Below are 56545 nucleotides of genomic sequence, written 5' to 3' on the forward strand. Positions count from 1 at the left end.
ACGCCGCGCGGACCACCGAACGCCTCGGCCTGCAGCTCCTGTATCCCGGAGGTCAGGAAGCCGCCCTTGAGTACCGGAACGCCCAGGGCGCGCTCGCCGGAGCCGAGTCCGGCGGCCAGTCCGGCGAGCGTCCCGCCGGTGCCGCACGCCACCGCGACCACGTCCGCACGCCCCGCCAGTTCCTCTCCGAGCGCACGGCAGCCGCGCACGGCGGCGGCGTTGCTGCCGCCCTCGGGGACGACGTACGCGTCCTCGGCGTCCGCGTCACGCAGTACGGCGGCGAGCGTCTCCGGCGTGGTTTTGCGGCGGTAGGCCGCCCGGTCGACGAAGTGCAGCCGCATGCCGTCGGCCGCGCACCGGGCCAGCGAGGCGTTGAGGGGGCGGTCGGCGAGCTCCTGGCCGCGCACCACGCCGACCGTGGGCAGCCCGAGCAGCCGTCCGGCGGCGGCGGTGGCCCGCAGGTGGTTGGAGTAGGCGCCGCCGAAGGTGAGCACCGTCCGTCCGCTCACCGCCGACAGATTCGGCGCGAGTTTGCGCCATTTGTTTCCGATCAGCTCCGGGTGGATCAGATCGTCCCGCTTCAGTAGCAGCCGGACGCCGCGCCGCTCGAACCGCTCGTCCACGACGTCCTGCACCGGCGAGGGCAGCCGGGGGTGCAGACTCGCGAGACCTCCGGGGCCGGCGGGGATGGCGAAGGTTGCGGAGGCCACGGCGGCGGAGGCGGCGGGCTCGGGGCGGCGACGGGCACCTGGCGTCGGGGCGGGGGTCTCCGGGCTGGTCACCGGACCATTGTCGCCCGGCCGGGGAGGCCGGGCGACGGGCGGCTCGGGCACCGGGCGGGCGGAGTGAGCATGGCTGGATTCCGCCCTTGCCGACCGGGCCTCGAACGAACACGTGGCCGACGTGCGCCGTCAGCCCGAACTGCTGCTCGGGACCGGCGCCGGTGCGGTGCCCGCGCCGTCGGCGCCGGACAGGAGGGCCGGGCGGCAGCTTCCGGCGGATTGCCGCCGGACCGGTCCCGGCCCGCTCCCTCGCGCCGGGTGTGCCCGCGTGCGTCACTTGAGCCGGCCGCGGATCCGCTCCCGCATCGATGCCATCGTGAACCCGCGCGGGTCCACCTTTCCGGGCTGCCACTCCAGATGCCCGATCACCGACCGCTCGTTCCAGCCGTGGCGGCGGCAGACGGCGGCGGCGGCCCTCTCGACGGCTTCCAGCTGCGCCGCGGGCCAGAGGTCCTTCCCGTCGCCCAGGTTCTCGCACTCGAAGCCGTAGAAGTACCGGTTGCCGTCGGTGTTCCGCTCGTTGTCCGCGGGCAGCCGCCTCTCCGCGATCACCGCGCGCAGGACGTCGTCGTCACCCAGGCCGGCGTGGTTGGCGCGGCCGTAGCCGACGAGGTGGACCCTGCCGTCCTTGGTGATGACGCCGTGGCACAGCGGTCCCGGCAGGCCCGAGTAGCCCCTGCGGCACAGCTCCACGGTCCGGGCGCTGCCCCGGGTGACCGTGTGATGGATCATCACGCCGTGCACCGGCCCCCACGGGCCCTTGTGGTTGCGGTTGTGGTCGCGCCAGTCGCCGACCTCGACGACCGTGAGGCCCTCCGCCTTCAGAGAGCTCAGGAACGCGCTCGCGGACATGGGTGGGGCCATGGCCGCCCCCCTTCTCACAGCGCGACGGCCGCCGGTCGCGGCCGCCTCGTACCGGTGGTTGTACCTGAACGGAGCGAGCGCAACCGGTTGTTCGGACCCTGTACGAGCCGATCCGGACAAGGTCCGGCCACAGGGCCGCTGCCGAACGGAACCCCTATGGATGCCCACACAGGTGAAGATCCATTCCCGCTCATTCGGGTAATACCGAGGACACGTTCCGTGAGGAAAGGTGTGCCGCGGAGACCGACGTCCGGCACGGATGGGCGCCGGTCACAACTGGGAGGGCAATTCCTTATGTCGGTAGGCGAAGAGGTCCGCACCGAGCAGACCCGGCAGCAGCAGAGTCTCGGCACGGCCGCGGCGCGGAACCTGGCCACCACCACCAAGTCCGTACCGCAGATGCAGGAGATCAGCTCGCGCTGGCTGCTGCGCATGCTGCCCTGGGTGGACGTGCAGGGCGGTACGTACCGGGTGAACCGGCGGCTGACGTACGCCGTCGGCGACGGACGCGTGACGTTCGTGAAGACCGGTGACCGCGTCGAGGTCATCCCGACCGAGCTGGGCGAGCTGCCGGCCCTGCGGTCGTACGAGGACGAGGAGGTGCTCTCGGAGCTGGCCTCCCGCTGCCGGCAGCGGGAGATCGAGGCAGGCCAGGTGATCGCCTCGTTCGGCAGCCCGGCCGACGAGGTGTTCCTGCTGGCACACGGCAGGGTCGAGAAGGTCGGCACCGGCCCCTACGGCGACGACGAGTCCCTCGGAGTCCTGGCCGACGGCGCCTACTTCGGCGACCAGGCGCTGCTGGACGACGACGCCATCTGGGAGTACACCACCCGCACCCTGACCGCCTGCACCGTGCTCGTGCTGCCGCGTGACGCCGTCCGGCAGGTCGCGGAGCGGGCCGGGACACTGGGCGAACACCTCCGAGAGCAGCGCTCGGCCCCCAGCAGGCGCACCAACAAGTACGGCGAGCAGGAGATCGACCTCGCGGCCGACCACAGCGGCGAACCCGACATCCCGCACACCTTCGTCGACTACGAGGCCAAGCCGCGCGAGTACGAACTGAGCGTCGCCCAGACCGTGCTGCGCATCCACTCCCGCGTGGCCGACCTCTACAACCAGCCCATGAACCAGACGGAGCAGCAGATCCGGCTGACCGTGGAGGCGTTGAAGGAGCGCCAGGAGCACGAACTCGTCAACAACCGCGGCTTCGGCCTGCTGCACAACTGCGAGTACGACCAGCGGATCCAGCCGCACGACGGCGTACCCACCCCCGACGACCTGGACGAACTGCTCAGCAGGCGGCGCGGCACCAAGCTGCTCCTCGCCCATCCGCGCGCGATCTCGGCCATCGGCCGCGAGCTCAACAAGCGCGGGCTGGTGCCGGAGACCGTCGACATGGCCGGCAACCGCATTCCCACCTGGCGCGGCGTCCCCATCTTCCCGTGCAACAAGATCCCGGTGACCGAGGAACGCACGACCTCCATCATCGCCCTGCGTACCGGTGAGGAGGACCAGGGCGTCATCGGCCTGCGGGCCTCCGGCATCCCCGACGAGATCGAGCCGAGCCTGTCGGTGCGGTTCATGGGCGTCAACGAACAGGCCATCATCAAGTATCTCGTCACGGCCTACTACTCGGCCGCGGTCCTGGTGCCGGACGCGCTCGGCGTCCTGGAGAACGTCGAGATCGGCCGCTGGCGGTGACCTTCCGGGACCTCTCGGCCCGCCCGCCGTGTCCTCGCCCACCCGGGCGGGTACATCCTGGGGGCGCACGCGCGACACCGGCGGAAGCGCCACCTCCGCTCCTCCTCCGGGACGGGTCCGGAGGCGGGTCCACGACCGAACCCGGGACGGAGGCGGACGAGGTGCGCCCTCCCGTCGAGGGCCACGAGGCGGCGATTCTGCTCGAGCGGGCGCGGGCCGAGGTCGACCCGGTGCTGCGGGCCGCCGTCGGCTCGCTGCCCGGCCCGCTGCGCCGGATCGCCCGCTACCACTTCGGATGGGAGCACGCGGACGGCACCCCGGCCGCCGGCGGTTCGGGCAAGGCGATCCGCCCCGCGCTGGTGCTCGCCGCGGCCTCCGCCCTCGGCGGTCCCGCGGCCCGGGCGGTGGCCGTCCGGGCGGCCGCCGCGGTGGAACTGGTCCACAACTTCACGTTGCTGCACGACGACGTGATGGACCGGGACGCCACCCGGCGCCACCGGCCCACCGCATGGACCGTGTTCGGCGACGCCGACGCGATCCTCGCCGGGGACGCCCTGCACGCCCTCGCCCTGCGGCTGCTCGCGGAGGATCCGCACCCGTCGGCCCCGGCCGCGGTGGCCCGGCTCGCGGACTGCGTCGTGGAACTGTGCGCGGGGCAGCAGGTGGACACGGCCATGGAAGGACGCGCTCCCGGTGAGGTCACCCTCGACGAGACGCTGTCCATGGCCGAGGCGAAAACGGGCGCGCTGCTCGGCTGCGCCTGTGCGCTCGGTGCGCTGTACACGGATGCCGGGGCGGCGGATGTGGCGGCACTGGACGCGTTCGGCCGTGAGGCGGGGCTGGCCTTCCAGCTGATCGACGACGTGATCGGCATATGGGGGGACCCGCGGCGTACCGGCAAGCCGGTCGGTGCGGATCTGGCCGCCCGCAAGAAGTCCCTGCCCGTGGTCGCCGCGCTCACCTCCGGCACCCCGGAGGCCTTCGAACTCGCCGCGCTGTACGCGGCCCCGCACGCCGAGGAGGACCTGGAGCGCATCGCCCTGGCCGTGGAACGGGCGGGCGGCCGCGACTGGGCGCAGACCCAGGCTGCCGACCGCATGGCCCGGGTGGTGCAGGAACTGGCCCGCGCGGTGCCGGACCCGGAGGCGGCGGGCGGACTGCTGGCCCTCGCCGAGTTCGTGACACGGCGCACCACATAGGCAGGACTGCTCAGGAGCGGCTCGGGACACCGGGGCACCGGTGCCGTACGGAACCCACCCGTACGGCACCGTGGTTCCGGCCCGGCGGGCCCCGCACTTCCCCATGGTGTGCGGGGCCCGCCGTCCCCGCCGCGCGCCCGTCCGTGCCCTCCCGTCGGGCATCGCCGTCCCGATAGGGTCAACCCCCGTACGGGAGGCGAGGGTTGAGACGAGGGGGCGGACATGGGTGTGGCGATCCGGACGGCTGGGGGCGGGGACCGGGAGCTGCTGGTCCGACTCCTGGACGAGGCGTTCCAGGACGACCCGGTGAGTGGCTGGGTCTTCCCGGGCGTGGAGTACCGCCGTACGACGCACCACAGGCTGATGGGAGCCTTCACCGACATCGTGCTTGCCGAGGGACGCGTCGATGTCACGGAGGACGGCTCGGCGTGCGCGCTGTGGATGTCGATGCCGGCCGACCAGCACGGCGACGGGAACCCGGCGGACGACGAGGGTCCCGCACAGGTACGCCAGGCCGTCGACCCGGAGAACGAGCGGGTGGAGCTGATCGGCCGCCTGACGGCGGGCGTCCATCCCACCGGGCGGGCCCACGAGTACCTGTGGATGATCGGCGTGGCGCCCGGCCGGCAGGGCGAGGGGCTCGGCACCGCGCTCATCGGTTCGGTCCTCGACCGCTGCGACCGCGAGGGGCGGCCGGCCTATCTGGAGGCGAGCAGCGTCCGCAGCCGCCTGCTGTACGAACGTCTCGGCTTCGCCCCGGTCGGCGAGCCCCTGCCGCTCCCGGACGGCCCTCACCTGTGGCCGATGTGGCGCGAGCCCCGCACCCCGTGACCGGTCTGCGCCCCGCGCACGTCCGGCCGGGCCCGACCGGACCCGGTCGGGCCGGTTTTCCGCCCCGGCAGGGACGTTCGGCCCTGGCTGCCGGCCTGCGGCCCCGCTTCACCGGCCTCGCAGGGACCGGTCGGTGAGGACTGTCAGGGGCGGTATGAGCACAGCGGCGCGTGACCACAGGACGGCAGGTGGTCCGGGAGCGGACGGCGGGGCGGGGGACGGGGAGATCGCGGCGGTCGGGCATGCCGATCTGACCGCGGACACGCTCGCGCTGGTCGAGGCCGCGTTCCGGGAGCGGCTGGAGCAACTGGGCCGGCTGGAGGGGCCCGTGGAGCGGGGGCGGCCGGCCACGGTGCGCTGCGGCGCGGGAATGCCGCTGGCGTTCGGCCGGGCGGCGCGTGCGTCGGGCCGCCGTCTGGTCGTGGTCATCCCCACGCGCGACGGCGTCCCCGCCATGCCGCCCCGGCACGACCGGATGGCCGCCGGTGAACTGCTGAACCTCGCCGAGCAGGCGCGGCTCCTGCCGTACGACCCGAACCACCGGGACTCCTGTGTCGGCGCGGACGAGCGGATGATCGCCGCCAGCGGCCTGCTCCTGGCGGTCTGGGACGGAACACCGTCCAACGGCAGGGACGCCACCGCCCACTTGGTGACGTACGCCCGCGCCCGGGGCATCCCCGTGGAGATCGTGTGGCCCGCGGGCGCCGAACGCGGGAGCGGGGCGGCCCTGCCCGCCGTGCCCGCCGGGCCGCTCGCCGGGGAACCCGCCGGGCCGCCCGCGCTCCGGTACGGGACCCCGCGATGACGGCGCCCGCCGCCCGCTACTCCTGAGCCCGTTCCTCCGCCTTCTCCGGCACGATCGTCGCCACGATCCGCTCCACGAGCCCGTCCGGCACGTCCACCCCGGGCAGTACGCCGTCCAGGACGCCCGGCAGCGTCAGGTGCTCCAGGATCAGCCCGAGCATGGCCAGGTACAGGACCGCCACGGTCTCGTCGCCGCCCGGAAGCCCGGCGGCCCGCTGGAACTCCATGCCCTCCACGAGGTCGCCACGGACCGAGGCGGTGTAGGAGGCGAGCAGTCCGGGGCGCCGGGTGGCCTCCAGCCGCATCTCCAGCAGGGCCAGCCAGCCCGTGCGGTCACCGGTCGCACGCGCCATCAGGTCGTGCATGAACGCGGCGACGAGCGAGCGGTCCCGCGGCCGGGTCAGCAGTTCGGCGACGACCGCCGGGTCGGGCGCGAGCCGTATGTGCAGCCGGGAGTCGATCTGGCGCAGCAGGTCGTCCCGGCCGCCGAAGTAGTTGGAGGCGGTGCCCACCGGCACCCCGGCCTGCGCGTCCACCGCGCGGAACGTCAGACCCCGGGCCCCTTCGCGGGCGAGCACCTCGACCCCGGCGTCGACCAGGGCCGTGCGGCGTTCAGGGTTGGCGGCCATGCGGAATCCCCTTTCTCACGTGTCTCGATCTCCGGTCCGCGTCCGTAAAGCCCTTGAAACCACTACAAGTGAAGTACTACAACTGGAGTGGTTCACGGACGGGGCAGCCTACGGAAAGAGACCGCGTTGCGAAAGCTCACCTACTTCATCGCCTGCTCCATCGACGGCTTCATCGGGAACCCGGAGGGCGACGCGTCGGCGATGATGCGCCTCGTCGACGAGGAGCTCTTGGCCTTCATCAAGGAGGAGCACCCGGAGACCCTCCCCACCCACGGCCGTCGCCCGCTCGGCATCGACGACCTGCCGAACCGGCGGTTCGACACGGTCATCCAGGGCCGCGCAAGCTATGACATCGCCCTGAAGGAGGGCATCACCAGCCCGTACGCCCACCTGCGCGAGTACGTCGCCTCGCGCACGCTGAAGGAATCACCCGACCCGAACGTCGAGATCATCGGCGACGACCTGGTGGGCCGGGTCCGGGAGCTGAAGGCCGAGGACGGCGAGCTCGGCATCTACCTGTGCGGGGGCTCCGCGCTCGCCGGTGAACTGCTCGGTGAGATCGACGAGCTGGTCATCAAGACGTACCCGATCGTGCAGGGCGCCGGCATGCCGATGTTCGGCGCGGGCTTCTCGGTGACGGAGTTCGCCCTCGAGTCGGTGCGTACGTTCAGGAACGGGGTGCTGGTGCGCACGTACAGCAGGGAGCGCTGAACCGGCGCCGGGCCGGTGCGGGGCTTTCCCCGGGAGGGAGCGAGGTCGCCACGACCGGACCACCGGGCACCAGGCGCACCGGCAGGATCCGTACGCGTGTCATGACGGCGCGGGCTGTCGGCGGGCGGGCGCGCGGGCGGCTTCCGCCCCCGCCCGCCGCCGAAGACGCCCGCACCCGGCCGTCGGGGCGCCGGGTGGCGGCCTGCGGGCCGGGTGCGGACAGGGACACCGGGCGACCAGGGAAACCGCAGGTCGAACGGCGTGACCGAAGATCAGCCCTTCTTGGTCTCCCAGAAAATCTTGTCGATCTGGGCGATGTGGTCCAGCGCCTTCTGGCCGGTGGCCGGGTCGGTCGAACCCTTGGCGGCCGACAGGGCCTTGAGGGTGTCGTTGACCAGCTGGTGCAGCTCCGGGTACTTCTCGAAGTGCGGGGGCTTGAAGTAGTCGCTCCACAGGACGGAGACGTGGTGCTTCGCCAGCTCGGCGCGCTGCTCCTTGATGACCGTGGCGCGGGCCTGGAAGTGGGCGTCGTCGTTGCCGGCCATCTTCTCCTGGACGGCCTTCACCGACTCTGCCTCGATGCGGGCCTGGGCCGGGTCGTACACGCCGCAGGGCAGGTCGCAGTGGGCGCTGACCTTGACCTTGGGGGCAAACAGGCGGGAAAGCATGGAGCAATCCTTCCTCGTGATCGTCTTCTCACAGGGGACATTACTCCGTGGAGGAGTGGTTTTCTCGGGTGCCCCCGGGGGCTTAGGACAAAAGTCCGGGGTCAGACTGGGACTGGTGGAGGAAGAACCGGGGAGGTGCCGGGTGATGCCGGAGCTGTCGCAGGACGCCGAGCGGGCGGGAGCGCCGCTGCCCTTCGGGGTGGCCGAGGTGACGGGGCCGTCCATGGTGCCCACGCTGCACCACGGGGACCGGCTCCTGGTGCACTACGGAGCCCCGGTCAGGCCGGGGTGCGTAGTCGTGCTGCGGCACCCGTTCCAGCAGGATCTGCTCGTGGTCAAGCGGGCCGCCGAGCGGCGCGAGGGCGGCTGGTGGGTCCTGGGGGACAACCGGTACGCCGGCGGTGACAGCACCGACTACGGGGTGGTGCCCGACGAACTGGTGCTCGGCCGGGTCCGCCTGCGCTACCGGCCGCGCAGACCGGCTCAGCGCTCGCCGCTGGCCGTGCTGGGCTGGGCGCTGTCGGCGGCCCGGCCGGTGTTCTCCGTCCGCTCGGCCTCCAGGCGCTTGCGGGCACGGTAGGCGGCCACGTTGGCGCGGGTGGCGCAGCGGTCCGAGCAGTAGCGCCGGGAGCGGTTGGTCGAGGTGTCGAGGTAGGCGTTGCGGCAGGGCGGCGCCTCGCACAGGCCGAGGCGGTCCACGCCGTACTCGGTGAGGTGGAAGGCCAGGCCCATCGCGGCGATGGCGGCGTAGCCGGCGGTCGGGTTGGACGGGTGGTCCGCCAGGTGCATGTGCCACAGCGGGCGGCCGTCGTCGTCACGGTGGTCGTGCCCGGAGATCTGCGGGCTCACCGGGAACTCCAGCAGCAGCGAGTTCAGCAGGTCGACACCGAGGGTCTCGTCGCCCGCGTCCGCCGCCTCGAAGACCGCGCGCAGCCGGGCCCGGACGGAACGGAACCGGGTCACGTCCGCCTCGGTCGCGCGCCGCGCCGCGGACTGGTTGGCGCCGAACAGGTCACGGACGGCGTCCACCGAGGTCAGGGTGTCCGTGCCGCGGGCCGGCTCCTCGGTGTTGACGAGACGCAGGGCGTAGTCCGAGTAATAGGCCAGTTCCACTTGCAGTCCTTACGTGGGAGGTCTATGGTCATGCCTGCGGTCAAGTAACAGGTGATTGCACTTAAAGGGTATTACGTTTCGCGGATGAGGGAGGGCTGCATGACGGACGTGAACACCAGTGCGACGACGGTCGGGGCCGTGGCGACAGGCGACTGGCAGGCCTGGCAGGAGAGCTGGGACCGCCAGCAGGAGTGGTACATGCCCGACCGCGAGGAGCGGTTCCGGATCATGCTCGACATGGTGGAGGCCGTCGTCGGCACCTCCCCGCGCGTCCTGGACCTCGCCTGTGGCACGGGGACCATCACCGCCCGGCTGCTCGCCCGGTTCCCGGACGCGACCAGCACCGGCGTCGACCTGGACCCGGCGCTGCTCACCATCGCCGGGGGCACCTTCGCGGACGACGAGCGGGCCACCTTCGTCACGGCCGACCTCAAGGACCCCGACTGGCCCGCCCGGCTTCCCCACGACTCCTACGACGCCGTACTGACCGCGACCGCCCTCCACTGGCTGCGCGGCGAACCCCTCGCGGACCTCTACGGACAGGTCGCGGAGCTGGTCCGCGACGGCGGTGTCCTCATGAACGCGGACCACATGATCGACGAGACGACCCCCCGGATCAACGCGGCCGAGCGCGCCCAGCGCCACGCGCGCATGGACCGGGCCAGGCGCGCCGGTGCCCTCGACTGGGCCGCATGGTGGAAGGCCGCGGCCGAGGACCCCGTCCTGGCCGAGCCCACCGCCCGCCGCTTCGAGATCTACGGAGAGCACGCCGACGGCGACATGCCGTCCGCGGCGTGGCACGCGCGCGTGCTGCGCGAAAAGGGTTTCGCCGAGGCCCGCCCGGTGTGGTGCTCGCCATCGGACACCCTGCTGCTCGCGGTGAAGTAGGGCTCGCCGCACGAGGCGCACGAGGCGCACGAGGCGCACGAGGCGCACGAGGCGCACGACGGAGGGGCGGTACGGAGACCATCCGTACCGCCCCTTTGTCCCTGCGTGTCTCCGTGGGCCGTCAGAGCACCTTGGACAGGAACGACTTCGTCCGCTCGTGCTGCGGGTCGGTCAGCACGTCCCGCGGGTGGCCGGACTCGACCACCACACCGCCGTCCATGAAGACCAGGCTGTCGCCCACCTCACGGGCGAAGCCCATCTCGTGGGTGACGACGACCATCGTCATGCCCGACTCGGCCAGGTCGCGCATGACGTCGAGGACGTCACCGACCAGCTCCGGGTCGAGGGCCGAGGTCGGCTCGTCGAACAGCATCAGCTTCGGGTCCATGGCGAGCGCCCGCGCGATCGCCACCCGCTGCTGCTGGCCGCCGGAGAGCTGCGAGGGGTAGCCGTCGGCCTTGTCGGCCAGGCCCACGCGCTCCAGCAGCTGCCCCGCGCGCTCCCTGGCCTGCGCCCTGCTCACTCCCTTGACCTGCACCGGCGCCTCCATGACGTTCTCCAGCGCCGTCATGTGCGGGAACAGGTTGAAGCGCTGGAAGACCATGCCGATGTCCCGGCGCTTCAGCGCGACCTCGCTGTCCTTGAGCTCGTACAGCTTGTCGCCCTTCTGGCGGTAGCCGACCAGCTCACCGTCGACGTACAGACGCCCGGCGTTGATCTTCTCGAGGTGGTTGATACACCTCAGGAAGGTGGACTTGCCGGAGCCGGAGGGGCCGATGAGGCAGAACACCTCACCCGTCCTGACCTCGAGGTCGATGCCCTTGAGGACCTCCACGAGACCGAAGGACTTGTGGACGCCCTCCGCCTTGACCATGGGGACGGAGGGGTTCTTCACCGGTGTGTCCGTCGAGCTCGCCTTCACCTGGTCGGTCATGCCGCGCCTCCCTTCGGGCGGCCGAGGGACAGCATGTTCGCCTTCACCTTCTGCCACGGCGTCGCCGGCAGCTGCCGGGTGGAGCCGCGGGCGTAGTAACGCTCCAGGTAGTACTGGCCGACGCTGAAGACCGAGGTCAGCAGCAGGTACCAGGCCGCCGCCAGGAACAGCATCTCCGCGGGTGCACCGGAGGTCTGCCCGATGTCCTGGGCCACCCTGAACAACTCGGAGTACTGGACGACGGACACCAGCGAGGTCGTCTTCAGCATGTTGATGACCTCGTTGCCCGTGGGCGGCACGATGACGCGCATCGCCTGCGGGATGACGATGCGGCGCAGCGTCCTGGTGTGGCTCATGCCCAGCGCGTGCGACGCCTCCGTCTGGCCCTCGTCGACCGAGAGCAGACCTGCCCGGCAGATCTCCGCCATGTACGCGGCCTCGTTGAGGCCGAGGCCGAGCAGCGCGGTCAGGAACGGGGTCATGAAGTCGGACCACTCGTCCCGGTAGAACGGCCCGAGGTTGATGTACTCGAAGACCAGTCCCAGGTTGAACCAGACCACCAGCTGCACCAGGACCGGGGTGCCGCGGAAGAACCAGATGTAGAACCACGCGATCGCCGAGGTCACCGGGTTCTTCGACAGCCGCATGACGGCCAGCACGATGCCGCCGACGATGCCCATGGTCATGGCCAGGACGGTCATCAGGAGCGTCTTGCCCACACCGCTGAGGACACGGTCGTCGAAGAAGTAGTCCGGGATCGCGTTCCAGTTGATCCTGCCCTGGGAGAAGGCGTAGACGACCGCGCCGAACAGGGCGAGAGCGATCACGGCTGTGACGTACCGGCCGTAGTGACGGACCGGGATGGCCTTGATGGCCTCCGGGCCGGCCGGGGGGGTGTCGGCCGGCCCTGTCGTCTTGTCGATGTCAACAGTCACGGGTGTTGCCTTTCAGCGCCGCGAGGCCCGCGGTCACTTGCCGCCGTTGATGGTGGCTTCGTCGACGGCGCCCTCCGCGACGCCCCACTTGTCCATGATCTTCCGGTACTCGCCGTTCTCGATCACGGCCTCCAGCGCGGCCTGGAGGGCGTCCCGCAGCTCGGTGTTGGTCTTGGCGACCGCGATGCCGTACGGGGCGGCCTCGACCTGCTCGCCGACCAGCTCGAAGTCCTTGCCGCCGCCGGAGGTCTTCACGGCGTACGCGGCGACCGGGAAGTCGGACGAGCCGGCGTCGGCGCCGCCGGCCCGCAGGCGGGTCTGGGCCTGCTGGTCGTTGTCGAAGGACTCGATGCTGAGCTTCTGGTCCGCCGGGCACTTCTCGGCCTCGGCCTTGGCGAGGTCCTCGGAGACGGTGCCGCGCTGCAGCACGATCTTCTTGCCGCACAGGTCGGACCAGGTCTTGATGCCCTGGTCGTCACCCTTCTTGGTGTAGATGGACACGCCGGCCGTGAAGTAGTCGACGAAGTCGACGCCCTCGCCGACCTTCTTGCCGGTCTCGGAGTCGATGCCTTCCTGGCGGTCCTTGGTGTCGGTCATCGCGGACATCGCGATGTCGTACCGCTTGGAGCGCAGGCCCGTGATCAGGGTGTCGAAGGTGCCGTTCTCGAACTCGAACGTCACGCCGAGCTGCTTGCCCATGGCGTCGGCGAGGTCGGGGTCGATGCCGACCGTTTCGCCGGAGTCGTCCTTGAACTCGACCGGGGCGTACGCGATGTCCGAGCCGACCTTGATGACGCCCTTGTCGCGGATCGCCTGCGGCAGCTTGTCGGCCAGCGGGGCGGCGCTGCCGGCCGCGGTGTCGCCGCCGTCCGATCCGTTGCCGTTGTCCTTGGTCTGGTCACCGCAGCCGGTGACGAGCAGGGCGCCTGCGACCGCGATCGCGCCAACCGCTGCCAGTCGGGACTTGGCGGCGGGGGTACGGCGGGTGGTACGTGCGGTCATGGTGTTCCTCCGGCGGAAGGGTGGGGTGCCGATGGGGTCGGCCACGGCCGATGGGAATCGGCAGTGCCGCGAGTCGACGGAAGCACACGTCTTCGAGTGTCGCGACTCTGTGTGATGACCGCATCTTGCCATTCGGACTGCGCCGTTCAGTGGGCTCGCCATGTCAAAATCGGATAACAGGTGACGCTCGAACCGCGCTGCTCCGCTCCACCACGGCCGGACAGCCTGCTGGTTTACGCCATCGTGGCCGGAAGATCTCCGGTCTTCGATGAGGTGAAGGGCGTTCGGCCGTCGGGTTTGTTACGGCTCGAGCGCTTGCCGAGTCTTCGTCCGGGCCTTGTCCTGAAATGGGTCGATGGGTCCTGGCGCCCGCATGTGACCTTTGCGTTATGGACTCGTCGCCGAAGGCGTCGGTCCGGTAAGAAGGTGCTTTACACCCCTCATCCGGGGATCGGGGCGCGTGTGCGGCGCGCCCGTCGTGTCCGAGCCCGACGCATCAACCCACCGGGCCCGGCACGGTCCCGCCCGCTCCTCACCCGGAGCGGCAACCCTCAAACCATGAACGATTAAGGGGTAAAACCAAGTGGCAGCGGAGATTGTCAATCCTCGCAGCGACAGCGAAAGCCGGACCGGTCATGAGGAGCAGGACGGAGGGGCGGAGCCCCTCGAGTCCTTCGACCCGGCATTCGCGCTGCACCGCGGCGGCAAGATGGCCGTGCAGGCCACTGTGCCGCTCCGCGACAAGGACGACCTGTCCCTGGCATACACACCCGGCGTCGCGAAGGTGTGCAGCGCGATCGCCGAGCAGCCGGACCTCGTCCACGACTACACCTGGAAGTCCTCGGTCGTCGCCGTCGTCACGGACGGCACGGCCGTGCTGGGGCTCGGTGACATCGGCCCCGGGGCCTCCCTCCCCGTGATGGAGGGCAAGGCGATCCTCTTCAAGCAGTTCGGCGGCGTGGACGCGGTTCCGCTCGCCCTGGACTGCACCGACGTGGACGAGATCGTCGAGACCGTGGTCCGGCTCGCCCCGTCCTTCGGCGGCGTGAACCTGGAGGACATCTCGGCGCCCCGGTGCTTCGAGATCGAGCAGCGGCTCCAGGAACTGCTGGACATCCCGGTCTTCCACGACGACCAGCACGGCACCGCGGTCGTGTCGCTGGCGGCGCTGCGCAACGCGGCGCGGCTGAGCGGGCGGTCCCTGGGCGAGCTGCGGGCCGTGATCTCGGGCGCGGGCGCGGCCGGTGTCGCCATCGCGAAGATGCTCGTCGAGGCCGGTATCGGCGACATCGCGGTGGCCGACCGCAGGGGTGTCGTCTCACGGGACCGCGAGGACCTCACGCCGGTCAAGCGGGAGGTCGCCCGGTTCACCAACAAGGCCGGCCTCTCCGGATCGCTGGAGGACGCGCTCGCCGGGGCCGACGTCTTCATCGGCGTCTCCGGCGGTACGGTGGCGGAGGCGGCGGTGGCGTCGATGGCCGAGGGCGCCTTCGTCTTCGCCATGGCCAACCCCGATCCCGAGGTGCACCCGGAGATCGCCCACAAGTACGCGGCCGTCGTGGCCACCGGGCGGTCGGACTTCCCGAACCAGATCAACAACGTGCTGGCGTTCCCGGGGATCTTCGCCGGGGCGCTGCAGGTGCGGGCCTCGCGGATCACCGAGGGGATGAAGCTGGCGGCGGCCGAGGCGCTGGCGGCCGTGGTCGGAGACGATCTCGCCCCCGACTACGTCATCCCGTCCCCGTTCGACGAGCGGGTCGCGCCGGCGGTGACCGCGGCGGTCGCCGCGGCGGCCCGTGCGGAGGGCGTCGCCCGCCGCTGAGGCGCGCGAAGGTGTGTCGGCCCCGTCCACCCGTGGACGGGGCCGACTCGCGTGTGTGGTTCGAGGCGCGGTGGCAAGAAGGCGTGTCTCACAGCGACACCTTGTTCCGCCAGGAGGACGGGCGGCCTATCGTCAAGGCCATGTTCGCTGTCTACGCCGCTCGAATCGACCGTGACCAGCCGCTTTCCGGTCTGGAGCTGGGGGAGCGCCCAGCTCCCGAGGCCCACCCCGGCTGGAGCACCGTGACCGTGAAGGCCGCCTCCCTCAATCACCACGACCTGTGGTCCCTGCGGGGCGTCGGCCTTCCGGAGGACCGGCTGCCGATGATCCTCGGCTGCGACGCCGCCGGGGTCGACGAGGACGGCAACGAGGTCGTCCTGCACTCCGTGATCGGACAGACCGGCCACGGGGTGGGTCCCGAAGAACCCCGGTCGATCCTGACGGAGCGCTACCCCGGCACGTTCGCCGAGCAGGTCGCCGTGCCCACCTGGAACGTCCTGCCCAAGCCGAAGGAACTGTCCTTCGAGGAGGCGGCCTGCCTGCCCACGGCCTGGCTGACCGCGTACCGGATGCTGTTCACCAACGCCGGGGTGCGGCCCGGCGACTCCGTACTGGTGCAGGGCGCCGGCGGAGGCGTCGCCACCGCCGCGATCGTGCTCGGCAGGGCCGCGGGGCTGCGGGTGTTCGCCACCAGCCGCGACGAGGCGAAGCGGAAGCGGGCTCTGGAGCTGGGCGCCGTGGAGGCGCTGGAGTCCGGGGCTCGGCTGCCGCAGCGGGTCGACGCGGTCATCGAGACGGTGGGGGCCGCCACCTGGTCCCACTCGGTGAAGTCGCTGCGGCCCGGCGGCACGCTGGTGATCTCCGGCGCCACCAGCGGTGACCGGCCCTCGCACGCCGAGCTGACCCGGATCTTCTTCCTGGAGCTCAGGGTCGTCGGGTCGACGATGGGCGGCAAGGACGAACTGGAGGACCTGCTCGCCTTCTGCGCCGCCGCCGGGGTGCGTCCCGTCATCGACGAGGTGCTGCCCATGGACCGGGCCCGGGAGGGGTTCGAGCGCATGGAGACGGGCGGGCAGTTCGGAAAGATCGTGCTCACTGCTCCGTAGCCGCACGGCGGTACGCCGCCCAGTCCCGACGCCTCTCGCGGTGGGTGTTCACGGCCGGTCCGGTTTCCGGGCCGGCCGTCGGAATGTCAACTGGGGTTGACGTGCGCGAGATTGTCAACGTACGTTGACGGCATGACCGAGGCAACCGATCTTGCCGAGCGGGCGGGTGACCGCGATCCACGGGTCGGCCTGCGGGCCGTCGCCGCGCTGCGCAGGCTGCTGGAGCAGTTGGAGGCCGTGCAGGTGCGCAACGCGCGCAATCGCGGCTGGTCGTGGCAGGAGATCGCCAACGAGCTCGGAGTGAGCAGGCAGGCCGTGCACAAGAAGTACGGGAGGCATTGATGTTCGAGCGGTTCACGAAGGATGCCCGCGCCGTGGTGAAGGGGGCGGTCGAGCATGCAGAAAAGGCGGGAGCACGGCATGTCGACGCCGACCACCTGCTGCTGGCCCTGATCGACCGGGAGGGCGGCCGGGGTTCGTTCGCGCTGGCCGCTCTCGGACTCGCCGAGCGACGGGACTCGGTGCGGGCCGCGGTGGGAAGGGCGCGCCGGAGGGCCGGGCTGACCCAGGCCGAGACCGACGCGCTGGCCGGGCTCGGCATCGATGCCACGGAGATCGCCGCCAGGGTGGAGGACGTGCACGGTCCCGGAGCCATGTCCCGTGACGGGAGGAGCGCCGGCCGGTGGCGCTCGGGGCACCGGCCCTTCACCAGGGAGGCCAAGGACGCCCTGACGAGCGCCCTGCGTGTCGCCACCGACCGCCACGACCGCCGCATCGGCGACGAACACCTCCTGCTGGCCCTGACCGTCCGCCCCGGCATTCCGGCAGAGGTCCTCGCGGATCACGGCGTCACGTACGAGTCCCTGGCGAGGGTCCTGTACGGCGACGGGGAGGCCAGGGCAGGCTGAGCGACCGTGGGAGCCGAACGGACCGGGCGCGTAGGCCGGCCAGAGGGGCGGGATCCGGCCGGGACGGACGCCCGGTCGGATCCCGGCCGTCCGTCAGGGCGCCTGCACGGGCTCTGCCGCGGACGCGTGGCGGGCGGGCGTCGCGGAGCCGGCCGGGGAGGCCGGGCCGGGGATCGCGCGGTGCGGGTTGCGTGCGGTCGCGGGCCGGGTGGGCCCGGGCGTGCCGGAGGCTCAGGGCTTCGGGGGGTGAAGGAGGGCTCCGATCCGGGCTGCGGCCGTGGACAGGTGGTGGCGGGCTTCGCGGAGCTGGTCCGGGGTGATGCCGTGGTCGCGGGTCGCGTCGCGGATGTCGTCCCGGAAGCGGTCCAGCAGGCGGTCCAGGTCGCGCGCGGGGTCACCGGCGGAGTCCGTGGCGCCCTCGTGCGCCCACGCCGGGGTGTAGTCGGCGGGGAAGTCCTCCGGTGTCCGGGAGTACGACGGTCCGGGCGCCGGGGCGCCGCTCTCCGTGCCGGTACGGCCGAAGCCGAAGTCCTTGCCGAACTCGCCCACCTCCTTGACCAGCTCACCCAGGCCCTCGCGCAGGCCCGTCGGCCAGTCACCCCGTGAGAAGTGGTCCTGCATCTGCTCCTGGACCCGCCGGGCGATGCGCTGCACCTCCTCCTGGGCCTGGGCGGCGGCCCGGTCCTGGGCCTCCTTGGCCTGACGGCGGGCACGCTGTGCCTCGTCGCGGGCGCGGCGGCTCTCGTCCTTCGCGCGCCGGGCCTGTTCCTTCCACTCCTGCTTGGCGCGGCGCATCTCCTCCTTCGCGGCGCGCCAGGCCTCGTTGTCGCCGAGGCCCGTGAAGTCACTGCCGGAGGCAGAGCCGGTGCCGGCCCCGCCCGGTGCCTCCGCGTCACGGCCGCCCTTGCGGGCCTGGCCGGCGGCGGCACGCATCTCGCGGCGCAGGTCGCCCGCCGCACCGCGGACGTCGGCCCGGATCTCGGCGGCCAGCTCGGCGACCGACTCCCGGATCTCCAGTTCCAGGTCGACCAGCTCGCCGCTGCGGTCGGCCAGTTCGGCACGGCCGGCGTCCGTGATCGAGTACACCTTGCGGCCGCCCTCGGTGGTGTGGGTGACCAGGCCCTCGGCCTCCAGCTTGGCCAGGCGCGGGTAGACCGTGCCCGCCGACGGCGCGTAGAGCCCCTGGAAGCGCTCCTCGAGCAGACGGATCACCTCGTAGCCGTGGCGCGGTGCCTCGTCCAGCAGCTTCAGCAGGTAGAGGCGGAGACGGCCGTGGGCGAAGACGGGGGGCATGTCAGAGCACCTTCTTGTCGGTCGGGCCGTCGGCGGGGCCGCCGGGTGCGGCGTCGGAGGGGCCGGGGCTCGGGGCGGAAGGGTTCCCCGAGCCGTCCCACGGTCCGCTCTCCTCCGTGTGGGGCGGGCGGCGCAGCAGGGCGATGGAGCCGGAGACGGTGGTGGCCCGCAGCTTGCCGGTGCCCGCGCCCAGCCGGCCGGTTATCTTGTGGGCGCCCCACTGGCCGTGCACCCGCAGGCCGTCGAAGGCGTTGGAGACGGCGCCGCTCGCCGTGTTGGCCTCGACCTCGGCATCCGCCGGATCGGGCAGCCGGATCGCGATCTCGCCGGAGACGCTGGTCAGCCGGATGTCGGTGGGACCATCGGCGGCGAGGTCCACGATCATGGAGCCGCTGACCGACTCCGCCCGCACGGTGGAGCCGGAGCCGTCGACCACGGTGAGGTCGCCGGAGACGGAGTGGAAGCGGAGGTCACCGGTGACGGACTGGGCCTCGACGTTCCCGGACACGGTGTCCGCGCGGACCGGGCCGGCGAGGGCGACCAGGGTCGCGTCGCCCGTGACGCCCTGCAGCACGGACGGCCCCTTGACCCCGGAGACGACGGCGGCGGCGCCGACCACTCCCACCTCGACCCGGGTGTGGGCCGGAACGGCCAGGGAGACCACCGCGCTGCGGCGCCAGCGCTTGCTGTCCAGCCACTTGAGGAAGCCCTTCCAGGGCAGGTCCTCGTAGGCCACCGTCAGGACACCGTCCCGCTGGGTCACCACCAGGGGCGGTCCCTCGATCTCGGAGACCTCCAGCCGGGCGGAACCCTCGTCCGTGCCCACCACGTTCACCGTTCCGTTGACGAGGCGGACGTTGAGCTCGGTCACTGGATCGTCGAAAGTGAGCTTCTCGGGCCCCGAGACGGACCTTTCGGACATGGTGGAACCTCCTGGGGCGGGTTGCCGGACTGTCTGGACGACGGAGAACGACGGAGAACGACGGAGAACGCCGGGGGTGGCGCGGTGCGGTGAGAGGTGCGGTGCTTGGCCGCACGCACGCCACGACGCGCCATATCGCGTCTCACGTAATTCACGATATATCGCGGACGGGGAAAGTCAAGGCACCCGTTCCGGCGAGTGGTCGCCATGCGGAAAGGGGAATTGTCCTACGGTGTGACCATGTCGACGGAACAGTCCCAGGTCGCGGGCCGGGCCCGTCCCGTGCCGGGAGCCCTGCTGCTGTGCCGTGCGGAGGCCGGATCCGTCGTCCCCGCCGCCCGGCTGCTGCACGAACGCATGCTGCTCTCCCGAGCCGGTGACGAATGGAGTGTGCTCGTCCCCGAGGGCGGGCCCTGGCGGTCCGGCACGGACCCGGTGGACCGGGTGGTCCACGGCTGGGCCATCGCGCTCACCGTCGGTGTCTCCTGGCCGGTGCTGGCCCTGTGGTGGGACGGAGAGCGGGCCGGGTTCACCCTTGCCGCCGGCTTCCGCAGTCCGGTCGGCTACGTGTGGCTGGCCGACGGCACGCCGGCCGGCATGGAGGAGGCCATGCGCACCTTCGCGGGCCGGCTCGGCCTCGACCCGGTCCTGGACATGCAGGCCCTGGACGAGCTGACCAAGCCCGATTCCGCCGCCGACGCCGCCGCGCGGCTGAGCGGCGTCCTCGCCGTCCTCACCCGTGCGGGCGTATCCCTGCCTCCGGGACTCGTCCCCGGCGAGAACGCCGACGGACTGCTCGAAGCGGCCCGGCTCCAGCCGGACACCCGCCGGATCGAGGCGGACGGGAGCAGTGAGAAGGACGGGAACGTTGAGGGGGACGGGAGCGGCGAGGAGGACGAAAGCGGTATGAGCGCTACGGACCGGCCGGACGGCATCTCCGCCCCCCGGCACCCCGCCCCCCGGCCCTCCCGCGCGGGCGGCCCGCCGTCCGTACCCGCCGTGCCCGCCGTCGTGCCCGTCCCGGCCCTCGCCCAGATGGCCGCAGGCCTGCCGCTGGCCGTCTGGGGCCTACGCCACCGCAGCGGCGGCTGGATCGTGGCGGGGGCGCTCCTGTTCGCCCACGGCGCCGTCACGCTGGCCGACCACACCCTCACCCACCCGCGCGACTGAACCCGCGCGGCCAGGGCCAGGCCCTCCTCCTCCTACTCCTCGTCCTCGTCGTCGTCCAGCCGGGCCAGCCATGTCGCCAGGCGTTCCACCGGCACCTCGAAGTCGGGGTTGAGGTCGACGAACGTCCGCAGCTGCTCGGCGAGCCACTCGAAGGTGACCTCCTCCTCGCCGCGCCGCTTCTCCAGTTCCTCGATGCCACGGTCCGTGAAGTACATGAGGACAAGAATATGTGCGCCCACACGGACCGGGCCGCACCCCACAGTGGGGATGCGGCCCGGTCACGTACGGCCCACGACCCATGACAGGGCCGCTCAGGAGTCCGTCAGGCGTCGAACACCTCACGCACCAGCTGCTCCTGCTCGGCCTGGTGCCGCTTCGCGGAACCGACGGCAGGGGACGAGCCGTGCGGGCGCGAGATGCGGCGCAGACGCTCGCCGTGCGGGACGTCGGCGCCGACCGCCAGGTCGAGGTGGTCGATCAGGTTGAGCGCGATGAACGGCCAGGCACCCTGGTTCGCCGGCTCCTCCTGGGCCCACAGGTACTTCTCGGCGTTCGGGTACTTCTTGATCTCCGCCTGGAGCTCGGCACCCGGCAGCGGGTACAGGCGCTCGATGCGCAGGATCGCCGTGTCCGTCACGCCGCGCTTCTTCCGCTCGGCCTCGAGGTCGTAGTAGACCTTGCCGGCGCAGAAGACGACCTTCTTGACCGCGGCCGGGTCGACCGAGTCGTCGCCGATGACCGGACGGAACTGGCCCGTGGTGAACTCCTCCGCCTTCGAGGCCGCGGCCTTCAGACGCAGCATCGACTTCGGGGTGAAGACGACCAGCGGCTTGTGGTGCGGGTTGTGCACCTGCCACCGCAGGAGGTGGAAGTAGTTCGACGGGAGGGTCGGCATCGCGACCGTCATGTTGTTCTGCGCGCAGAGCTGCAGGAACCGCTCCGGACGGGCCGAGGAGTGGTCCGGACCCTGACCCTCGTAGCCGTGCGGCAGGAGCAGGGTCACCCCGGAGGTCTGGCTCCACTTCTGCTCGGCCGACGAGATGAACTCGTCCACGACCGTCTGCGCGCCGTTGACGAAGTCGCCGAACTGCGCCTCCCACATCACCAGCGCGTCGGGGCGGGCCAGCGAGTAGCCGTACTCGAAGCCCATCGCCGCGTACTCGGAGAGCAGCGAGTTGTAGACGTTGTACCGCGACTGGTCCTCGGACAGGTACAGCAGCGGCGTGAACTCGTCGCCCGTCTCACGGTCGATGACCACCGCGTGACGCTGGCCGAAGGTGCCGCGCTGCGAGTCCTGGCCGGAGAGCCGGACCGGGACGCCCTCCAGGAGCAGCGAGCCGACCGCGAGGGTCTCCCCCATGCCCCAGTCGATCGTGCCGTCCTCGACCATCGCCGCCCGGCGCTGCAGCTGCGGCAGCAGGCGCGGGTGGATGGTGACGTGGTCGGGGATGTTGACCTGCGACTCGGCGATCCGCTTGACGACCTCCGAGGTGACCGCCGTGTTCACCACCACCGGGAACTGGGCCTGCGGCTCCGAGGGCTCGGCGGCCGTCGGCTGGGACGCCGCCTCGCGGACCTCGGTGAAGACCTTCTCCAGCTGGCCCTGGTAGTCCTGCAGCGCCTGCTCGGCCTCTTCCAGGGTGATGTCGCCGCGACCGATGAGGGACTCGGTGTACAGCTTGCGCACCGAGCGCTTCTTGTCGATCAGGTCGTACATCAGCGGCTGCGTGAACGCCGGGTTGTCCGACTCGTTGTGACCGCGGCGGCGGTAGCAGATGAGGTCGATCACCACGTCCTTGTTGAACGCCTGGCGGAACTCGAAGGCCAGCCGCGCGACGCGGACCACGGCCTCCGGGTCGTCACCGTTCACGTGGAAGATCGGGGCCTCGATCATGCGGGCCACGTCCGTCGCGTACATGGAGGAACGCGAGGACTCGGGCGCCGCGGTGAAGCCGACCTGGTTGTTGATGACGACGTGGACCGTGCCGCCGGTGCGGTAGCCGCGCAGCTGGGACATGTTCAGGGTCTCGGCCACCACGCCCTGGCCCGCGAAGGCCGCGTCGCCGTGGATCGCCACCGGCAGGACGGTGAAGTCCGTGCCGCCCTTGTTGATGATGTCCTGCTTGGCGCGCGCGACGCCCTCCAGGACCGGGTCCACCGCCTCCAGATGGGAGGGGTTGGCGACCAGGGAGACCTTGATCTGCTCGCCGTCGAGACCGGTGAAGGTGCCCTCGGCGCCCAGGTGGTACTTCACGTCGCCGGAGCCGTGCATCGACTTCGGGTCGAGGTTGCCCTCGAACTCGCGGAAGATCTGCGCGTACGACTTGCCCACGACGTTGGCCAGCACGTTCAGCCGGCCGCGGTGGGCCATGCCGATGACGACCTCGTCGAGACGGGACTCGGCGGCCGAGTCCAGCACGGCGTCGAGCAGCGGGATGACGGACTCGCCGCCCTCCAGGGAGAAACGCTTCTGACCGACGTACTTGGTCTGCAGGAAGGTCTCGAAGGCCTCCGCCGCGTTCAGCCGGCGCAGGATGCGCAGCTGCTCCTCGCGCTCCAGGTTGGAGTGCGTGCGCTCCACGCGGTCCTGGATCCACTTGCGCTGCTTCGGGTCCTGGATGTGCATGAACTCGATGCCGGTGGTGCGGCAGTACGAGTCGCGGAGCACGCCGAGGATGTCGCGCAGCTTCATCAGGCTCTTGCCCGAGAAACCGCCGACCGCGAACTCGCGCTCCAGGTCCCACAGGGTGAGCCCGTGCTCGGTGATGTCCAGGTCGGGGTGCTTGCGCTGGCGGTACTCCAGCGGGTCGGTGTCGGCCATGACGTGGCCGCGGACCCGGTAGGAGTGGATCAGCTCGAAGACGCGGGCGGCCTTGGTGACGTCGTCGTCGTGGGATGCGTCGATGTCCTTGAGCCAGCGGACCGGCTCGTAGGGGATGCGCAGCGCCTCGAAGATGTCGTCGTAGAAGCCGTTCTCGCCCAGCAGCAGGTTCGCCACGGCGCGCAGGAACTCGCCGGAGGCGGCGCCCTGGATCACCCGGTGGTCGTAGGTCGACGTGAGCGTCATGACCTTCGAGATGCCGAGCTTGTTCAGGGTGTCCTGGCTGGTGCCCTGGAACTCCGCCGGGTAGTCCATGGAACCGACGCCCAGGATCACCGACTGGTTCGGCATCAGACGTGGCACCGAGTGGACGGTGCCGAGGCCGCCGGGGTTGGTCAGCGAGACGGTGACTCCGCTGAAGTCGTCCATCGTCAGCTTGTTGTCGCGGGCGCGACGGACGATGTCCTCGTAGGCCTGCCAGAACTCGAAGAAGTTCAGCGTCTCGGCCTTCTTGATGCCCGCGACGACCAGCTGGCGGTCGCCGTTCGGCTTGACCAGGTCGATGGCGAGGCCGAACTTGACGTGCTCCGGCTTCACCAGGGTGGGCTTGCCGTCCACCTTCGCGTAGTGCCAGTTCATCGACGGCATTGCCTTGATGGCCTGGACCATCGCGTAGCCGATGAGGTGGGTGAAGGAGATCTTCCCGCCGCGGGCACGCTTGAGGTGGTTGTTGATGACGATGCGGTTGTCGAACAGGAGCTTCACCGGGAGTGCGCGCACGGACGTGGCCGTGGGCACCTCCAGGGAGGCGTCCATGTTCTTGGCGACGGCCGCGGACGGGCCGCGCAGCGTCAGCTGCTCGGGGCCCTGCTTGGCCTCGTCGGCGGGCTTCGCCTGGGGGGCCTGGGACTTCGCGGCGGCCGGCTTGGCGGGGGCCGGAGCGGCCTTCGCCGGAGCGGGCGCCGACGCCTTCGCGGCCGGCTGGGCAGCCGGCGGCGCGGCGGCGGGCTGCGGCGTGGCGGGCGCGGGCGTGGCGGGCGCGGGCGTGGCGGGCGCGGGCGTGGCGGCGGGCCGGGCCGGAGTGGCCGGCGCGGCCGTCGTCGTGCCCGCGGTCCCCGACGCCGCGTTGTTCACCGGAGCCGGGCCCTGAGGGGCGCCCGGCTTGTAGTCGGCGAAGAAGTCCCACCAGGCCCGGTCGACCGAGTTCGGGTCCTGGAGGTACTGCTGGTAGATCTCGTCGACGAGCCACTCGTTGGCACCGAAGGCCGCGGCGGGGTTCTTGCCCGCTTGGTCGGTGTCGGTCGAGATGCTCGAGTTACTGGGGGACTGTGGCGACACGGCGTCAACCGCCCTCTTCCGCTTCACAAGATGATGGACAGCGGAAATTAAGGCTACGCCTCCCCGACCGAGAAGGTCAGTCCGGGCCCGTTCAACGTCGTGCAAGTCACATCTCGGAGGGTGTTTCGGCGCGGGAAATGGCGGGAAACAAGCGCGGTTCCGAGCTGTCGGGGCGCGTGGGGTACGGGTCGGCCGCGACCCGGCGCACTCGCTGCACGGACCTGTGCCTGATCACACGTGTCCGTCAGCGCGAACGTACGTGGATCTTGTGGCTCAGCTGGGCACCCTACGTCAACCTGGCGAGGGGGAGGCTCCCGGAAGAGTGATGAGAATGCGGCAGCCCCGCTCGGATTCGGCCACTCCGATGCGTCCGCCGTGCAGATCGACGGCCCAGCGGGCGATCGCCAGGCCGAGACCGGTGCCCCCGTCACTGCCCGGACCGTGCGGCAGATTGACGCTGCCGCGGTTGAACCGCTCGAAGACGCGGTGCCACTCGGTCCGCGGAATGCCGGGCCCCTCGTCCAGGATCTCCAGCTGGAGCGAGTCCGGCTGCGGTCCGGGCCGGGCCTTGACCGTCACCCGGCCGTGCGGCGGACTGTGCTTGACCGCGTTGTCGATCAGGTTGGCGACGACCTGGTGGATGCGCTCCGGATCGAGGTGCGCGGTGAGCTCCGGGGGTGAGACGTCGAGGCTCAGGTGGACGTCCTTGCGCGTGTGGCCGCCGGAGCCGGTGGTCATGCCGGCGCGGGCGGAGGCGACCATGTTGGCCTCCTTGAGCACGCCGGAGAGATACGGCCACACCTCGAACCGCTGCCGCCGCAGCGGGACGACCCCGTTGTCCAGACGGGACAGGTCCAGGAGCGTCTCCACCAGACGTCCCAGCCGCTCGGTCTGCTTCAGCGCCGTGCGCATGGTCTCGGGGTCGGCCTCGGTGACGCCGTCGACGATGTTCTCCAGCACCGCGCGCAGGCCCGCGATGGGAGTGCGCAGTTCGTGCGAGACGTTGGCCACCAGTTCCTTGCGCTGGTGGTCCTGGGCCTCCAGCTCGTCGGCCATGACGTTGATGGTCCGGGCCAGGTCGCCCAGCTCGTCCCAGCGGTTCTCGCGCACCCGGCGGGTGTAGTCGCCGTGCGAGATGGACCGGGCCACCGCGTTCATGTCGTCCAGCGGCGCGGTCAGGGAGTGTGCCACGAACTGCGTGATGAGCAGGGTGGCGATCATCGAGAAGACCGTGATGAAGCGCAGCTCCGTCTTGGTGTGCACCGCGATCATCGACAGCCCGGTGGTGATCAGCACGGAGATGACGACCAGCGCACCCAGCTTGGTCTTGATGGAGAACGGGCGGACACCGCCCCAGGGGCCGGGGTCCCCGGGGCCTCTCCGTGCGGCCGGCCCGTCGCTCATGGCGTCGGCGTCTCCAGGGCGTAGCCCACGCCGTGCACGGTGCGGATGTGCTCGGCGCCGATCTTCCGGCGCAGCGCCTTGATGTGACTGTCGACGGTCCGGGTGCCGGAGGCGTCCGCCCAGTCCCAGACCTCGGCCAGCAGCTGCTCACGGGAGAGCACCGCGCGGGGCGTGTTGGCCAGGCACACCAGGAGGTCGAACTCGGTGGGCGTCAGATGGACGTCCTCGCCGTGCACCCGCACCCTGCGCTGCGCGTGGTCGATCTCCAGTTCGCCCAGGCGCAGGATGCCGCTGCGCGGGGTGCCGGCCGCCAGGGCCGCCCGCTCCATGCGGCGCAGCAGCACATGCACGCGCGCCGCGAGTTCCCGCATGGAGAACGGCTTGGTCATGTAGTCGTCGGCGCCGACGCCCAGCCCGACCAGCATGTCGGTCTCGTCGTCGCGCGCGGTCAGCATCATCACCGGCACCGGCCGCTGCGCCTGCACACGCCGGCAGACCTCCAGGCCGTCGAAGCCGGGCAGCATGATGTCGAGGATCAGCAGGTCGGGCTGCCAGGCCTCCGCCGTGTCGACGGCGGACGGACCGTCACCCGCCGTCTGCACCAGGAATCCCTCGGCGCGAAGGCGGGTCGCGATGGCGTCCACGATCGTCGCGTCGTCCTCGACCACCAGGACCCGGCGCTGCGCTCCCGGAGTGGTCGCCGCCGTGCCGTTGTGGGAGGTGTGTGTCTGCTCCATCGCCCGCCCCTGAAGTGTGCTTTCCGGAATCCGTGGGGTGAATCCGTCTCTGCGCATGACTGCGATTGACGCTTGAATGATCGGCGTCAGTGCAGCAGCGTACGGGGAGTCGGCGCGGCTTTGCTATCCAGGGCGGACGCCGAGGTGGACGACGTCCGGTACGCCCCGGGCAACCGGGATCTCTTCGGTACGCACCTGCCTGAACCCGGCATTCCGCAAGGTTCCTTCGAAATTCTCCGACGGCTGCGCGGACCACACCGCGAGCACCCCGCCCGGTCTCAGCACCCTTGCGCAGTCCATGAGTCCGGTGGGGGAGTAGAGCCCTCCGTTGTCCTCGGTGACGGTCCAGCCGGGGCCGTTGTCGATGTCGAGGCACAGCGCGTCGAACGTGTCGGACGTCTCATGGACGTACGCCACCAGATCGGCCTCGACGATCTCCGTGCGCGGGTCGGCGAGGGCGCTCGCGGAGAGTCCGGCCAGGGGGCCCGCGCGGTGCCAGTCGATGACGGCGGGTTCGCGCTCCACCACCGTGATGCGGCCCCAGCGGGGTGCGGCGGCGGCGTGCGCGAGTGAGAAGCCGACGCCGAGTCCGCCGATGAGGACGTGCGGTTCCCGTCGCGGACCGTGCCCCGCGCGGGTGTCGGCGGCGTCGAGCGCGGCCAGGGCGGCGTCGACCAGCCGGCGTTCCGAGCGGCCGTCGGAGGTGTCCATCAGGAAGCACCCGTTCGCGATGATCTGCAGCAGGTTCCCGTGCCGGCGGAGCACCACCTCCCCGTACGGGCCCTCGCGGCGGTCCAGGACTTCGGGGACTTCGGGAATGTCGTAGGGGGTGGACATGCGTTCATCCTGGCAGTACTCCCCGTTCGGCGGAGCACCCCCGCCGTTCCGTGCCGTCCACGGCGGATCCCGGCGGCCCGGGGCGGGCCCCCGCGGTGCCGGGCGGCGCCGAGCGGCTCCGGTCCCTCCCGGGCGGCGGGTGATCGCTGAGAGCGAACGCGGACGGGCGCGGTCCGGGAACAATCACGGGCTCAGGAGCATTGAGTCGGCATAGCTCAACTTGACTGCCGAAGGGGAGATCATGGCTGCTGAGTCCACACCGCTCGCCCTGCCCGTGCTGCCGCTCGACGACGAGGTCGTGCTGCCCGGGATGGTGGTCCCGCTGGACCTGAGCGATTCCGAGGTGCGCGCCGCGGTGGAGGCCGCCCAGGCCGCCGCCACGTCGGAGACCGGGAAGCCCAGGGTCCTGCTGGTGCCACGCATCGACGGGACCTACGCCGCCACCGGCGTCCTGGGCACGGTCGAGCAGGTCGGCAGGCTGGCCGACGGCGACCCGGGCGCCCTGATCCGGGGCCGGGACCGGGTGCGGATCGGTGCCGGGACGACCGGGCCGGGCGCCGCGCTGTGGGTGGAGGGCACCCGGGCCGACGAGACCGTACCGGAGCCGGTGTCCGGCCAGGTGACCGAACTGGTCACCGAGTACAAGGCGCTCGCCACCGCCTGGCTGCGCAAGCGCGGCGCCTGGCAGGTCGTCGACCGCGTCCAGGCCATCGACGACGTCTCCGCCCTCGCCGACAACTCCGGATACTCACCGTTCTTGACCACCGAGCAGAAGGTGGCCCTGCTGGAGGCCACCGATCCGGTGGCCCGGCTGAAGCTCGCCACCCAGCAGCTGCGCGACCACCTCGCCGAGCAGGACGTGGCCGAGTCCATCGCCAAGGACGTCCAGGACGGCGTCGACAAGCAGCAGCGCGAGTTCCTGCTGCGCCGCCAGCTGGAAGCCGTACGCAAGGAACTGCGCGAGCTGAACGGCGAACAGGAGGGTGAGGAGTCCGACGACTACCGCAGCCGCGTCGAGGCCGCCGACCTGCCGGAGAAGGTGCGCGAGGCCGCGCTCAAGGAGGTCGACAAGCTGGAGCGCTCCTCCGACCAGTCGCCCGAGGGCTCGTGGATCCGCACCTGGCTCGACACGGTCCTGGAGATGCCGTGGAGCGAGCGCACCGAGGACGCGTACGACATCCAGGGCGCCCGGGCGGTGCTCGACGCCGAGCACGCCGGGCTGACGGACGTGAAGGAGCGCATCACCGAGTACCTGGCGGTGCGCAAGCGGCGTGCCGAGCGCGGGCTCGGCGTCGTCGGCGGCCGCCGCGGCGGTGCCGTGCTCGCCCTCGTGGGCCCGCCCGGCGTCGGCAAGACGAGCCTCGGCGAGTCCGTCGCCCACGCGATGGGCCGCAGGTTCGTCCGGGTCGCCCTCGGCGGCGTCCGCGACGAGGCCGAGATCCGCGGCCACCGGCGTACGTACGTCGGCGCGCTGCCCGGCCGGATCGTACGGGCGATCAAGGAGGCCGGGTCGATGAACCCGGTGGTGCTGCTCGACGAGATCGACAAGGTGGGCTCCGACTTCCGGGGCGACCCGGCCGCAGCCCTCCTCGAAGTGCTGGACCCGGCGCAGAACCACACCTTCCGCGACCACTACCTGGAGGTCGAGCTGGACCTCTCGGACGTCGTCTTCCTCGCCACCGCCAACGTCCTGGAGGCCGTTCCGGAGGCACTGGCGGACCGGATGGACATCGTCCGCCTGGACGGCTACACCGAGGACGAGAAGGTCGTCATCGCACGCGACCACCTGCTCCCGCGCCAGCTGGAGCGTGCCGGGCTCGCCACCGACGAGGTCGCCCTCGACGACGGCGCGCTGCGCAAGCTGGCCGGCGAGTACACGCGTGAGGCGGGCGTGCGCACCCTGGAGCGGTCCATCGCGCGGCTGCTGCGCAAGGTCGCGGCCCAGCACGAACTGGGGGAGCGGGAGCTGCCGTTCACCGTCGCGGACGGGGACCTGCGCGCACTGCTCGGACGGCCGCGCCACGTACCGGAGTCCGCCCAGGACCCGGCCGAGCGCCGCACCGCCGTCCCCGGTGTCGCCACCGGGCTCGCGGTGACCGGCGCAGGCGGTGACGTCCTCTACGTGGAGGCGTCCCTGGCCGACCCGGAGACGGGTGCCGCCGGACTGACCCTGACCGGGCAGCTGGGCGACGTGATGAAGGAGTCGGCGCAGATCGCGTTGAGCTTCCTGCGCTCCCACGGCGCCGAACTGGAGCTTCCGGTCGGCGACCTGAAGGAGCGGGGCGCGCACATCCACTTCCCGGCGGGCGCGGTGCCCAAGGACGGCCCCAGCGCCGGCGTCACGATGACCACCGCCCTGGCCTCGCTGCTGTCCGGGCGCCTGGTCCGCACGGACGTGGCCATGACCGGAGAGGTCTCGCTGACCGGGCGGGTGCTGCCGATCGGCGGGGTGAAGCAGAAGCTGCTCGCGGCGCACCGGGCGGGGATCACCACCGTGATCATCCCCAAGCGCAACGAGCCCGACCTGGACGACGTCCCCGCCGAGGTGCTGGACGGGCTCGACGTCCACGCCGTGACCGACGTCCGCCAGGTCCTGGAACTGGCACTCTCGCCTGCCACGAACGGCGCGGTACCGGAGGTTCCGGTGGCGGTGTGACGGCGTCACCGCAGGCGCGGCGGCCCGGATCCCGCGAGGGGCCGGGCCGCCGCCGTGCGGCAGCGCGAACGGTGAGGCCGTGGCCGCCGGCCGCCGGGCCGGTCGCGGTGTGCTGCCGTGCCCCACGTCTGCGAAATACTGGCGGAGCCCCAGCGGCGTCGCCATCTGGCGGAAACACGGACGACCGGGAAGAGCGAGGCAGGGACCGACGTGCACGAAGGCGGAAACGGCGACGGCGGGGACACCTCGCCCCAGGCGCCCGACAGCGGTGTGAAACAGCCCGGATACCTCGCCCTGGAAAGGGAGTTGACCGTGCTGCTGCGCCGCGCCAGGGCCAGTCAGGGTGAGATGTCCCGCGCGGTCCACCCGGACCTGGAGCCGTCCGCGTACGGGCTGCTCGTGCGTCTGGACGAGTGCGGCAAGCAGCGGGCCACCGAACTTGCCGCCTTCATCGGCGTCGGCAAGGCGACCATGTCGCGCCAGCTGCACGCCCTGGAGGAACTCGGGCTCGTCACCCGCGAACCGGACCCCGCCGACGGCCGTGCCTGGCTGGTCGCCCTCACCCCGGAGGGCCGGAGCCGGATGAGCAGGGTCCGCAAGGCCCGCAGGGAGCGCTACGCCCGCGGCCTCGCCGACTGGGACCCGGGGGAGGTCACGGAACTCGCCCGGCTGCTGCACCAGCTGAACCGGGGCATGGAGAAGTAGCGGGGGCTCCCGCCGGTCCCCGGAACCCGCGGGGCTCAGAACTCCACGTACACGACCGTCGCGTCGTCGTGCGTCTTGCTCCGGCCGAGCACCACCCGTTCCGTGTCCGCCCGTTCCCGTGCCCGGACACGGTCCACCAGCGCCTGCGCCCCCTCCTTGCGGACGAGGGCGAGACAACCGGACCAGTCGCCCTCGCCGAATTTCTCGACCCAGCGGGTCGCCCCGTCCGTCAGCGCGGCCAGGGCGCGCACCTCGGCGCGCGGCAGCGTTCCGGTGACCGCGCGCACCGCGACCGACGGATCGGCCGCCGCGGTGAAGAAGCCGCCCTCCCTGTTCCGCACGGTGGAGTCCACCAGCGCGTCCGTGGCCAGCGCCGAGCGGGGCAGCCGGGCCAGCCGGTCGTCCAGCAGCGCGGTGACCGTGCCGTCGGGCGACTCGACCAGCAGGGCGGAGTCCGAGAGGACCAGGTAGTCGACCGACTCCGGTGACCAGCGCGCCAGCACCACCGTCGCCTGCGGCGTTCGCGGGTGAGAAAGGTCACAGGTTTCGGCGTGTGCCACGGCGGTACGGGAAATGGCCCGGGACAGCAGGTCCGCCAGGGGGACATCCGGGAGGGAAACGGTCAGTTCGGCCAGCGCCCCGCCGAGCCGCGCGGTGAACCAGGGGACCGCGTGCCGGCAGCCCGTGCCGTCGCGCGGCGGCGTGACACCGTCCAGTACGACCAGTGAACCGCCCTGCCCGGAGGCCGGAAGCCCGACGCTCGCGAAGTCCTCGTTGGGGCGGTCCGCGTCACCCGGCTCCGAGACAAGTTCCGTACGCATCCGGCCAGTCTGCACGACGCCTCCACAAGGGTCCCAGGAGGCCGTCACCGTTGCCCGGATACCGGCGGCCGTGCAGGTCAGGCGCCGCGTTTGGGCGGGATTGCAGTGCTCCGCCGACGCGTGGCGGCGAATCCTGCCACCGGCCGCCGCAGACGTCCAACCGACCTGCCGTGGAGGGCTGCTGCGCGAGATCGCGTGACTTGCTCCTCAACTCGACTCCGGGGTTCACTCCTTCGAGTGGCGGGTCAGGTGATGCGCGTGCGGTGCCCGTGGGCACTGGGAGGGTCGGGGAGCGACGGGGGCGTCTCGCTGCCCGAGCGCGACCGGCCGTCCGCCAAGGGCGTACACGCTCGGCACGGGCAGGGCGCAGGCGCCTGTTGACGGAACGTCACCCCGACCCACGGGTACACGAGTCAGGAATGCGAGCACCGGTGCAGAAGACGCGGCCTCGTCGCACAGGCAAGCAGACACCCCCCACGGAGGACGCTGAGCAGCAGCCCACCGTAGGCAGGGGCCGCCCCACCCACGTACGCAACCGGCTCATCGCGGCCGTCGCGGTCGTGGCCGCGGCGATCGCCGCCGCCGGGACACCGTCCCTGCTCACCGCCTCCGGGCAGCTGAGCGACTCCCAGAACCTGGTGACCCACGCCGAGCTGACCCAGGACGCCCTCGCCCTCGCGCACTCGCTCGCCGACGAGCGGGACGACGTCACGTCCTACGTCGCGGCCGGCCGCGACGAGGGCAAGGCGCCCACCGAGCAGCACAGCACCCGCGTCGACCGGCAGGTCGAGGAACTGCGCGCCGACACCGGCACCCCCGAGGCGCTCCGGGAGGACCTCGACGCCATCGCGGCCCTGCGCAGGGCCGCGCTCACCGGCAAGAGCAGCCCGCTCGAGGCGCACCAGGCGTACTCCACCGCCATCACCCAGCTGCACCGGCTCGCCGAGCAGCTCGCGGAGCAGACCCCGCCCCGGGCCGGATCCGGCTCCCACGCGCTCGCCGAGCTGGACACCGCCGTCCAGCAGGCCGCCGCCACCCGGGGACTGCTGCTCGCCGCGCTCAACGTGCCGAGCAGTACCCAGACCGTGGTCGACCCCCTCACCGGTCTGCCCGCCACGTCCACCTCCACCTCGGACGCCGACGCCGAGCGGCGCGACGCGCTGACCGCCGCCGCCCTCCAGGCCCGCCTGCGCTCCGACGCCGCGCTCGCCGACTTCCGCGAGACGGCCCCCAAGGCCCCCCGCGCCTCGTACGACTCCACGGTCACCGGCCCCGAGGTCGACGCCGCCGAGAAGTACCTCGAGGACCTCACCGACGAGCCGACCCTCACCGACGGGGAGCTCTCCACCGACACCAAGAAGCTGGCGGCCGCGCTCACCGCCCGCGTCGAGGCGATGCGCGGAGTCGAGTCCGCCCTCTTCGACCAGCGCGCCAAGGACCTCGCCCAGCTGCGTGACGACGACGTCACCGCGCTGGAGATCCGCGTCGCCCTCCTCGGCGCCCTCATGCTGCTCACGGTCGGCGTCGCCACCGCCATGGCCCGTACCCTCACCCGTCCGCTGTCCGTGCTGCGCCGCGGTTCCGCCCGGCTCGCCGGCGCCGAGGACCCCAGCAGCGAGGAGCCGGTCGCGTTCACCGGGCGCAACGACGAGTTCGCCCAGGTCGTCCGCTCCGTCAACGCCCTGCACGCGCACGCAGCGCAGCTCACCGGGCGGATCACCACGCTGGAGGCCGACCGCAAGCACCTCGTCGCGCAGCGGCAGCGGATGGCCGACGCCCGCGAGGAGCTGCGCACCCAGGTCACCGAGTCCGCCGCCCACCTGGAGCAGCTGCGCAGCACCATCGGCGGCACCTTCGTCAGCCTGGCACTGCGCACCCTCGGCCTGGTCGAACGGCAACTCGGTGTCATCGAGGGCCTGGAGGAGCGCGAGGACGACCCGGAACGCCTGGCCACCCTGTTCAAGCTCGACCACTTCGCCACGGTGATGCGCCGGCACAGCGAGAACCTCCTCGTCCTCGCCGGTACCGAGCACGTCCAGCACGCGGCCGGTCCGGTGCCGCTCGTCGACGTCGTACGGGCCGCGGTCAGCGAGATCGAGCGCTACGAGCGGGTCCGCATCGCCGCACTGCCGCCGCACGCGCACATCGCCGGGTTCGCCGCGGACGACCTCAGCCATCTGCTCGCCGAACTCCTGGAGAACGCCACCTCGTTCTGCCCGCCCGACCTGCCGGTCGAGGTCTCCGGCTGGCTCCTCGAGAGCGGCGAGGTCATGCTCTCCGTGCAGGACGAGGGCATCGGCATGACCGGGGAGCGGATGGAGCGGCTCAACGCACGCCTGTCCGACTTCGACCCCAAGGCGCCCTACGAGCACGAGGGCGAGGACGGCCTCGGGCTCGGTCTGTACGTCGTCGCCCGGCTCGCCCAGCGGCACGGGGTACGGGTGCAGCTGCGGGAGCAGAAGCAGGGCGGCGTCGCCGCGGTCGTGATCCTGCCCACGGCCCTGCTGGCCGCCGCCACTCCGGGCGCCGTACCGGCCTCCGGACCCGTCGCCGACGGTTCATCCCGTGTCACCCTGCCCGGCGCCGCTGCGGAGGCCAACTCCAACGTCCTGCACGGCCGTACGGAGGGCGACGACCCGTTGGTCGCCCTGGCGGAACAGGCGGTACGGCGGCAGGATGAGCCCGCGGCGGAGGAACCCGCCGCTGCCGGGCCCGCCGGGAAGTCCGCTGCCGAGCCGGGGGCCGGGGCAGCCGACGGACCTGAGGCGAGCGGTGGCGTCGACGGTGCCGGTGGGTCCGCGGGCGTGTCTGCCGTGGGGCAGGCCGGGGAGTCCGTGCGGGACGGTGTCCCGGAGCCGGGGGCCGGGGTGGCCGACGGGTCTGGGGTGAGTGGTGGCGTCGAGTCCGCGGACGCGACGCACGAGCGGCCCGCCGAGACCACCATGGAGCTGCTGATCCCGGCGCCCGCGCAGCCGGCCGACGACCGGCCCGCACGGCCGGCTGCCGGGCCCGCCGGGACGTCCGGCGCCGACGCCCCGGCCGCCCACCCCGGCCACCCGGTCGACGACGCCCCTGCGGCCGTCGACCTCACGGCCGACCCGCAGGCCGCGGACGCCCCCGCGCCGGCCACCGGGCCCGCGCCGGCGCCCGTGAGTGACTCCGCCCCCGCCCCCGTCGCCGAGCGCACGCGTGCGACCGACGGCCCGGCGGCGGAGCGAGCGGTGCAACAGGAGCCGGAGCCGGAGCAGGGGCCGGAGGAGCCGGAACCGGTCACGGACAAGGGCCTGCCCAAGCGCACGCCGAAGATCTCCGCACCCGTCGGGGCGCCCCGCCGGCCCACCGGCTCGGTGGACGCCGACGCCCTGCGCCGCCGCCTGGGCGGCTTCCGCCGGGGGGCGGAAGCCGGACGCAGGGACGTCGAGGCGGAGATCGCCGAGGAGGCGGGACCGCACCGGCCGCCGTCCACCGCGTCCACCGCACCGTCCGAGGAAGCCACGGGGGGCACTGTCGAGGAGGCAACGAGTTGACCGCGCCGAGTACCTTCGGACCGAGCAGTGAAGCCCGCAACCTGCACTGGCTGCTGACCAATCTCGTCGAGGAGGTCCCCGGCATCCTCTCGGTCGCCGTGGTCTCCTCGGACGGCCTGCTGCTGCTCTCCTCGGATCCCGATCTCGCGATGGCCCGGACGGACTCGCCCGAGGGCGCCCGCACCGCCGGGGCGTCCGGGGTACGGGCCGGGAAACGCACCGGCCCGCGCGGCTCCGCCGCCGATCTGGCCACCGTCGTCTCCGGCATCGGCAGCCTCACCGTCGGCGCCGCCAAGCTGATGGACTCCGGCCCGGTCCGGCACACCATGGTGGCGATGGACGAGGGCAGCCTGTTCGTGATGTCGATCAGCGACGGTTCGCTGCTCGGTGTGCACGGCTCCGCGGACTGCGACATGAGCGTGGTGGCGTACCACATGGCCCTGTTCGTGGGCCGGGCCGGCCATGTGCTGACCCCCGAACTCCGCAGCGAGCTGCGCCAGTCCATGGAGAACAAGGCCCTGGAGAACGAGTCCACCGGGAGTCCCCGTTGAGCGGTGAGTCCAAGAAGACCCTCCCGGTCCGCGGCGGTGACCGCAAACCCGCCAGGGTCCGCCCCTACTCGCTCACCGGCGGCCGTACCCGCTTCGGGTATGTGCTCCTCGTCGAGACGTTCGTGGCGAGCACCGCCGAGCTGGAGGCCGCCGGGGAGCGCAAGGAACTGCCGCAGGGCTCGCTGAAGTCGACGGTGATGCCGGAACTGCGGGCCATCGTCGAACTGTGCCGCCGTATGCGAACGGTGGCCGAGATCTCCGCGCTGCTGAAGATGCCGCTCGGTGTGGTCCGCGTGCTCCTGAGCGACCTCGCGGACCAGGGAAAGATCCGTGTCTATGGAACGGGGACCGGCCACGGCACGGGCCGCCCGGACCGCGCGCTGCTGGAAAGGGTGCTGAGTGGACTCCGCCGTCTCTGACGCCGCTCGAGGCGTCACCTCGCTCGTCGAGGGCGACGAGCCGTTGCTGCCCTGGCAGACGGACCGTACCCGCGCACCGGTCGCCACGAAGATAGTGGTGGCCGGCGGTTTCGGCGTCGGCAAGACCACGCTGGTCACCACCGTCTCGGAGATCAGGCCTCTGGAGACCGAGGCGCTGATGACCGAGGCGAGCGCCGGGACCGACGACCTCAGTGCCACGCCGGAGAAGCTCACCACCACCGTGGCCCTGGACTTCGGCCGGATCACGCTCGACGACGATCTGGTGCTCTACGTCTTCGGCACCCCCGGTCAGCAGCGTTTCTGGTTCATGTGGGACGACCTGGTGCGCGGCGCGATCGGCGCGGTCGTCATGGCCGACACCCGCCGGCTGAAGGACTGCTTCCCGGCGCTCGACTACTTCGAGAGCTGCGGACTGCCGTACGTCGTCGCGGTCAACCACTTCGACGAGACCGAGCTGTTCGAGCCGGACGATGTGCGGGAGGCGCTCACCATCCCCGCCCACATACCTGTCATGATCATGGACGCGCGGCGCCGGATCTCGGTCATCGAGACCCTCCTGTCCCTGGTGGGTCACGCGCTCGAGGAAACCCCGGAGTAACCCGGAAGCCCCTGCTCGGCTGTCCGAAGCCCTCGTCCAGCTAGGAGACCCCGCATGCGGAAGATACTCGTCGTCGGAGCCGGCCAGTCCGGTCTCCAGCTCGCCCTCGGCCTTCAGTCGCACGGGTACGAGGTCACCCTGATGTCCAACCGGACCGCGGACGAGATCCGCACCGGACGGGTGATGTCGACGCAGTGCATGTTCCACACGGCCCTGCAGCACGAGCGTGATCTCCAGCTGAACTTCTGGGAGTCCCAGGCCCCGAGGATCCAGGGGCTCGGTGTCTCGGTCGCGGCCCCCGGCTCGCACGACCCGGGTCCGACGCAGCGCGCGATCGACTGGCTGGGCAGACTCGACGGGTTCGCGCAGTCGGTCGACCAGCGGGTGAAGATGGCGGGCTGGATGGAGACGTTCGCCCAGCGCGGCGGCCAGCTGGTCATCCACGGCGCGGCCGTCGGCGACCTGGACTACTTCTCCCGTGCGTACGACCTCGTGCTCGTCTCCGCCGGCAAGGGCGAGCTCGTGCAGATGTTCGCCCGGGACGCCTCGCGCTCCCCGTACACCGAGCCGCAGCGCGCCCTCGCGGTGGCCTACGTCCACGGGCTCGCCCCGCGTCCGGAGCATCCGGACACGGAGGCCGTCCGCTGCAACCTCGTCCCCGGGGTCGGCGAGATGTTCGTCATGCCGACGCTGACCACCTCGGGCCGCGCCGACATCCTGTTCTGGGAGGGCGTACCCGGCGGCCCGCTGGACGTCTTCAAGGACGTCAAGGACCCGGCGGAGCACCTCTCCCTGACCCTGGAACTCATGGAGTCGTTCCTCCCCTGGGAGTACGCGCGGGCCACCAAGGTCGAACTGACCGACGCCGGCGGCACCCTCGCCGGCCGCTACGCCCCGACCGTCCGCAACCCCGTCGGCACCCTGCCCGGCGGCGGCAAGGTCCTCGGCGTCGCCGACGTGGTCGTGGCCAACGACCCGATCACCGGCCAGGGCTCCAACTCCGCCTCCAAGTGCGCGGCCTCCTATCTCGCCTCCATCGTCGAGCACGGCGAGGCGCCGTTCGACGAGGCGTGGATGCGGGGAGCCTTCGACCGTTACTGGGGCACCGCCCAGCACGTCACCAAGTGGACCAACGCCATGCTGGCCCCGCCGCCCGGACACGTCCTCGACATCCTCGGTGCCGCCGGCGGCCTCCAGCCCGTCGCCGACCGGTTCGCCAACGCTTTCGACAACCCGGCCGACTTCGAGGACTTCTTCTACGACCCCCAGAAGGCCGGCGCCTACCTGGCGGAGGTCTCGGGGGCCGTGGAGGCGTAGAGCAGGTCCTGGCCCTGGTCCCGGCCCCGGTCGAGGTCCCCGACCCGGTCATGGTCCCCGGCCCGTTCCTGGCCCTGGTCCGGCGCGTATCCCTCGTCGGGTCCCTCCGTCGCCCCCGCGGGGAGTTCGGGCGGCACATGGCGCCGCAGGGGCTGCCCGTCCGGGTCGGGGCGTACGGCGCCCAGGACCGGGTTGGCCGCGATCGGGGAGACCTTCACCCGCGCGCCGGGCCGGGGCGCCTGCACCACCATGCCGTCGCCGAGGTAGAGGGCGACATGCGTGGCCTCGGGGAAGTACACGACGAGGTCACCCGGCCGCAGCTCGTCCAGCGGGACCCGGTCCAGCCGCGCCCACTGCCCCTGGCTGGTCCGGGGCACCGGTGTCCCGGCCGCACCCCACGCCTCGGAGGTCAGCCCCGAGCAGTCGAAGGCCTCCGGGCCCTCGGCGCCCCACTCGTACGGCTTCCCGATCTGCTCCACCGCGTACCGCAGGGCCCGGTCGCCCGCAGCGGAGGGCGTGCGCCCGGTACCGGGACCGGCCGGTGCGCCGGGAGCACCCGGCGCACCGAGGGCACCGGACGCCATGAACTCCGCCTGTCTCCCGGCCGCTTCGGTCCGCTCCAGCTCCGCGAGGGCGGCCAGCCGGCCGGGGGTGAGCGAGGCGAGCAGCTCCTCGACCTCGCCGAGCCGCTCGCGCACCGCGGCGCGTTGCTTCCCGCGCCGCTCGGTGAGGGCGAGCTGGTCGTCGAGCGCCTTGCGGGCCTGCCGGGCGAGCGCGTCGGCCCGCTGCTCGCTGCCGGTCAGCCGGCCCACCGTGGCCGCCCGGTTGCGCGCCAGCCGCCCGATCACGTGCCCCTGGTCGAGCGCGTGCTGCGGGTCGCGGGCCAGCAGCAGCCGTACGTACGGGGAGATGCCGGTGCTGCTCTGGTACTGCTGCCGGGCCAGCCGCCCGGCCGCGCCCCGGCTGTCGTGCAGGGAGAGCCGGGCGGCGGTGAGAGCGCGGTCCAGACGCCGTGTCTCGGCGCGCTGCTTCGCCAGCCGCTCCTCGGTGGCGTTGTAGGCCTCGGTGGCCTTCCCGACCTCGCGGTACAGCCGCTGAAGATCCGTCAGCAGTCCCGCGACGGACCGGTTGCCGGGCTGCGCTCCCCCGGTGGGCACGTCGGCCTCCGGAGCCTTGGTCGCGGTGCTGACCGGCGGGTCCGCGGCGGCCGTCGCGGATGCCGGCGCGAGAACGGTTCCGGCCGCGACCGCCGCCGTACACACCAGACGCAGAAGCATTCCTGACACGTCATCACCTCCGACGCGGGCGGCTCCTCCGCTCCGCACCGCGAGCATCCGGCCGCCCGGCCGGGCCCGCTCGCCGGGTGTGCGCGGTTCGGCGCAACGGCGTCACCCGTCGGCGTCGTCCGGCTTGCCGCGCGGCGTGGCGCCTGGATCGGCGGCCGGGCCGCGGGTGGGCCCGGACCACGGCCACCTCGGGCGGTCGGGCGTCGCCGCCCCGTCCGGGTCGTACAGGTACTTCCACCCCTGCGTCAGCCCGAGCCGGCTGCTCTGCCCCCGGGGCACGCGCCGGTAGACCAGCACCGTGGGCGGGCCGCCGTCCGGGGCCGGGACGGGGATGCGGTACGTCTTGGGCGGGTGCCCGGTGATGCCCAGCAGCACGGGCAGGACGCGCCCGTCCATGGGCCCGCCCTCGAAGGGGGTGTCCTGTCTCTTCACGGCACCAGTGTCGGCCATGCCCCCACACCGGCCCCCACACCGGCCGCTCACCGGCCGCCACACCGGCCGCTCACCGGCCGCCCGTCCGGCCGCTCACCGGCCGCCCGTCCGGCAGGTCGGCCGCCGCCCGTCCGGCAGGTCAGCCGTCCGTGAGCAGTGTCCGGACGAGGGCCCCGGTCTCCGCGTCACGCCGCGCGGTCACCTCCAGGGCGGCCAGGAACTGCTCCACGAGCCAGTCCCGCAGCTCGGCGACGGGCAGCGGCCTGTCCTCGTCGAGCCAGATCAGCGAGGCCGCCTCCACCGCGGTGATCCACATCCGGGTGGTCATCCGCAGCCGCGGTCCCGGCTCGGCGGCCCCGAGATGGCTGAGGATGTGCTCGGCGGCGGCCCGGCGCACCCCGTCGACGATGGCGCTCGTACGGGAGGTCTCCACCACGCTCCCCCCTTGCAGCAGCGCGCTGAACCCGGTGCCGTGCCCGTCGACGAAGGCGAGATACCGGTCGAGCGCCCGGGACAGCCGGGACAGCAGCGGGCCCTCGCGGGGCTCGTCGAAGCAGTCCCGCAGCTCGTCGGCGGCGGACCGCAGCGCAGCCTCGTACAGCTGCTGCTTGCCGCCCGGGAAGTACCGGTACACCAGGGGCCGCGACACCCCGGCCGCCTCCGCCACGTCGTCCAGCGACACCTCGTCGGGTGCGCGGTGCGCGAACAGGGACAGGGCGGCGTCGAGCAGTTGACTGCGCCGCTCCTCGACGCCGAGGCGCCGGTAGGCGGGGGTGGGAGCCTGCGGAGTCATGCTCCGCAGCGTAACCGCCCGCCCCCGGCGGCTGCTCGGGTATGTACCGGCCGGCCCTGCCCGCGCTGTGCCTGCGGTCCGGACGTCTTCCACAGCCGTTGCCCGGTCTCGTGCGGCACTCCGATGTCGTCCGGGTGGTGTCGGTGTGCGGCTCCGCCGGGTGGCGGTGGGCTGCTTGTCGGGGTGGTGGGGGTGTCGGGGTGGTGGTGTTCAGGCCAGTAGTCCGGACGTCTTCCACAGCCGCCGCCCGACCCCGCGCAGCACCCCGATGTCGTCCAGGAAGTCGGTGAGCCGCTTCGATCCCTGCTGCATGATGTCCCGGCGGTGCCCGCTCGCCCTGACCTGGGCGACGGCCTCGCGCTTGTCCAGTCCGACGTTCGTGTAGACCTCCGGGTTGACGAACGCCACCGAGAAGACGCGGGCGAACTCGCCGGAGGTGACCCGGGTGAACTCCTGCGACCACTTCGGCGCGGTCACCATCTGGCGCCGCAGTTCCTCACGGGCGTAGCGCACATGCCGGGCCTCCTCGACGACGTGGATGCGTGTGACGCCCCGGATCAGCGGCTGGACCCGCTCGTCGGGGAAGGTCAGCCGCTGCATCCAGTCCAGGACCTCCTCGCCGAGCAGGGTCGCGGTGAAGGAGCCGGGCGTGGTGGAGATGGTCTTGAACAGCCGTCCCAGGTGCTGGTGCACCGGGCTCACCGGGTACCACGGTGTCCCGCCGCGGGTGATCAGCCGCGCGAACATCATGGAGTGCCGGCACTCGTCCTCGATCTCGGTGAGCGCGTACCGCACGTGTGCGCCGGTGGCGTCCTTGTCGTAGACGTGCCGCACCAGCAGCTGCATCAGGATCAGCTCGAACCAGATGCCGAGCGAGGCGAGCGCCGCCGCCTCGTGCTGCGACAGCCGGATGCGCTGTTCCTCGCTCATCCGCTTCCACAGCGGGGTGCCGTACAGCGAGACCAGTTCCGGCGGCCAGAACCACAGGCCCTCCTCGAAGGGCGCGTCCCAGTCCAGCTCCCTGTCCGGGTCGAAGGAGTGCTTGGCGGAGGCGTCGAGCAGTCGCTGCGCCACCTGCTCCCGGTCCTTGAGCAGGCCGAGCGCGTCGCGCAGCCCGTCGATCGCGTCGGCATCCGTCAGGGGCTGGGGCGTCATGGTGGTTCCACCTCGCGGGCGTTTGGGGTTACCGGCGGTCACTCAACTTATGAGACCGCCTGTCAGTAAGCCCGTCAATCCCTCGTGTGAGCCTTATTGACAGATGATCTACCTGGGGCGAGCGTCAACGGCGCACGCCCCGGATCGCCTCATGGAGCGGCGAGTCGGCGTTCACCCTGGGTAGGCTGACTGTGCCGGTCAGACTCCAGTGCATGGGAGCAACCATGAGCGCCGTACGCGAGTCCGAGTTGGACGACGACTACCAGTGGCCGCGTCCGCCGCAGGACGGCTGGACGGCGGACGACCTCGACAGGCTTCCCAACCTGCCTCCGCACACGGAGCTGATCGACGGGAGCCGTCGCCGTCGCCGGGACAGGCGCTAGACCGAGCAGCCCAGCCCGTCCGGTACCTCGCCGGCCACCGGCGTCGACGCGCCGGGCGGGAACGACGTCCGGAGCGTGAACGCGTAGGGCGTCGGGCCGTGGGCACGCAGGTGCAGCAGCCGCGCCTCCGCCTCCGCGACCGTGGGCCGGTGGCCCTCCGGGACCCACCACAGGGTCGTCATCGCCTCCTGCACCCGCTCGAAGAACTCCCTGCGCCGCGCCAGCATCTCCCGGTGCCGCCCCCGGTACATGTACGCCGTCAGGGTGTCGGTGTCCCGCCACACCGTCATGTTCAGGATCAGCCACGCGTCGTCGAAGACGGCCACGTCGGTGGCGTTCCCCTCCTCGCTCCGCAGTCGCCAGATGAAGCCCTCGGCGGCCTCGGCGTCCGCGTTCACCGGGTCGAGGTTGTCGACGAAGTCCTTCAACTGCGGGGAATCCAGAGGTGCCTTGAGCCGGGCGATGTTGACCTGGGCGAGTTCGTACGCGGGGGTGGCTTCCGTCATGGGCCGAACCGTAGGCGCGGAGGGCGGGATTCGGCAGCCCTCGTCCCAGCAGGCGATCCGCCAGGCGATCCGCCGGCGACGCCTACGGCCCCAGCACCGCCTCCATCACCGCCCGCGCGACCGGTGCCGCCGTGCCGCCGCCGCTGATCTCCCGGCGGCTGGCCGACGCGTCCTCCACCACGACGGCCACCGCGACCTTCGCCGCCGGGTCCCCGTCGGCCTGCGCCCAGGACACGAACCAGGCGTACGGCGTACCGGAGTTGCCGATCCCGTGCTGGGCCGTGCCGGTCTTGCCGCCGACCACGGCACCGGGGATCGCTGCGTTCGTGCCCGTGCCCTCCTCCACCACCCCGCGCATCAGCTCCCGCATCCGCAGCGCCGTCGACGGGCGCATGGCCCGCCGGGCCGGCCCCGGGCCGGCCGTCGACACGGTGCCGCCGCCCGCCCGGGTCGTCCGCTCCACCAGGTACGGCTCCCGCACGGTCCCGTTGTCGGCGACGGCCGCCGCGACCATCGCCATCTGCAGGGGAGTGGCCCGCGTGTTGTACTGGCCGATCGACGACAGCGCGACCTGCGCCCGGTCCATCGTGGTGTCGAAGGTGCTGCGCACCACCGGGAACGGCACCCGCAGCCCCTCCTCGTTGAAGCCGAAGCCCTCCGCCGTGGCCGACAGGTCCGCCAGGCCCGTGGCCACCCCCAGCTTGGCGAACACGGTGTTGCAGGACCAGGTGAACGCCTCCCGCACCGAGGCGTCCGCACAGCCGCGGGACCCGTTCGTCAGCCGTGTCGTCGTCCCCGGCAGGGTGTACGGGTCGGGGGAGTCCGTCGGTTCGTCGAGGTCGGTGACCACACCCGCGTCCAGCGCCGCCGCCGCGGTGACCACCTTGAACGTCGAACCCGGCGGATACGTCTGCCGCACGGCCCGGTTCAGCATCGGCCTGTCCGGATCGGCGTTCAGCCGGGCCCAGGTTCGCCGCGCCGCCGCCCCGTTCCCGGACAGCGGTTCCGGATCGTACGACGGGACGGACACCAGCGCCAGGATCCGCCCGGTCGACGGTTCCACCGCCGCCACCGCGCCCTTGCGCGAGCGCAGTCCCTCGTACGCGGCCCGCTGGGCGGCCGGGTGGATCGTCGTGACGACGTCGCCGCCCGCGTTGCGGGAACGGGTGAAGTCGTTCCACAGCGGCAGCGGCTGGAGCAGCGGGTCGGTGCCCGCCAGCAGCGCGTCCTCCGTGTGCTCCAGCAGGGTCGTCCCGTACTCCTGTGAGGCGAAGCCGGTCACCGGCGCGTACAACGGGCCGTCGGTGTAGGTCCGTTCGTAGCGCAGATGCTCGCCGGTGTCCCGCGAGCCGGTGACCGGGCGGCCGTCGACCAGGATGTCGCCGCGCGGCTGGTGGTAACGGGCGATGGCGTCACGGCGGTTGGCGGGGTTGTCGTCGTAGGCGTCGGCATGCAGCACCTGGACGCGGGTGGCGTTCACCAGCAGGGCGAACAGCAGCAGCGCGCAGAAGACGGCGGCACGCCGGATGTACCGCGTCATGACGCCACGCCTTCGTTCGTCCCGTCCCGCCGGGGACGACCGTTCCCCCGACGGCGCGCCGAGTCGCTCAGCCGGACCAGCAGCGCCACGATCGCCCAGTTGGTGACCACCGACGAACCTCCCTGTGCCAGGAACGGCATCGCCATCCCGGTCAGCGGGATCAGCCCGGTCACCCCGCCCGCGATCACGAACACCTGGAGCGCCACGATCGCGGCCAGCCCCACGGCGAGCAGCCGGCCGAACGGGTCACGCAGCGCGAGCCCCGCCCGGTAGCCGCGCTCCACCAGCAGCCCGTACAGCAGGAAGATCGCGGAGAGCCCGGCCAGGCCCAGTTCCTCACCGGCCGTGGCCAGGATGAAGTCGGACTTGACCGCGAAGCCGATGAGGACGGAGTGCCCGAGCCCCAGACCGGTGCCGAGCAGCCCGCCCTCGGCGAAGGCGAACAGGGACTGCGCCAGCTGGTTCGGGCCCTCGCCCGCCTCGATCGACCCGAACGGCCGCAGCCAGGTCTCGATCCTGCTGTGCACATGGGGTTCCAGCCGGCCCACGGCCACCGCGCCCAGGGACGCCAGCAGCAGCCCGACGGCGAGCCAGCCGGTGCGGCCGGTGGCGACGTACAGCACGACGACGAACAGGCCGAAGAACAGCAGCGACGTGCCGAGATCCCGTTCCAGGACCAGCACGCCCACGCTCACCAGCCACACGGCGACGATCGGCCCGAGCACCCGGCCGGTGGGCAGTCGCACCCCCCAGAACCGGCGGCCGGCATAGGCGAGCGCGCCCCGGTTCTCCGCCAGGTACGCGGCGAAGAACACCGCGAGCAGCACCTTCGCGAACTCGCCCGGCTGGATGGAGAACCCGGCGACGCGGATCCAGATCCGGGCCCCGTTCACCGGGGGGAAGAAGATCGGCACCGTGAGCAGGACGAGAGCGGAGGCGGCGTACACGCGGGTGAAGCGCCGGAGCACCCGGTGGTCGCGCAGCAGCAGGACGACCGCGATGAACAGTGACACGCCCAGCGTCGACCACACCAACTGGGTCGGGGCGGCCTCGTCACCCGGCGTCTCCAGGTCGAGCCGGTAGATCAGCACCAGGCCGAGCCCGTTGAGCAGGACGGCGATGGGGAGCAGGAGCGGGTCGGCCCAGGGCGCCCGGAAGCGCACCGCCAGATGGGCGACCAGCGCGAGCACGCCGAGCCCGGCGCCGTAACCGGCGGCGCCGGGCGGGACGGAGCCGTTCCTGGCGTGGCCGACGGCGCAGTAGCCGTACACCGACAGCAGAACGGCCAGGACGATGAGGGCGAGTTCGACGCCACGGCGCCGGGGGAGGGGGACGGTGGGCGTGGGCGGACCAGCCGTCGCCAGGGAGATTCCGGCCTTGCTCATGTCCGGAACTTACCCACATGTCCCCTCCTGGGTGCTGCGTCCGTCAGCACCAGCGTGGCGCGGGCCCGATGTTGTCGATGTGACGGGCGGCGCCCCAGGCCCAGGTGCCGTCGGTGAGCAGGTACCAGAGCGGGTTGCCCTGCACGTCGTCCCCGCCGACCTTGCAGTGGATCGAGACGACATCGCCCTTGTGGGCGTACCGGATGACCTTTGAACCGCGGTCCGGCGAGGTGCGCAGAGCGAGCGAATCGCTGGTGACGACACCCTTGTACTCGACCCGGTTGCCGTGGTTGCCGCCGGCCTGGTGGCCGTTGCCGCCGCCGCCTCCGCCGCCCCCGTTGCCGCCTCCGCCACCGTTGTTGCCGTGATCGTTGCCGCCGTCGCCTCCGCCGCCGTTGCCGCCGGTCTGCTGGTCCCAGTCGCCGTTGCCGCCCTGCTGGTTGGACGAGCCGCCGCCGTTGCCTCCGCCGTCGCCGTTGCCGCCCTGCTGGCTCCAGTCCGACTGGCCGCCGCCGTCCGGCGTGTCGCTCGCGACGGCGGGAGCGACGGCGGCCGCGAGCGCCAGGGTGCCGGCGGCCAGCGTCATGGGCAGACGGCGAAGGAGGGGGGAGTGTGACGAGCGCGGCGCGTGCGGGGAGTGGCGTGACATGAAGTACCTCCATAGAGGGTCGAATCAGTCGAAGGTGACCAATCGCCACATTAGGAGCAGCCTTCCGCCCCTGCCCGCCTTGGTGCGCCATCGGGGACGGCCGTCCGCCTACTCGGCCAGTTCCTCCAGCAGGCGGGCCGTCGTCAGCCCGGCCCGCAGGTAGTCGACGAACAGGTCGTTGTGCAGGGCCCAGCCCGAGCGGCGGGCCCGGACCAGCCGGATCGCCTCCTCGGCGGAGCTGCCCCGGCGCATCAGCGCGTGCGCGACGACAAGTCCCGAGCGGTTGTACCCGTGATAGCAGCGCACGAGGACCTTGCGCCCGTCGTCCAGCGCCTCGCACGCCGCCTCGGCGAGCCGGATGACGCCCAGCAGCTGGGTTCCGTCGAGCGGCCCGTCCGGGATCGGCCACACATGGTGCTCGACCCCGGGGTCCGGCCCGTGCCCCGGCAGTCGCAGCAGCGTCTGCACGAGATCGAACTCCTGGCGCACCGAGGCGAACTCCAGCTGCCCGGTCCGGGCCCTGAACTGGTGGCCGCCCATCCACAGACCGGGTGCGACCTCGTCCCACGGAGTGTCCGGTGCCGGTACGTCGGGTTGCTTCCTGTAGGTATGCAACGACGCCTCCCGGGCATCACCGTCCACGTGCTCTCCAAGGTAGCCGGGTTCTTGCTCCTGGGGCACCCCGGCTGTTCCCATGGAAGGCGGGGTGATGGTGCATGAACGGTCTGCGCGTCGTACCGGCCTGGCGGCACGGCCGGGAGCGGCTGTACGTCTGTCTTCCGGACGGCGGGAACATCGCCTGGTACGACCGTGACGCGGCCAGGGTCAACCTGCTCGGCGAGGACCGCGAGGCGGAGGTGCTCGAAGCGCTCGGCCCCTTCCTGACCGGCCCGGTCTCGGTCGGCCCGCCTGCGGTCCCCACCCCCGCCGAGCTGGCACGGCTCACCCTCCACCCCGACGACGACCTCGCCCCGAACCGCCCCGGCGAGGCCCTCCTGGTCGCGCTCGACCGCGACCCCGGCCCGGCCCGCCGCCTCCGCGCCGACCCGCGCCACCGGGCACTCGAGGCGGAGCGGGCGGTGGGCGAGGCCCTGGACCGCATGGACGGCCTGGGCGTACGCACCCTGCACTCGATCCCGCTCCCCGGCGGCGACCGCGTCCACCACCTGGCGATCGGCCCCGGCGGGCTGTACGCCGTACACACCGTGTACGCCCGCAGGCAGCGGGTGACGGTCGCCGACCCCCTGGTCGCCGTCGGCCGCCGCCGTGAACCGCACCCCGTACTGCGCCGCGTCCGCGCCGACGCGGACCGGGTCTCGTACGCCCTGACCGCCGAGGTCCGCCCGGTGCTTGTCCTGGTCGGAGCGTCGCAGGTGACGGTGAGGACCCCGCCGCGCGAGGTGCGCGTCCTGACGGACGGCGAGGTGGAGCGTCTGGGCGACCTGGGGGGCGTGTTGAAACCGGCCGACGTGGAGGCCCTGCACGCGATGGCGCGGGACCGGAGTACGTGGGCCCGGCTCTGAGCGGGGCGGCAAGGTCCCGGGCCTGAGGGCGGCCCTGGAGAGCGGCGTCCGCGCCGCCCGCGCGTCGCGGGGCGCGAAGGAGGCCCCGGCCGGGAAGGCTGCCCCGCGCACACGCTCGGGCCGACCCGGCCGCGGACGAGTGCGGACGACCGCGGGCGGCTGCGGGACGGCGAAATGGAATTCACCCGTACGGCGGTTGATGGATCCTAGGGCCCGTGTTCCGCGTCTTCCCTCAGGGCTGTGCTTCCATGTGCGTGATCTGTTGGACCTGTGTGCATGACAGAGGCAGCCGGTCGCACGGCACACTCACGGACACCGGCGGAGGGCATGACCGAGGACGAGTTCGATGCTTTCTACGCGGCCGCGTTCCCCCGTCTGACCGGGCAGCTCTTCGCCTTCACGGGGGACCTGGGCGAGGCTCAGGACGTGGTCCAGGAGGCGTTCGTACGGGCCTGGGACCGGCGCCGCAAGCTCCAGGCCGACGGGGCACCCGAGGCATGGGTACGCACGGTCGCCATGCGCCTCGCGGTCAGCCGCTGGCGTCGCGCGCGCCGCTGGCTGGAGCTGGTGCGCCATTCCGCGCTGCCGGAAACGACCCCCGGCCCCGGCCCCGAACGCGCCGCGCTGGTCGCCGCGTTGCGCGAACTGCCCGAGACCCAGCGCATGGCGGTCGTCCTTCACCATCTGTGCGACCTCAGTGTCGAACAGGTAGCCTCCGAGACCGGCGCCCCCGTGGGGACGGTCAAGGCCCGGCTGTCCCGGGGGCGGGCGGCGCTGGCCAGACAGCTGGCGGTGGACGAGGCCGAGGAGCCGGCCTGGAGGGAGGGCGGCCGTGTCGGATGAACTCGCCACTGCGTTGCGCGAGTTGGCGAAGGCCCATGAGACCCCGCCGCCCCTGCCGGCCGCCGAGGTCCGCACCCGGGCACGGCGCCGCTCCCGCCGTCGCCTGACCACCGTCCGCCTGGGCCTGGCGACCTCGGTGGCCGGCGTGCTGGCGACGATCGGACTCACCGTGCACGCGGAGGAGCCCGGCCACGACTCGCGGCGCACCCCGGCCACCTCGCCCGACACCCAGGCGATCGGCACGCCGACGTCCAGCCCCCGGGCACCCGGGACGGCGACCGGCAGGCCGGCCGGCGCCGCGGAGGCCGTCCTCGACCTGGGCCGCCACACCCTCACGGTCGGCGGCCGCGTCATGCGCGTCGACGCGCACTTCGTCGCCGCTCCGCTGCCGCACGGCCACCGACTGACCGTGCGGGCCAAGCACGAGGTCATGCTGCTGCGGAGCGACGCGAGGACCGGGACCGTCTACGAGGCCAAGGTCCCGTACGTGGTGGAGCTGCGTACCGGCGACGGGGCCCCGGCCTACGCGGGCGCCCTCGCCTTCGACACCGGATCCCTCGGTGCCCTCGACACCAGGACGAGCTGGCTGGGCCTGAGCGCCGACGACGCGCGATGGTTCTACACCCGCGCCCGGCGGGGCGAACACATCGAGATCACCTCCGCGGCCACCCCGGCCCCGTCCGTGGCGACGACCGCCCCCACCACCGGGGCCGACCTCGAAACCGGAACCGCGACCTCCCGCCCACGGACCTGACCCCGCCCCCGGCGCCGACTCCACCCACTGCCCTGACCCCGCCCATTGCCCGGGGCCACTGTCCGGGGCCACGCCCCCTCGGTGGTGTGAAGGGTGGTGCCACCCGGGCGGCACGGTCCGCTCGGAGGCCCTGTGCGGCACCATGTGACCCATGGGCGACAACAGGATCGTGAACACCCACCAGGCCGAGGCGTGGAACGGATACGAGGGCCGGCACTGGGCCGACCACCAGGCGCGCTACGACGCCCTCAACGACCCCGCCAACACCCCGCTCCTGGACGCCGTGCGCCTCCGGGCCACGGACCGCGTGCTCGACGTCGGCTGCGGCAACGGACGTCTCACCAGGCTGGCCGCCCGCACCGCGGCGCACGTCCTCGGCGTCGACCTGTCGGCGCCCATGCTGGACCGGGCCCGCGCGAGCGCCGCCGAGGAACACCTCGAGAACGTCACCTTCCTCCGGGCCGACGCCCAGGTGCACGCCTTCGGGGACGCCGTCTTCGACGCGGCCCTCAGCCGCTTCGGGGTCATGTTCTTCGCCGATCCGGTCGCCGCCTTCGCGAACATCGGACGCTCCCTGCGGCCGGGCGGACGGCTCGCCTTCGTCTGTCCGCAGTCCTTCGGCCGGATGGACCAGTCGGTGGTCTTCGCGGCCGTCGCCGGGCAGGTGCCCCTGCCCGACCTGTCCCAGGAGACGGAGACCGGCCCCGCCTCCTTCGCGGACTCCGCGCGCACCACACGCGTGCTGCGCGACGCCGGCTTCGACGCCGTCACCGCCGAGCCGGTCGAACTGCCGCAGAGGTGGGGCGAGGACGCCCAGGACGCCGCCGACTTCCTCTTCGGGTGGGGGCCGATGCGCCACTGGCTGCGCGACGCGGCACCCGAGGCCGTCGACCGGGCCCGGCGGGCCGCCGCGGACGCCTTTCGCGCGTACGAGGTGAAGGACGCGGACGAGACGGGCGGCACGGCCGGGGGCGTACGGCTCATGGCGCGGCACTGGCTGATGACCGCCACCTGGCCCGGCACGCCGGGGGACACGACGGCGCCGGGGGCCGCGGGGCGAATTCCAGGGCCCCCGGGTCCGCCGCCCGCCGGCCGGGCTGACCAGGGCAGGAACAAGGCAAGGGGGTGGCAGAGATGAGGGCAGGGGCAGAGGTGGAGGTGAAGACGGAGGCAGGGGCAGAGATGGAGGCCGATGCGGGGCAGGGGTGGAGGCGGGAGTGGAGGTGGAGGCGAAGACGGGGGCAGGGACAGGGGCGGAGGCGAAGACGGGGGCAGGGGCGGGACCGGGTCAGGGTGCTCCGGTCGCCAGGTGGGCCCGCCAGCCGCCGAGCCGGGTGATGTCGGTGCCGGCCGCGGCCGACTCCGGGTCGCACTGGAAGCCGAGGACCCACGTCCCGTCGCCGAGTTCGACGCGCCCGAGGGACATGGGCGCGGGCAGCGCGGCGAGGAAACGCCCGAGGGCGGCGGGGGAGAGGGTCCAGAGCTCCCCGGTGATCCCGGCCCCGGACCCCGGAGCGGCCCGGACCAGGCCCGGCTTGGCGGGGACGGTGTCCAGCGCGGCGAGCCGGTAGTGCGGCGCGGTGACGACCTCGCCCCCGAACCGCGCGCCCACGCCCGTGAGCTGGTGGTTGAGGGGCTGGCCGCGCAGGTGGGCGCCGAACACGGCGAGCCCGACTCCCGTACCCGGCAGCGGAGCCGCTTCCTGCTCCCCGGTCAGCAGGGCCGCGATGTCGAGCGCAGGCTGGTCCTCGAAGGCACGCGTGATGACACTGACGCCGAACGGACTGCCGTCCGCCTCCCCGGCCGGAACGGCCACGGCGGCCATGTCCAGCAGGTTGACGAAGTTGGTGTAGGTCCCCAGCCGCTTGTTCACGCCGACCGGGTCGGCGAGGACCTCGGCGATGTCGGGGTGTTCGGTCGTGGTCGGCAGGAGCAGTGCGTCGAAACCGGCCAGCAGCCGTGAGGCCTCCGCCTTGTGCCGGTCCAGCCGTTCCTGGTCAGCCGCCAGCGCGTGGGCGGGGACCTCGGCGGCGGCCAGGATGATCGCGGCCACCGTCGGGTCCGCCCCCGAGGGGTTCTGCGCGATGAACTCGCCGACGGCCGCGTACCGTTCGGCGACCAGGGCACCGTCGTACAACAGCCGCGCGGCCCGCAGCAGCGGGGAGACGTCGAGGACGGCGGTCTCGGCCCCGGCCGCCTCCAGCCGTTCGACGGCGCCGCGGAACGCGGCCCGGGCCGCCGGTGAGAGCGGGGCCAGGTCCTCGTCCCGGGGCACCGCGACGCGCGGGTGTTCGGGCGCGGCCAGGCGCACGTCGTCCGGCCAGTCGCGGCCGCGCGGGTCGCCGGCGTCGGGGCCGGCCATGCGGGCCACGGCCCGCTGCGCCTGGGTGAGCGTGCGGGCGAACACCGTGACCGCGTCGTAGGGCCGCGCGGCCGGGACCACCCCCGCGGCGGGGACCAGGCCCAGGGTGGGCTTGATGCCCACGATGCCGTTGAAGGCGGCGGGCACCCGGCCGGACCCCGCGGTGTCGGTGCCGAGCGCGATGTCGGCGATGCCCAGCGCGACCGCGACCGCCGAGCCGGAACTGGAACCGCCGGAGACCTTCCCGGGGCGCAGCGCCCCGCGGACCGCGCCGTACGGGCTGCGGGTGCCGACGAGGCCGGTGGCGAACTGGTCCAGGTTCGTCTTGCCCAGCACGATCGCCCCCGCCTCCACCAGCCGCCGCACGGCGGGCGCGGAGACGTCCGGCGTGTACGCGTACGCGGGACAGCCGGCCGTGGTGGGCAGTCCGGCGACGTCGATGTTGTCCTTGACCGCCACCAGAACGCCCGCCAGCGGCAGCGGTGTGCCCGGGGAACCCGCCGCCACGCGCGTGTCGAGGGCCCGCGCCTCGGCCACGACGTCCTGTTCGTCCCGCAGGGTGATCCAGATCTCCGGGCGGTCGGTCTCGGTGATGAGCCGGTACGCGGCGGCGACGCGTTCCACGCAGCTCGGGGCCGGGGCGAGGGTCATGCTGCTTCCTCTCGTACGACGACGGCCAGCGGGGTGCCGGCGTCGATGTGCTGTCCGGTGGAGACGAGTACGTCGGTCACGATGCCGTGTCCGGGCGCCCGGATCACCACCTCCATCTTCATGGCCTCCAGGACGAGCAGGGGCTGGCCGGGCTCGACGGTGGTGCCGGGCCCCGCCTCGACCTTCCACACGGTGGAGCTGAGCGGCGCCTCCACCAGGCTCCCGCCCGGCGGAAGGGCCACCGGGGCCGTGTCGGCGCCCGGCTCGGGCAGGGGGCGGTCGGCGAACTCGCCCGCCGCCTCCCACGCCCGCCGCTCCGCCTCGAAGGCGGCGGCCTGGCGGCTGCGGAACGCGGTGATGCCGGCGGCGTTGTCGCGCAGGAACGCCTCGTGCTCGGCGAGCGAGAAGGTGCCGGGCCGGATGTCGAGGCCGCTGCGGCCGGCGGCCAGGTCGGCCCGGATGCCGAGGAGTTCGCCGGCCTCGACGGGATGCCAGACGATGCGGTCGAAGAACCGCAGCAGCCACGGCGTGCCGTCGGCGAAGGAGCGCGGTGGCCGCAGCCCGCCCCAGATGGGCACGGTCCGGCCGATCAGCTGGTAGCCGCCGGGGCTCTCCATCCCGTAGATGCACAGATAGGCGCCGCCGATCCCGACACCGGCCTCGGCGGTCCAGGTGCGGGCCGGGTTGTACTTGGTGGTGACCAGCCGGTGCCGCGGGTCGAGCGGGGTCGCGGCAGGGGCGCCCAGGTACACGTCACCGAGCCCGAGCACCAGATACTCGGCGTCGAAGACCGTCCGGCGCACGTCCTCCACGCTGTCCAGGCCGTTGATGCGGCGGATGAAGTCGATGTTGGACGGGTTCCACGGCGCGTCGTCCCGGATGGACGCCCCGTAGCGGGAGACGGCCTCGTCGACCGTGGGGTCGTCCCAGGACATCGGGAGGTGCACCTCCCTGCTGGGCACGGTCAGTCCGGCGGTCGCGGGCAGCTCGTCCTCCGCCTCCCGGAGGATCGCGAGCAGCGTGCGCAGCGGCAGCACGTCGGGGTCGGTGTGCAGGTGCAGGGAACGGACCCCGGGCGTGGAGTCCACCAGGCCGCGCGGAGCGAGGGCGGCCAGGTGCCGGGCGAGGGCGTGGACCCGCATGCGCAGGGCCAGGTCGAGGGTCATCGGGCCGTACTCGACGAGGATGTTGTCGTCCGCGCCGCGCCGGTAGGTGACCTCGGGGGCGTTGTCGGTGGCCGGGCGGCGGGCGAGGACGCCGTCGTCGCCGTCCGGGCCGCCCGCCGCCGTGAGCAGGGCGGGCGTACGGCGCAGACCGTCGGCGACGGCCTCGGTGACCGGCACGAACCGTACGGTGTCGCCGGGGCGCAGCTGCCCGGTTTTCCATCGTTCGCCGCGCACGACGGTGACCGGGCAGGCGAAGCCGCCGAGGCTGGGCCCGTCCGGGCCGAGGATCGCCGGGATGTCGCCGGTGAGGTTGACCGCGCCGACCGAGTACGCGGTGTCGTGGACGTTGGAGGGGTGCAGCCCCGCCTCGCCGCCGTCCGGGCGGGCCCACTCGGGGCGCGGGCCGATGAGCCGGACGCCGGTACGGGCGGACTGGGCGGACACCTTCCAGTCGGCTGCGTACACCGTCCTCAGGCCGTCGCGGGTGAGGAAGTCCGGTGCGGGGTGGGGGCCTTCGCTCACCGCGACCCGCCAGTGGGCGGTGAAGTGCGGGCGGTCGGGCACGGGGACGGGCGCGGGCGCCGGAGCGTCGGCGGCGGGGCCGGCCGGGTGCAGGACGTCCCCGGTACGCAGGGCGCGGCCGGCGTGCCCGCCGAACCCGCCCAGGGTGAAGGTGGCCGCGCTGCCGAGGTGACCGGGCACGTCGAGGCCCCCACGGACCAGCACGTACGTCCGCATGCCGGGGCCCTTCGGCGTGCCGACGTCCAGCAGCTGCCCGGCGGCCAGCTCGACGGGCTGCCACTGGGCGGCGGGCCGCCCGTCCACGGTGACCTCGGCCGGGGCGCCCGTGACACAGACGACCACCGGGTGCGAGAACCGCAGCGCCGGGCCCTCGAGCGTGCACTCCAGGCCCGGTGCTCCCACGGGGTTGCCGACGGCGGTGTTGCCGAGCCGGAAGGAGAGGTCGTCCATCGGGCCGCCGGGCGGGACGCCCACCTCCCAGTAGCCGGTGCGGCCGGGCCAGTCCTGCACGGTGGTCTGCGTGCCGCCGCGTACGACGTCGACGCGCGGACGCGGGTCGACGATCCCGGCGAGTGTGGCCGTGGTGTGCCGCACCTCCAGTACGTCCTCCGTCCGGCACGCGGCGCGCAGCAGGCCGAGGTTGGTCTCCACGCCGTCGACGCGGGTCTCGTCCAGGGCCGCCGCGAGCCGGGCGAACGCCTCCGCGCGGTCGCGGCCGGTCGCGACGACCTTGGCGAGCATCGGGTCGTACGCGGTGGACACCTGCTGCCCGGTCTCCGCCCAGCCGTCCACGCGCACGCCGTCGGGGAAGCGGACGCGGGTCAGCAGCCCGGAGCTGGGGCGGTGGTCGCGGGACGGGTCCTCGGCGTAGATGCGCGCCTCCACCGCGTGGGCGTGGCGAGTGCCCGAGCCCTCGGAACCCTTGGAGCCTTTGGAGTTCTCGGCTGCGCCGAGGGGAGCGGAGGCCGGGAAGCCGGACTCGCCGCGGGCCAGGCGCAGCATCCAGGCGACGAGGTCGACGCCGGTGATCTCCTCGGTGACCGGATGTTCCACCTGGAGCCGGGTGTTGACCTCCAGGAAGTACGCCTCCTCGCGCTCGGCGTCGTACACGAACTCGACGGTGCCGGCGGAGCGGTAGCCGACGGAGGCGCACAAGTCCCGTGCGGCGCTGTGCAGTCGGGAGCGCAGCCGCTGCGGCAGACCGGGTGCCGGGGCCTCCTCCAGCACCTTCTGGTTGCGGCGCTGGAGCGAGCAGTCGCGGTCACCGAGGACGACCACCCCTCCGGCCCCGTCGCCGAAGACCTGCACCTCCACATGGCGGGCGCGGTCGACGTACCGCTCCAGGTAGACCCCGCCGTCCCCGAAACTGCTCCGGGCGAGCCGCGTCACCCGGCCGAACGCCTCCCGCAGTGTCTCCGGTCCGGCGCACACCCGCATGCCGATGCCGCCCCCGCCGCCCGTCGCCTTGAGCATCACCGGGTAGCCGGTCTCCTCCGCCGCGCGCAGCGCCTCGTCCTCGTCGGCGAGCAGTCCGCTGCCGGGCAGCAGCGGCACCCCGGCCGCCCGTGCGGCGGTCCGGGCGGTGTGCTTGGCACCGAAGACCTCCAGCTGGGCCGGGGCGGGGCCGACGAAGACCAGGCCGGCCTCCTCCACGGCGGTGGCGAAGGCGGCGCTCTCCGACAGGAAGCCGTACCCGGGGTGGACCGCCCCCGCGCCGGTGGCCAGCGCCGCCTCCAGCAGCAGATCCGCCCGCAGATAGCTCTCGGCGGCGGGCGCCGGGCCCAGCCGTACGGCCTCGTCGGCCATCCGGACGTGCGGGGCGGCGCCGTCGGCGTCCGAGTACACCGCGACGGTGCGCAGCCCGAGCGCGTGGGCGCTGCGGATGATGCGGCAGGCGATCTCTCCGCGGTTGGCGACGAGCAGGGTGTCGAACATGACGGCAGCTCCTCCGGGACGGGCGGGGCGGGACGGTTCGGGGCGGGACGGCCGCTCCCGGGGCAGGCGAGACGGCGCGGGGCGGAGACGACGGTGGCAAGTGGTGGGGTGGCGGGTCGGGTGCGGGGCCGGGTGGGGGACGGCGGTGGACGTCGGGAGGTGAGGGGCGGAGATGCTGGGGCGGGCGTCGGGGCGGCGTGCCGGGCGGAGGAGGGCGGTGGGGGGTGACGGGCGGGGAGCGCGGGGCGAGGGCTGTGGCGGTGCGTGGCGCGAGGGCCGTGGGGCCGGCCAGGCGGAGGGCGACCGGGGGCGCGACGGCGGAGAGGGAGGTCGGGGCCCCTGGCCCGACGGGGACTCAGGGGTGGTCGTCGGCGTGCAGCGCCCTCTGCGTCATGGCACGCCGGGCGCGTTCCAGCACCACGTCCATCGAGTCGCCGACGTGGGCGTGCAGGGCGCGGTAGGCCTCGTCGAGCCGTCCGTCGCGGACGAGCTCCATGATCTCGATGTGCTCGGCGACGGTCGTCCGCACCCGGTCCTCGGTCAGGAAGTCGTACCTGCGCACCCGGCGGATGCGCTCGCCGACCGCCACGAGTGCGTCCGTGAGCGCCGGATTGCCCGAGGCGCGG

Annotated in this window: 51 protein-coding genes and 1 pseudogene (2 of these 52 only partly in view); 24 read left to right on the plus strand and 28 right to left on the minus strand. The window is 72.6% G+C overall.

Annotated elements, in window-relative coordinates:
* A protein-coding gene (locus tag TU30_RS09785; RefSeq protein ID WP_042167730.1) for a 1-aminocyclopropane-1-carboxylate deaminase/D-cysteine desulfhydrase crosses the window boundary here: on the minus strand, positions 1-689 show its 5' portion. The gene continues 217 nt to the left of window position 1, outside the view; the window shows 689 of its 906 coding nt (coding positions 1-689); it begins with the start codon at positions 687-689; its stop codon lies off the left edge, out of view.
* A gap of 366 nt (positions 690-1055) precedes the next feature.
* Positions 1056-1634, minus strand: a complete 579-nt coding sequence (locus TU30_RS09790; RefSeq protein WP_042167329.1) for an N-acetylmuramoyl-L-alanine amidase — start codon at positions 1632-1634, stop codon at positions 1056-1058.
* 306 nt (positions 1635-1940) lie between these two features.
* On the opposite strand from TU30_RS09790, the gene TU30_RS09795 reads away from it, so the two are divergent.
* The 4 genes from TU30_RS09795 (at position 1941) to TU30_RS09810 (ending at position 6182) form a co-directional block, all read left to right on the plus strand.
* Positions 1941-3347 carry a family 2B encapsulin nanocompartment shell protein gene (locus TU30_RS09795; protein WP_042167332.1) on the plus strand — a complete coding sequence of 469 codons (1407 nt, stop codon included), beginning with the start codon at positions 1941-1943 and terminating at the stop codon, positions 3345-3347.
* 161 nt (positions 3348-3508) lie between these two features.
* The gene (locus tag TU30_RS09800; protein ID WP_042167334.1) at positions 3509-4546 is read left to right on the plus strand and encodes a family 2 encapsulin nanocompartment cargo protein polyprenyl transferase; all 1038 of its coding nucleotides are present in this window, start codon (positions 3509-3511) and stop codon (positions 4544-4546) included.
* 222 nt (positions 4547-4768) lie between these two features.
* Positions 4769-5377, plus strand: coding sequence for an N-acetyltransferase (locus TU30_RS09805; protein ID WP_042167336.1), 609 nt, complete (start codon positions 4769-4771; stop codon positions 5375-5377).
* A gap of 154 nt (positions 5378-5531) precedes the next feature.
* Entirely contained in the window at positions 5532-6182 is a 651-nt protein-coding gene (locus tag TU30_RS09810) for a hypothetical protein (protein ID WP_063837630.1), read from the plus strand.
* Positions 6183-6198: 16 nt separating this feature from the next.
* On the opposite strand, the gene TU30_RS09815 is transcribed toward TU30_RS09810, so the two are convergent.
* Positions 6199-6810 (minus strand): TetR/AcrR family transcriptional regulator, encoded by a 612-nt coding sequence (locus TU30_RS09815; protein WP_042167338.1) that lies wholly within the window; start codon positions 6808-6810, stop codon positions 6199-6201.
* A 126-nt stretch (positions 6811-6936) separates the two neighbouring features.
* On the opposite strand from TU30_RS09815, the gene TU30_RS09820 reads away from it, so the two are divergent.
* Positions 6937-7521 carry a dihydrofolate reductase family protein gene (locus TU30_RS09820; protein ID WP_042167340.1) on the plus strand — a complete coding sequence of 195 codons (585 nt, stop codon included), beginning with the start codon at positions 6937-6939 and terminating at the stop codon, positions 7519-7521.
* Between the two features lie 272 nt (positions 7522-7793).
* Here TU30_RS09820 and sodN read toward each other — a convergent pair whose 3' ends face one another.
* Entirely contained in the window at positions 7794-8189 is a 396-nt protein-coding gene (gene sodN, locus TU30_RS09825; RefSeq protein ID WP_042167342.1) for a superoxide dismutase, Ni, read from the minus strand.
* 145 nt (positions 8190-8334) lie between these two features.
* On the opposite strand from sodN, the gene sodX reads away from it, so the two are divergent.
* Positions 8335-8769 (plus strand): nickel-type superoxide dismutase maturation protease, encoded by a 435-nt coding sequence (sodX, locus tag TU30_RS09830; RefSeq protein WP_042167345.1) that lies wholly within the window; start codon positions 8335-8337, stop codon positions 8767-8769.
* On the opposite strand, the gene TU30_RS09835 is transcribed toward sodX, so the two are convergent.
* Positions 8673-9302 (minus strand): ABATE domain-containing protein, encoded by a 630-nt coding sequence (locus tag TU30_RS09835; protein WP_042167347.1) that lies wholly within the window; start codon positions 9300-9302, stop codon positions 8673-8675. The genes sodX and TU30_RS09835 overlap by 97 nt on opposite strands.
* Positions 9303-9401: 99 nt before the next feature.
* Between TU30_RS09835 and TU30_RS09840 the strand changes: the two genes are divergently transcribed.
* A complete protein-coding gene (locus tag TU30_RS09840) occupies positions 9402-10190 on the plus strand; it encodes a trans-aconitate 2-methyltransferase (protein ID WP_042167349.1) in 789 nt (262 codons plus the stop codon).
* A 121-nt stretch (positions 10191-10311) separates the two neighbouring features.
* Here the strand turns inward: TU30_RS09840 and TU30_RS09845 are convergent, their stop codons facing one another.
* Genes TU30_RS09845 through TU30_RS09855 form a run of 3 tightly spaced genes read right to left on the minus strand, consistent with a single transcriptional unit; the run spans position 10312 to position 13061 of the window.
* Positions 10312-11064, minus strand: a complete 753-nt coding sequence (locus TU30_RS09845; RefSeq protein ID WP_107068419.1) for an amino acid ABC transporter ATP-binding protein — start codon at positions 11062-11064, stop codon at positions 10312-10314.
* A 56-nt stretch (positions 11065-11120) separates the two neighbouring features.
* Entirely contained in the window at positions 11121-12059 is a 939-nt protein-coding gene (locus TU30_RS09850; protein WP_042167352.1) for an amino acid ABC transporter permease, read from the minus strand.
* 33 nt (positions 12060-12092) lie between these two features.
* Entirely contained in the window at positions 12093-13061 is a 969-nt protein-coding gene (locus tag TU30_RS09855) for an ABC transporter substrate-binding protein (protein ID WP_042167354.1), read from the minus strand.
* Between the two features lie 583 nt (positions 13062-13644).
* Between TU30_RS09855 and TU30_RS09860 the strand changes: the two genes are divergently transcribed.
* The 4 genes from TU30_RS09860 (at position 13645) to TU30_RS09875 (ending at position 16897) form a co-directional block, all read left to right on the plus strand.
* On the plus strand, positions 13645-14883 hold the full coding sequence (locus tag TU30_RS09860; RefSeq protein WP_042167356.1) for an NADP-dependent malic enzyme: 1239 nt from the start codon (positions 13645-13647) through the stop codon (positions 14881-14883).
* A 140-nt stretch (positions 14884-15023) separates the two neighbouring features.
* Positions 15024-15989 (plus strand): zinc-binding dehydrogenase, encoded by a 966-nt coding sequence (locus tag TU30_RS09865; RefSeq protein ID WP_042167736.1) that lies wholly within the window; start codon positions 15024-15026, stop codon positions 15987-15989.
* Positions 15990-16121: 132 nt separating this feature from the next.
* Entirely contained in the window at positions 16122-16331 is a 210-nt protein-coding gene (locus tag TU30_RS09870; protein WP_042167358.1) for an HTH domain-containing protein, read from the plus strand.
* Complete coding sequence (locus TU30_RS09875) at positions 16331-16897, plus strand: Clp protease N-terminal domain-containing protein (protein ID WP_042167360.1); 567 nt, start codon at positions 16331-16333, stop codon at positions 16895-16897. Before TU30_RS09870 ends, TU30_RS09875 begins: the two co-directional genes overlap by 1 nt.
* Before the next feature lie 231 nt (positions 16898-17128).
* Here the strand turns inward: TU30_RS09875 and TU30_RS09880 are convergent, their stop codons facing one another.
* The gene (locus tag TU30_RS09880) at positions 17129-18190 is read right to left on the minus strand and encodes a PadR family transcriptional regulator (protein WP_042167361.1); all 1062 of its coding nucleotides are present in this window, start codon (positions 18188-18190) and stop codon (positions 17129-17131) included.
* Between the two features lies 1 nt (position 18191).
* Complete coding sequence (locus TU30_RS09885) at positions 18192-19112, minus strand: DUF4097 family beta strand repeat-containing protein (protein WP_042167363.1); 921 nt, start codon at positions 19110-19112, stop codon at positions 18192-18194.
* A gap of 240 nt (positions 19113-19352) precedes the next feature.
* On the opposite strand from TU30_RS09885, the gene TU30_RS09890 reads away from it, so the two are divergent.
* Positions 19353-20282 (plus strand): hypothetical protein, encoded by a 930-nt coding sequence (locus TU30_RS09890; protein ID WP_042167739.1) that lies wholly within the window; start codon positions 19353-19355, stop codon positions 20280-20282.
* A 32-nt stretch (positions 20283-20314) separates the two neighbouring features.
* Here TU30_RS09890 and TU30_RS09895 read toward each other — a convergent pair whose 3' ends face one another.
* The 5 genes from TU30_RS09895 to TU30_RS09915 form a co-directional block, all read right to left on the minus strand.
* Positions 20315-20497 (minus strand): DUF6104 family protein, encoded by a 183-nt coding sequence (locus TU30_RS09895; RefSeq protein ID WP_018571400.1) that lies wholly within the window; start codon positions 20495-20497, stop codon positions 20315-20317.
* Positions 20498-20604: 107 nt separating this feature from the next.
* Positions 20605-24441, minus strand: a complete 3837-nt coding sequence (locus tag TU30_RS09900; protein ID WP_042167367.1) for a multifunctional oxoglutarate decarboxylase/oxoglutarate dehydrogenase thiamine pyrophosphate-binding subunit/dihydrolipoyllysine-residue succinyltransferase subunit — start codon at positions 24439-24441, stop codon at positions 20605-20607.
* A gap of 291 nt (positions 24442-24732) precedes the next feature.
* Positions 24733-25845 carry a HAMP domain-containing sensor histidine kinase gene (locus tag TU30_RS09905; protein WP_042167368.1) on the minus strand — a complete coding sequence of 371 codons (1113 nt, stop codon included), beginning with the start codon at positions 25843-25845 and terminating at the stop codon, positions 24733-24735.
* Positions 25842-26582: a response regulator transcription factor gene (locus TU30_RS09910; RefSeq protein WP_042167370.1), complete on the minus strand. Its 741-nt coding sequence runs from the start codon at positions 26580-26582 to the stop codon at positions 25842-25844. The genes TU30_RS09905 and TU30_RS09910 overlap by 4 nt, the downstream gene beginning before the upstream one ends.
* A gap of 123 nt (positions 26583-26705) precedes the next feature.
* The gene (locus TU30_RS09915; RefSeq protein ID WP_042167372.1) at positions 26706-27419 is read right to left on the minus strand and encodes a spermidine synthase; all 714 of its coding nucleotides are present in this window, start codon (positions 27417-27419) and stop codon (positions 26706-26708) included.
* A 241-nt stretch (positions 27420-27660) separates the two neighbouring features.
* Here TU30_RS09915 and lon point away from each other — a divergent pair, with 241 nt between their 5' ends.
* Positions 27661-30075 (plus strand): endopeptidase La, encoded by a 2415-nt coding sequence (lon, locus tag TU30_RS09920; protein ID WP_042167374.1) that lies wholly within the window; start codon positions 27661-27663, stop codon positions 30073-30075.
* Positions 30076-30285: 210 nt separating this feature from the next.
* Positions 30286-30780 carry a MarR family transcriptional regulator gene (locus tag TU30_RS09925; protein ID WP_042167377.1) on the plus strand — a complete coding sequence of 165 codons (495 nt, stop codon included), beginning with the start codon at positions 30286-30288 and terminating at the stop codon, positions 30778-30780.
* 35 nt (positions 30781-30815) lie between these two features.
* Here the strand turns inward: TU30_RS09925 and TU30_RS09930 are convergent, their stop codons facing one another.
* On the minus strand, positions 30816-31601 hold the full coding sequence (locus TU30_RS09930; protein WP_042167378.1) for a protein phosphatase 2C domain-containing protein: 786 nt from the start codon (positions 31599-31601) through the stop codon (positions 30816-30818).
* Between the two features lie 431 nt (positions 31602-32032).
* On the opposite strand from TU30_RS09930, the gene TU30_RS09935 reads away from it, so the two are divergent.
* Genes TU30_RS09935 through TU30_RS09955 form a run of 5 tightly spaced genes read left to right on the plus strand, consistent with a single transcriptional unit; the run spans position 32033 to position 38034 of the window.
* On the plus strand, positions 32033-35128 hold the full coding sequence (locus TU30_RS09935; protein WP_234307825.1) for a nitrate- and nitrite sensing domain-containing protein: 3096 nt from the start codon (positions 32033-32035) through the stop codon (positions 35126-35128).
* A complete protein-coding gene (locus tag TU30_RS09940; protein ID WP_042167381.1) occupies positions 35125-35679 on the plus strand; it encodes a roadblock/LC7 domain-containing protein in 555 nt (184 codons plus the stop codon). The genes TU30_RS09935 and TU30_RS09940 overlap by 4 nt, the downstream gene beginning before the upstream one ends.
* Positions 35676-36098: a DUF742 domain-containing protein gene (locus tag TU30_RS09945; RefSeq protein ID WP_042167384.1), complete on the plus strand. Its 423-nt coding sequence runs from the start codon at positions 35676-35678 to the stop codon at positions 36096-36098. The genes TU30_RS09940 and TU30_RS09945 overlap by 4 nt, the downstream gene beginning before the upstream one ends.
* Complete coding sequence (locus TU30_RS09950) at positions 36079-36717, plus strand: ATP/GTP-binding protein (RefSeq protein WP_042167386.1); 639 nt, start codon at positions 36079-36081, stop codon at positions 36715-36717. The genes TU30_RS09945 and TU30_RS09950 overlap by 20 nt, the downstream gene beginning before the upstream one ends.
* 54 nt (positions 36718-36771) lie before the next feature.
* A complete protein-coding gene (locus tag TU30_RS09955; RefSeq protein ID WP_042167389.1) occupies positions 36772-38034 on the plus strand; it encodes a styrene monooxygenase/indole monooxygenase family protein in 1263 nt (420 codons plus the stop codon).
* Here TU30_RS09955 and TU30_RS09960 read toward each other — a convergent pair.
* From TU30_RS09960 to TU30_RS09975, 4 genes are all read right to left on the minus strand, one after another.
* Entirely contained in the window at positions 37998-39320 is a 1323-nt protein-coding gene (locus TU30_RS09960; RefSeq protein WP_078878209.1) for a C40 family peptidase, read from the minus strand. The two genes, TU30_RS09955 and TU30_RS09960, sit on opposite strands and share 37 nt — an antisense overlap.
* Before the next feature lie 102 nt (positions 39321-39422).
* A complete protein-coding gene (locus tag TU30_RS09965; protein ID WP_042167748.1) occupies positions 39423-39752 on the minus strand; it encodes a hypothetical protein in 330 nt (109 codons plus the stop codon).
* 139 nt (positions 39753-39891) lie between these two features.
* Positions 39892-40545, minus strand: a complete 654-nt coding sequence (locus TU30_RS09970; RefSeq protein ID WP_042167392.1) for a TetR/AcrR family transcriptional regulator — start codon at positions 40543-40545, stop codon at positions 39892-39894.
* Positions 40546-40755: 210 nt separating this feature from the next.
* Positions 40756-41700: a diiron oxygenase gene (locus TU30_RS09975; RefSeq protein ID WP_042167394.1), complete on the minus strand. Its 945-nt coding sequence runs from the start codon at positions 41698-41700 to the stop codon at positions 40756-40758.
* A gap of 224 nt (positions 41701-41924) precedes the next feature.
* On the opposite strand from TU30_RS09975, the pseudogene TU30_RS35955 reads away from it, so the two are divergent.
* Positions 41925-42056: pseudogene (locus TU30_RS35955) on the plus strand (Uma2 family endonuclease); the annotation flags it as partial.
* Positions 42057-42079: 23 nt separating this feature from the next.
* Here TU30_RS35955 and TU30_RS09980 read toward each other — a convergent pair.
* From TU30_RS09980 to TU30_RS10000, 5 genes are all read right to left on the minus strand, one after another.
* Positions 42080-42589, minus strand: a complete 510-nt coding sequence (locus tag TU30_RS09980) for a DUF3291 domain-containing protein (RefSeq protein WP_042167395.1) — start codon at positions 42587-42589, stop codon at positions 42080-42082.
* A gap of 82 nt (positions 42590-42671) precedes the next feature.
* Positions 42672-44129: a penicillin-binding transpeptidase domain-containing protein gene (locus TU30_RS09985; RefSeq protein ID WP_042167397.1), complete on the minus strand. Its 1458-nt coding sequence runs from the start codon at positions 44127-44129 to the stop codon at positions 42672-42674.
* Positions 44126-45514, minus strand: coding sequence for an FtsW/RodA/SpoVE family cell cycle protein (locus tag TU30_RS09990; protein ID WP_042167398.1), 1389 nt, complete (start codon positions 45512-45514; stop codon positions 44126-44128). The genes TU30_RS09985 and TU30_RS09990 overlap by 4 nt, the downstream gene beginning before the upstream one ends.
* 43 nt (positions 45515-45557) lie before the next feature.
* On the minus strand, positions 45558-46100 hold the full coding sequence (locus TU30_RS09995; RefSeq protein WP_234307826.1) for an SH3 domain-containing protein: 543 nt from the start codon (positions 46098-46100) through the stop codon (positions 45558-45560).
* Positions 46101-46271: 171 nt separating this feature from the next.
* A complete protein-coding gene (locus TU30_RS10000; protein ID WP_042167751.1) occupies positions 46272-46778 on the minus strand; it encodes a dual specificity protein phosphatase family protein in 507 nt (168 codons plus the stop codon).
* A gap of 101 nt (positions 46779-46879) precedes the next feature.
* On the opposite strand from TU30_RS10000, the gene TU30_RS10005 reads away from it, so the two are divergent.
* The 4 genes from TU30_RS10005 (at position 46880) to TU30_RS10020 (ending at position 50421) form a co-directional block, all read left to right on the plus strand.
* Positions 46880-47686, plus strand: coding sequence for an NERD domain-containing protein (locus TU30_RS10005; protein ID WP_042167401.1), 807 nt, complete (start codon positions 46880-46882; stop codon positions 47684-47686).
* Between the two features lie 327 nt (positions 47687-48013).
* Complete coding sequence (locus TU30_RS10010) at positions 48014-48529, plus strand: SigE family RNA polymerase sigma factor (protein WP_042167404.1); 516 nt, start codon at positions 48014-48016, stop codon at positions 48527-48529.
* Positions 48519-49283, plus strand: coding sequence for a hypothetical protein (locus tag TU30_RS10015; protein ID WP_158719307.1), 765 nt, complete (start codon positions 48519-48521; stop codon positions 49281-49283). Before TU30_RS10010 ends, TU30_RS10015 begins: the two co-directional genes overlap by 11 nt.
* Before the next feature lie 151 nt (positions 49284-49434).
* Positions 49435-50421, plus strand: a complete 987-nt coding sequence (locus tag TU30_RS10020; protein ID WP_063837631.1) for a class I SAM-dependent methyltransferase — start codon at positions 49435-49437, stop codon at positions 50419-50421.
* A 150-nt stretch (positions 50422-50571) separates the two neighbouring features.
* Here TU30_RS10020 and atzF read toward each other — a convergent pair whose 3' ends face one another.
* From atzF to TU30_RS10035, 3 genes are all read right to left on the minus strand, one after another.
* Positions 50572-52296 carry an allophanate hydrolase gene (atzF, locus tag TU30_RS10025; RefSeq protein ID WP_042167406.1) on the minus strand — a complete coding sequence of 575 codons (1725 nt, stop codon included), beginning with the start codon at positions 52294-52296 and terminating at the stop codon, positions 50572-50574.
* Positions 52293-55919, minus strand: a complete 3627-nt coding sequence (gene uca / locus TU30_RS10030; protein ID WP_042167409.1) for an urea carboxylase — start codon at positions 55917-55919, stop codon at positions 52293-52295. The genes atzF and uca overlap by 4 nt, the downstream gene beginning before the upstream one ends.
* Before the next feature lie 355 nt (positions 55920-56274).
* On the minus strand, positions 56275-56545 hold the 3' end of the coding sequence (locus TU30_RS10035) for a GntR family transcriptional regulator (protein ID WP_078878210.1). It continues 509 nt past the right edge of the window; only the last 271 of its 780 coding nucleotides appear in the window; the start codon falls outside the window, past its right edge — the gene reads right to left on this strand; it ends in the stop codon at positions 56275-56277.

This window comes from Streptomyces sp. NBRC 110035, from assembly GCF_000829695.1.
GTDB lineage: Bacteria > Actinomycetota > Actinomycetes > Streptomycetales > Streptomycetaceae > Streptomyces.

What these genes read in the sequence shown, in the direction of transcription:
- TU30_RS09795 (WP_042167332.1), top strand. Translation starts at nt 1,941, where the DNA reads ATGTCGGTAGGCGAAGAGGTCCGCACCGAGCAGACCCGGCAGCAGCAG.
- TU30_RS09975 (WP_042167394.1), bottom strand. Translation starts at nt 41,700, where the DNA reads ATGACGCCCCAGCCCCTGACGGATGCCGACGCGATCGACGGGCTGCGC.
- TU30_RS09970 (WP_042167392.1), bottom strand. Translation starts at nt 40,545, where the DNA reads ATGACTCCGCAGGCTCCCACCCCCGCCTACCGGCGCCTCGGCGTCGAG.
- TU30_RS09910 (WP_042167370.1), bottom strand. Translation starts at nt 26,582, where the DNA reads ATGGAGCAGACACACACCTCCCACAACGGCACGGCGGCGACCACTCCG.
- TU30_RS10020 (WP_063837631.1), top strand. Translation starts at nt 49,435, where the DNA reads ATGGGCGACAACAGGATCGTGAACACCCACCAGGCCGAGGCGTGGAAC.
- lon (WP_042167374.1), top strand. Translation starts at nt 27,661, where the DNA reads ATGGCTGCTGAGTCCACACCGCTCGCCCTGCCCGTGCTGCCGCTCGAC.
- TU30_RS09865 (WP_042167736.1), top strand. Translation starts at nt 15,024, where the DNA reads ATGTTCGCTGTCTACGCCGCTCGAATCGACCGTGACCAGCCGCTTTCC.
- TU30_RS09930 (WP_042167378.1), bottom strand. Translation starts at nt 31,601, where the DNA reads ATGCGTACGGAACTTGTCTCGGAGCCGGGTGACGCGGACCGCCCCAAC.
- TU30_RS09980 (WP_042167395.1), bottom strand. Translation starts at nt 42,589, where the DNA reads ATGACGGAAGCCACCCCCGCGTACGAACTCGCCCAGGTCAACATCGCC.
- TU30_RS09885 (WP_042167363.1), bottom strand. Translation starts at nt 19,112, where the DNA reads ATGTCCGAAAGGTCCGTCTCGGGGCCCGAGAAGCTCACTTTCGACGAT.
- TU30_RS09805 (WP_042167336.1), top strand. Translation starts at nt 4,769, where the DNA reads ATGGGTGTGGCGATCCGGACGGCTGGGGGCGGGGACCGGGAGCTGCTG.
- TU30_RS09905 (WP_042167368.1), bottom strand. Translation starts at nt 25,845, where the DNA reads ATGAGCGACGGGCCGGCCGCACGGAGAGGCCCCGGGGACCCCGGCCCC.
- TU30_RS10010 (WP_042167404.1), top strand. Translation starts at nt 48,014, where the DNA reads ATGACCGAGGACGAGTTCGATGCTTTCTACGCGGCCGCGTTCCCCCGT.
- TU30_RS09990 (WP_042167398.1), bottom strand. Translation starts at nt 45,514, where the DNA reads ATGAGCAAGGCCGGAATCTCCCTGGCGACGGCTGGTCCGCCCACGCCC.
- TU30_RS09815 (WP_042167338.1), bottom strand. Translation starts at nt 6,810, where the DNA reads ATGGCCGCCAACCCTGAACGCCGCACGGCCCTGGTCGACGCCGGGGTC.
- atzF (WP_042167406.1), bottom strand. Translation starts at nt 52,296, where the DNA reads ATGACCCTCGCCCCGGCCCCGAGCTGCGTGGAACGCGTCGCCGCCGCG.
- TU30_RS09840 (WP_042167349.1), top strand. Translation starts at nt 9,402, where the DNA reads ATGACGGACGTGAACACCAGTGCGACGACGGTCGGGGCCGTGGCGACA.
- TU30_RS09880 (WP_042167361.1), bottom strand. Translation starts at nt 18,190, where the DNA reads ATGCCCCCCGTCTTCGCCCACGGCCGTCTCCGCCTCTACCTGCTGAAG.
- sodN (WP_042167342.1), bottom strand. Translation starts at nt 8,189, where the DNA reads ATGCTTTCCCGCCTGTTTGCCCCCAAGGTCAAGGTCAGCGCCCACTGC.
- sodX (WP_042167345.1), top strand. Translation starts at nt 8,335, where the DNA reads ATGCCGGAGCTGTCGCAGGACGCCGAGCGGGCGGGAGCGCCGCTGCCC.
- TU30_RS09875 (WP_042167360.1), top strand. Translation starts at nt 16,331, where the DNA reads ATGTTCGAGCGGTTCACGAAGGATGCCCGCGCCGTGGTGAAGGGGGCG.
- TU30_RS09790 (WP_042167329.1), bottom strand. Translation starts at nt 1,634, where the DNA reads ATGTCCGCGAGCGCGTTCCTGAGCTCTCTGAAGGCGGAGGGCCTCACG.
- TU30_RS09985 (WP_042167397.1), bottom strand. Translation starts at nt 44,129, where the DNA reads ATGACGCGGTACATCCGGCGTGCCGCCGTCTTCTGCGCGCTGCTGCTG.
- TU30_RS09955 (WP_042167389.1), top strand. Translation starts at nt 36,772, where the DNA reads ATGCGGAAGATACTCGTCGTCGGAGCCGGCCAGTCCGGTCTCCAGCTC.
- TU30_RS10005 (WP_042167401.1), top strand. Translation starts at nt 46,880, where the DNA reads ATGAACGGTCTGCGCGTCGTACCGGCCTGGCGGCACGGCCGGGAGCGG.
- TU30_RS09995 (WP_234307826.1), bottom strand. Translation starts at nt 46,100, where the DNA reads ATGACGCTGGCCGCCGGCACCCTGGCGCTCGCGGCCGCCGTCGCTCCC.
- TU30_RS09890 (WP_042167739.1), top strand. Translation starts at nt 19,353, where the DNA reads ATGTCGACGGAACAGTCCCAGGTCGCGGGCCGGGCCCGTCCCGTGCCG.
- TU30_RS09870 (WP_042167358.1), top strand. Translation starts at nt 16,122, where the DNA reads ATGACCGAGGCAACCGATCTTGCCGAGCGGGCGGGTGACCGCGATCCA.
- TU30_RS09855 (WP_042167354.1), bottom strand. Translation starts at nt 13,061, where the DNA reads ATGACCGCACGTACCACCCGCCGTACCCCCGCCGCCAAGTCCCGACTG.
- TU30_RS09895 (WP_018571400.1), bottom strand. Translation starts at nt 20,497, where the DNA reads ATGTACTTCACGGACCGTGGCATCGAGGAACTGGAGAAGCGGCGCGGC.
- TU30_RS09810 (WP_063837630.1), top strand. Translation starts at nt 5,532, where the DNA reads ATGAGCACAGCGGCGCGTGACCACAGGACGGCAGGTGGTCCGGGAGCG.
- uca (WP_042167409.1), bottom strand. Translation starts at nt 55,919, where the DNA reads ATGTTCGACACCCTGCTCGTCGCCAACCGCGGAGAGATCGCCTGCCGC.
- TU30_RS09845 (WP_107068419.1), bottom strand. Translation starts at nt 11,064, where the DNA reads ATGGTCAAGGCGGAGGGCGTCCACAAGTCCTTCGGTCTCGTGGAGGTC.
- TU30_RS09915 (WP_042167372.1), bottom strand. Translation starts at nt 27,419, where the DNA reads ATGTCCACCCCCTACGACATTCCCGAAGTCCCCGAAGTCCTGGACCGC.